46 protein-coding genes (1 of these 46 running past the window's edge) are annotated in these 57,671 nt (G+C 72.9%); 26 read left to right on the top strand and 20 right to left on the bottom strand.

Annotation, left to right across the window (positions count from 1 at the left end; all coding sequences use genetic code 11):
• A protein-coding gene (locus tag ACZ4V6_RS33430; protein WP_467834623.1) for a lysophospholipid acyltransferase family protein crosses the window boundary here: on the top strand, positions 1-1,026 show its 3' portion. Its footprint begins 54 nt before the window's first position; 1,026 of the gene's 1,080 nt are visible here — the last part of the coding sequence; its start codon lies off the left edge, out of view; the stop codon is at positions 1,024-1,026.
• Between the two features lie 55 nt (positions 1,027-1,081).
• Here the strand turns inward: ACZ4V6_RS33430 and ACZ4V6_RS33425 are convergent, their stop codons facing one another.
• The 3 genes from ACZ4V6_RS33425 to ACZ4V6_RS33415 all read right to left on the bottom strand — a co-directional run bounded on the left by ACZ4V6_RS33425 (position 1,082) and on the right by ACZ4V6_RS33415 (position 4,626).
• A complete protein-coding gene (locus tag ACZ4V6_RS33425) occupies positions 1,082-2,323 on the bottom strand; it encodes a DUF5667 domain-containing protein (RefSeq protein ID WP_467834621.1) in 1,242 nt (413 codons plus the stop codon).
• A 252-nt stretch (positions 2,324-2,575) separates the two neighbouring features.
• Positions 2,576-3,367, bottom strand: coding sequence for an ECF subfamily RNA polymerase sigma factor, BldN family (locus ACZ4V6_RS33420; RefSeq protein ID WP_467834620.1), 792 nt, complete (start codon positions 3,365-3,367; stop codon positions 2,576-2,578).
• A gap of 335 nt (positions 3,368-3,702) precedes the next feature.
• Complete coding sequence (locus ACZ4V6_RS33415; RefSeq protein WP_467834618.1) at positions 3,703-4,626, bottom strand: HAD family hydrolase; 924 nt, start codon at positions 4,624-4,626, stop codon at positions 3,703-3,705.
• Positions 4,627-4,800: 174 nt separating this feature from the next.
• Between ACZ4V6_RS33415 and ACZ4V6_RS33410 the strand changes: the two genes are divergently transcribed.
• From ACZ4V6_RS33410 to ACZ4V6_RS33390, 5 genes are all read left to right on the top strand, one after another.
• Positions 4,801-5,142: a glutaredoxin family protein gene (locus ACZ4V6_RS33410; protein ID WP_467834616.1), complete on the top strand. Its 342-nt coding sequence runs from the start codon at positions 4,801-4,803 to the stop codon at positions 5,140-5,142.
• A 274-nt stretch (positions 5,143-5,416) separates the two neighbouring features.
• Positions 5,417-6,184, top strand: a complete 768-nt coding sequence (locus tag ACZ4V6_RS33405; protein WP_467834614.1) for a redox-sensing transcriptional repressor Rex — start codon at positions 5,417-5,419, stop codon at positions 6,182-6,184.
• Positions 6,181-7,911, top strand: a complete 1,731-nt coding sequence (locus tag ACZ4V6_RS33400) for a glutamyl-tRNA reductase (protein WP_467834612.1) — start codon at positions 6,181-6,183, stop codon at positions 7,909-7,911. Before ACZ4V6_RS33405 ends, ACZ4V6_RS33400 begins: the two co-directional genes overlap by 4 nt.
• Positions 7,908-8,867 carry a hydroxymethylbilane synthase gene (hemC, locus tag ACZ4V6_RS33395; protein WP_467834610.1) on the top strand — a complete coding sequence of 320 codons (960 nt, stop codon included), beginning with the start codon at positions 7,908-7,910 and terminating at the stop codon, positions 8,865-8,867. Before ACZ4V6_RS33400 ends, hemC begins: the two co-directional genes overlap by 4 nt.
• Positions 8,864-10,561 carry a bifunctional uroporphyrinogen-III C-methyltransferase/uroporphyrinogen-III synthase gene (locus ACZ4V6_RS33390; RefSeq protein WP_467834608.1) on the top strand — a complete coding sequence of 566 codons (1,698 nt, stop codon included), beginning with the start codon at positions 8,864-8,866 and terminating at the stop codon, positions 10,559-10,561. The genes hemC and ACZ4V6_RS33390 overlap by 4 nt, the downstream gene beginning before the upstream one ends.
• 729 nt (positions 10,562-11,290) lie before the next feature.
• On the opposite strand, the gene ACZ4V6_RS33385 is transcribed toward ACZ4V6_RS33390, so the two are convergent.
• Both ACZ4V6_RS33385 and ACZ4V6_RS33380 read right to left on the bottom strand, forming a co-directional pair.
• Complete coding sequence (locus ACZ4V6_RS33385) at positions 11,291-11,485, bottom strand: DUF397 domain-containing protein (RefSeq protein ID WP_467834606.1); 195 nt, start codon at positions 11,483-11,485, stop codon at positions 11,291-11,293.
• On the bottom strand, positions 11,482-12,315 hold the full coding sequence (locus ACZ4V6_RS33380; RefSeq protein ID WP_467834604.1) for a helix-turn-helix domain-containing protein: 834 nt from the start codon (positions 12,313-12,315) through the stop codon (positions 11,482-11,484). Before ACZ4V6_RS33380 ends, ACZ4V6_RS33385 begins: the two co-directional genes overlap by 4 nt.
• Positions 12,316-12,474: 159 nt before the next feature.
• Here ACZ4V6_RS33380 and ACZ4V6_RS33375 point away from each other — a divergent pair, with 159 nt between their 5' ends.
• From ACZ4V6_RS33375 to ACZ4V6_RS33360, 4 genes are all read left to right on the top strand, one after another.
• Positions 12,475-12,900, top strand: coding sequence for an ATP-binding protein (locus ACZ4V6_RS33375; protein WP_467834602.1), 426 nt, complete (start codon positions 12,475-12,477; stop codon positions 12,898-12,900).
• A 416-nt stretch (positions 12,901-13,316) separates the two neighbouring features.
• Positions 13,317-14,357 (top strand): helix-turn-helix domain-containing protein, encoded by a 1,041-nt coding sequence (locus ACZ4V6_RS33370; protein ID WP_467834601.1) that lies wholly within the window; start codon positions 13,317-13,319, stop codon positions 14,355-14,357.
• A gap of 823 nt (positions 14,358-15,180) precedes the next feature.
• Complete coding sequence (gene ctaD, locus ACZ4V6_RS33365; protein ID WP_467834600.1) at positions 15,181-16,914, top strand: aa3-type cytochrome oxidase subunit I; 1,734 nt, start codon at positions 15,181-15,183, stop codon at positions 16,912-16,914.
• A gap of 10 nt (positions 16,915-16,924) precedes the next feature.
• Positions 16,925-17,269 (top strand): hypothetical protein, encoded by a 345-nt coding sequence (locus tag ACZ4V6_RS33360; protein WP_467834599.1) that lies wholly within the window; start codon positions 16,925-16,927, stop codon positions 17,267-17,269.
• A gap of 32 nt (positions 17,270-17,301) precedes the next feature.
• On the opposite strand, the gene ACZ4V6_RS33355 is transcribed toward ACZ4V6_RS33360, so the two are convergent.
• The 3 genes from ACZ4V6_RS33355 to ACZ4V6_RS33345 form a co-directional block, all read right to left on the bottom strand.
• Entirely contained in the window at positions 17,302-18,261 is a 960-nt protein-coding gene (locus ACZ4V6_RS33355; protein ID WP_467834597.1) for a D-2-hydroxyacid dehydrogenase family protein, read from the bottom strand.
• 1 nt (position 18,262) lies between these two features.
• The gene (locus tag ACZ4V6_RS33350) at positions 18,263-18,784 is read right to left on the bottom strand and encodes a hypothetical protein (RefSeq protein ID WP_467834595.1); all 522 of its coding nucleotides are present in this window, start codon (positions 18,782-18,784) and stop codon (positions 18,263-18,265) included.
• A 77-nt stretch (positions 18,785-18,861) separates the two neighbouring features.
• On the bottom strand, positions 18,862-19,320 hold the full coding sequence (locus ACZ4V6_RS33345) for a MarR family winged helix-turn-helix transcriptional regulator (RefSeq protein ID WP_467834593.1): 459 nt from the start codon (positions 19,318-19,320) through the stop codon (positions 18,862-18,864).
• A 101-nt stretch (positions 19,321-19,421) separates the two neighbouring features.
• Here ACZ4V6_RS33345 and hemB point away from each other — a divergent pair, with 101 nt between their 5' ends.
• Positions 19,422-20,414 carry a porphobilinogen synthase gene (gene hemB, locus ACZ4V6_RS33340; RefSeq protein ID WP_467834591.1) on the top strand — a complete coding sequence of 331 codons (993 nt, stop codon included), beginning with the start codon at positions 19,422-19,424 and terminating at the stop codon, positions 20,412-20,414.
• A gap of 43 nt (positions 20,415-20,457) precedes the next feature.
• Here the strand turns inward: hemB and ACZ4V6_RS33335 are convergent, their stop codons facing one another.
• Positions 20,458-21,261 carry a DUF4232 domain-containing protein gene (locus ACZ4V6_RS33335; RefSeq protein WP_467834589.1) on the bottom strand — a complete coding sequence of 268 codons (804 nt, stop codon included), beginning with the start codon at positions 21,259-21,261 and terminating at the stop codon, positions 20,458-20,460.
• Positions 21,262-21,471: 210 nt separating this feature from the next.
• On the opposite strand from ACZ4V6_RS33335, the gene ACZ4V6_RS33330 reads away from it, so the two are divergent.
• The 4 genes from ACZ4V6_RS33330 to ACZ4V6_RS33315 all read left to right on the top strand — a co-directional run bounded on the left by ACZ4V6_RS33330 (position 21,472) and on the right by ACZ4V6_RS33315 (position 26,385).
• Entirely contained in the window at positions 21,472-23,055 is a 1,584-nt protein-coding gene (locus ACZ4V6_RS33330) for a helix-turn-helix domain-containing protein (RefSeq protein WP_467834587.1), read from the top strand.
• A 75-nt stretch (positions 23,056-23,130) separates the two neighbouring features.
• Positions 23,131-24,339, top strand: a complete 1,209-nt coding sequence (locus tag ACZ4V6_RS33325) for an aminotransferase-like domain-containing protein (protein ID WP_467834585.1) — start codon at positions 23,131-23,133, stop codon at positions 24,337-24,339.
• Positions 24,340-24,424: 85 nt separating this feature from the next.
• Entirely contained in the window at positions 24,425-25,294 is an 870-nt protein-coding gene (locus ACZ4V6_RS33320; protein ID WP_467834583.1) for an arylamine N-acetyltransferase family protein, read from the top strand.
• Between the two features lie 143 nt (positions 25,295-25,437).
• Positions 25,438-26,385, top strand: a complete 948-nt coding sequence (locus tag ACZ4V6_RS33315; RefSeq protein WP_467834581.1) for a hypothetical protein — start codon at positions 25,438-25,440, stop codon at positions 26,383-26,385.
• Positions 26,386-26,423: 38 nt separating this feature from the next.
• Here the strand turns inward: ACZ4V6_RS33315 and argS are convergent, their stop codons facing one another.
• The gene (gene argS, locus ACZ4V6_RS33310) at positions 26,424-28,181 is read right to left on the bottom strand and encodes an arginine--tRNA ligase (protein ID WP_467834579.1); all 1,758 of its coding nucleotides are present in this window, start codon (positions 28,179-28,181) and stop codon (positions 26,424-26,426) included.
• Between the two features lie 181 nt (positions 28,182-28,362).
• On the opposite strand from argS, the gene lysS reads away from it, so the two are divergent.
• A complete protein-coding gene (gene lysS / locus ACZ4V6_RS33305) occupies positions 28,363-30,105 on the top strand; it encodes a lysine--tRNA ligase (protein ID WP_467834578.1) in 1,743 nt (580 codons plus the stop codon).
• A gap of 96 nt (positions 30,106-30,201) precedes the next feature.
• Here the strand turns inward: lysS and ACZ4V6_RS33300 are convergent, their stop codons facing one another.
• Both ACZ4V6_RS33300 and ACZ4V6_RS33295 read right to left on the bottom strand, forming a co-directional pair.
• Positions 30,202-30,585: a hypothetical protein gene (locus ACZ4V6_RS33300; protein ID WP_467834576.1), complete on the bottom strand. Its 384-nt coding sequence runs from the start codon at positions 30,583-30,585 to the stop codon at positions 30,202-30,204.
• Positions 30,586-30,677: 92 nt separating this feature from the next.
• Complete coding sequence (locus ACZ4V6_RS33295; protein WP_467834574.1) at positions 30,678-34,052, bottom strand: ALF repeat-containing protein; 3,375 nt, start codon at positions 34,050-34,052, stop codon at positions 30,678-30,680.
• 622 nt (positions 34,053-34,674) lie between these two features.
• Here ACZ4V6_RS33295 and ACZ4V6_RS33290 point away from each other — a divergent pair.
• Positions 34,675-35,175: a hypothetical protein gene (locus tag ACZ4V6_RS33290; protein ID WP_467834573.1), complete on the top strand. Its 501-nt coding sequence runs from the start codon at positions 34,675-34,677 to the stop codon at positions 35,173-35,175.
• A 34-nt stretch (positions 35,176-35,209) separates the two neighbouring features.
• On the top strand, positions 35,210-37,423 hold the full coding sequence (locus ACZ4V6_RS33285; RefSeq protein ID WP_467834572.1) for a trypsin-like serine protease: 2,214 nt from the start codon (positions 35,210-35,212) through the stop codon (positions 37,421-37,423).
• 75 nt (positions 37,424-37,498) lie between these two features.
• Here the strand turns inward: ACZ4V6_RS33285 and ACZ4V6_RS33280 are convergent, their stop codons facing one another.
• From ACZ4V6_RS33280 to ACZ4V6_RS33270, 3 genes are all read right to left on the bottom strand, one after another.
• Positions 37,499-38,797, bottom strand: a complete 1,299-nt coding sequence (locus tag ACZ4V6_RS33280; RefSeq protein WP_467834570.1) for a DUF2637 domain-containing protein — start codon at positions 38,795-38,797, stop codon at positions 37,499-37,501.
• Between the two features lie 91 nt (positions 38,798-38,888).
• Positions 38,889-39,776, bottom strand: coding sequence for a DUF3558 family protein (locus ACZ4V6_RS33275; RefSeq protein ID WP_467834569.1), 888 nt, complete (start codon positions 39,774-39,776; stop codon positions 38,889-38,891).
• 116 nt (positions 39,777-39,892) lie between these two features.
• A complete protein-coding gene (locus ACZ4V6_RS33270; protein WP_467834568.1) occupies positions 39,893-40,780 on the bottom strand; it encodes a DUF3558 domain-containing protein in 888 nt (295 codons plus the stop codon).
• Positions 40,781-40,984: 204 nt separating this feature from the next.
• On the opposite strand from ACZ4V6_RS33270, the gene ACZ4V6_RS33265 reads away from it, so the two are divergent.
• Positions 40,985-42,178, top strand: coding sequence for an RtcB family protein (locus ACZ4V6_RS33265; protein ID WP_467834567.1), 1,194 nt, complete (start codon positions 40,985-40,987; stop codon positions 42,176-42,178).
• A 21-nt stretch (positions 42,179-42,199) separates the two neighbouring features.
• On the opposite strand, the gene ACZ4V6_RS33260 is transcribed toward ACZ4V6_RS33265, so the two are convergent.
• Positions 42,200-42,979: an SDR family NAD(P)-dependent oxidoreductase gene (locus tag ACZ4V6_RS33260; RefSeq protein WP_467834566.1), complete on the bottom strand. Its 780-nt coding sequence runs from the start codon at positions 42,977-42,979 to the stop codon at positions 42,200-42,202.
• A gap of 69 nt (positions 42,980-43,048) precedes the next feature.
• Positions 43,049-43,387, bottom strand: coding sequence for a YnfA family protein (locus ACZ4V6_RS33255; protein WP_467834565.1), 339 nt, complete (start codon positions 43,385-43,387; stop codon positions 43,049-43,051).
• A 123-nt stretch (positions 43,388-43,510) separates the two neighbouring features.
• Between ACZ4V6_RS33255 and ACZ4V6_RS33250 the strand changes: the two genes are divergently transcribed.
• From ACZ4V6_RS33250 to ACZ4V6_RS33235, 4 genes are all read left to right on the top strand, one after another.
• On the top strand, positions 43,511-44,620 hold the full coding sequence (locus tag ACZ4V6_RS33250) for an LLM class flavin-dependent oxidoreductase (RefSeq protein ID WP_467834564.1): 1,110 nt from the start codon (positions 43,511-43,513) through the stop codon (positions 44,618-44,620).
• Entirely contained in the window at positions 44,617-45,219 is a 603-nt protein-coding gene (locus ACZ4V6_RS33245) for a CE1759 family FMN reductase (protein WP_467834563.1), read from the top strand. The genes ACZ4V6_RS33250 and ACZ4V6_RS33245 overlap by 4 nt, the downstream gene beginning before the upstream one ends.
• Positions 45,220-45,280: 61 nt before the next feature.
• On the top strand, positions 45,281-46,054 hold the full coding sequence (locus ACZ4V6_RS33240) for a response regulator transcription factor (protein WP_467834562.1): 774 nt from the start codon (positions 45,281-45,283) through the stop codon (positions 46,052-46,054).
• A 108-nt stretch (positions 46,055-46,162) separates the two neighbouring features.
• On the top strand, positions 46,163-47,539 hold the full coding sequence (locus tag ACZ4V6_RS33235) for a HAMP domain-containing sensor histidine kinase (RefSeq protein WP_467834561.1): 1,377 nt from the start codon (positions 46,163-46,165) through the stop codon (positions 47,537-47,539).
• A gap of 27 nt (positions 47,540-47,566) precedes the next feature.
• Here ACZ4V6_RS33235 and ACZ4V6_RS33230 read toward each other — a convergent pair whose 3' ends face one another.
• Together ACZ4V6_RS33230 and ACZ4V6_RS33225 are read right to left on the bottom strand one after the other, a co-directional pair.
• Complete coding sequence (locus ACZ4V6_RS33230) at positions 47,567-47,869, bottom strand: heavy-metal-associated domain-containing protein (RefSeq protein WP_467834560.1); 303 nt, start codon at positions 47,867-47,869, stop codon at positions 47,567-47,569.
• Positions 47,870-47,996: 127 nt separating this feature from the next.
• Positions 47,997-48,425, bottom strand: a complete 429-nt coding sequence (locus ACZ4V6_RS33225) for a DUF7144 family membrane protein (RefSeq protein WP_467834558.1) — start codon at positions 48,423-48,425, stop codon at positions 47,997-47,999.
• A gap of 672 nt (positions 48,426-49,097) precedes the next feature.
• Between ACZ4V6_RS33225 and ACZ4V6_RS33220 the strand changes: the two genes are divergently transcribed.
• From ACZ4V6_RS33220 to ACZ4V6_RS33210, 3 genes are all read left to right on the top strand, one after another.
• A complete protein-coding gene (locus tag ACZ4V6_RS33220) occupies positions 49,098-51,131 on the top strand; it encodes a flotillin family protein (protein WP_467834557.1) in 2,034 nt (677 codons plus the stop codon).
• An 85-nt stretch (positions 51,132-51,216) separates the two neighbouring features.
• Positions 51,217-56,124, top strand: a complete 4,908-nt coding sequence (locus ACZ4V6_RS33215) for a DNA repair ATPase (RefSeq protein ID WP_467834555.1) — start codon at positions 51,217-51,219, stop codon at positions 56,122-56,124.
• A gap of 243 nt (positions 56,125-56,367) precedes the next feature.
• The gene (locus ACZ4V6_RS33210; protein WP_467834553.1) at positions 56,368-56,778 is read left to right on the top strand and encodes a four-helix bundle copper-binding protein; all 411 of its coding nucleotides are present in this window, start codon (positions 56,368-56,370) and stop codon (positions 56,776-56,778) included.
• Positions 56,779-56,849: 71 nt separating this feature from the next.
• Here the strand turns inward: ACZ4V6_RS33210 and ACZ4V6_RS33205 are convergent, their stop codons facing one another.
• Positions 56,850-57,392, bottom strand: coding sequence for a DUF4396 domain-containing protein (locus ACZ4V6_RS33205; RefSeq protein WP_467834551.1), 543 nt, complete (start codon positions 57,390-57,392; stop codon positions 56,850-56,852).
• Positions 57,393-57,671 lie beyond the last annotated feature (279 nt).

Here is a 57,671-nt window from a genome sequence, read left to right as displayed (position 1 = left end):
GGGAGCGCGGGACAGCGCCCGGCGCGGCGCCGGGGTGGGGGGAACCGGCGCAAGGGCGGCGCGGCGGAGCCCGTGCCGGTGCGCGAGGTGCAGCCGTTGCCCGTCCCCGGGGCGGACCGGGACGGCGGTCCCGGGGACGGCGGGGCGCCGGGGGCCCGCGGTGAGGCGCGGACACCGGACGCCGACGGCGGCCTCGAGCGGCGTGTCGCGGCCGGTCTGGCCTTCCTGCGGCGCCGTCTCACCGGCGACTACGAGGTCGACGACTTCGGCTACGACGCCGAACTCACCGACCAGGTGCTGATGTCGCTGCTGCGTCCGGTGTACGAGAAGTACTTCCGGGTCGACGTGAAGGGTGTGGAGAACATCCCGGCCCAGGGCGGTGCGCTGATCGTCGCCAACCACTCCGGGACGCTGCCGCTGGACGGCCTGATGATGCAGGTCGCCGTGCACGACCACCATCCGGCCGACCGCCACCTGAGGCTGCTGGCGGCGGACCTGGTGTTCGTGCTGCCGGTGGTCAACGAGCTGGCCCGCAAGCTCGGCCACACGCTGGCGTGTGCGGAGGACGCGGAACGGCTGCTGGCCCAGGGGGAGCTGGTCGGGGTGATGCCGGAGGGGTTCAAGGGCATCGGCAAGCCGTTCAGCGAGCGCTACAAGCTGCAGCGCTTCGGACGCGGCGGCTTCGTGTCGACGGCCCTGCGGCAGGGGGCACCGATCATTCCGTGCTCGATCGTCGGGGCGGAGGAGATCTACCCGATGATCGGGAACGCGAAGACCCTGGCGCGACTGCTGGGTTTCCCCTACTTCCCGTTGACGCCGACGTTTCCGTGGCTCGGTCCGCTGGGCGCGGTGCCGTTGCCGACGAAGTGGACGATCCAGTTCGGGGAGCCGATCCCCACGGACGGTCATCCGCCGGAGGCGGCCGAGGACCCGATGCTGATGTTCAACCTGACGGACCAGGTGAGGGAGCAGATCCAGCACACGCTCTACAAGTTGTTGGTGCAGCGGCGGTCGGTGTTCTTCTGAGGGCGTGCCGCGTACGACGGTGGGGTGCCCCGGGCGAGCGGGGCACCCCACCGTGTCAGTCCGCGTCCTCGCCGTGGATCCCCAGGCCGGGCAGCAGGCCGGGGAGGAGGGGCGGGAGGGTGACGTCCGGTTCCGGGGGTGGTGTGTCGTCGCCGGGGGACGGGGAGGCGCTGCCGCCGGCCTTCGGCGGGTCGATCAGGCCGCCGGTGCCGCCGCCGATCAGGCCGTCGCCGGCGCTGTGGGAGGCGGCCGGCTGGCTGGGCCCGCCGCTGCCGGTGCGGGCGCTCTCGGACGGGCCGCTGCTGCCGGTGCCGGGGGAGGCGGCGCGCCCGGTGGAGGGTGCGCCGGTCGTCGTCGGGCCGGAACCGCTCCGTCGGTCGTCGCCGGGTGCGCCGTCCTGGGCCGGTGGCTTCGGCAGCAGGGACTGCAGCGGGGCGACGTCGTCCTCTATGGCGTCGAAGACCGACGACACCTCTTCGCTGACGTCCCCGAGCTGCACGGGCAGCCGTTCGCGCAGGGCGCCCCAGGTCTCCCGGTGCGAGCGGGAGAAGGCGGAGAGCGCCTGCATGGGGGCGAGGGAGTCGGGGTCGTGGGCGTAGGCGGCGCTGAGCAGGCGGTGGCCCTCGGACGCGTCGTGCCGCATGCCGGACAGGGCGCGGCGGACCTCGCCGAGGGACTCGTGGTCGAGGGGGCCGCCGCGGTCGCGTTCCATGAGGCGCCGGGCCTCGTTCAACCGGGTGGACGCCAGGTCGAGGTAGGCCCGGCCGCGTTCGTCGTCGCCGTCGGCGAGTCCGAGCCGGAAGTCCTCTATGCCGCGCTTGAGGCCGTAGAGCGAGTCACCGGGCAGCGCGTCCGAACTGGCAGCGGCGACTCCGCCGAAGGCTCCGGCGGCGACAGTCACGCCCAGTCCGCCCGCGGTGAGGCCCTTGGCCAGCCGTGAGCGCGGCCGGAATTTTCCCAGCGGGGTCGCCCGATGGGCGCCACGGGCCCGGCGCTGCTCGGGCACCGAAGGGTCCGTCGCCCCGCCGCCCGTGGTGCCCTCCTGCATCATGGCCTCGAACGCGGCCACCAGCTGGGCCCGCTGGACGACCTTGACCTCGGGATCCAGTTCCGGCCGGGGCAGCGTCTCCAGACCGGCGGCGAGGGACAGCAGACGTCCCTGCTCGGTCTGTTCCGCGACGGCCCCGGCGGATGCCGGTCCTTCGGACTGCTCGGCCGCCGCCCCGGGATCGGACTGCTCCTCCAGAGCCTGGGCGAAGGCGTTCGCCCGCCGGTGCGCCGATACGTTCGCGATCACTGGCGGCACCTCCTCTCGTCATGACGGTCGACTCCCCAGGGGGTCCTGAGGGTTGCACGCCCCGGGCGGAACCACGCGAACGCACGGTCGGAGCCGGTCGGGGAGTGACCACAGGGAGCCTGCATCCCGCACAACGAGCGGCGCGGCACTTGGGTTACGGACGACGGATGACCGGACCGCGGGCTCAACCGACTTTGACGGACGGTGACTTGGGGGATGCGGAGGGTGGTGGCGCCTCGGGGCGCCGGGGATTCAGCGGGCGTCGTCCGGCAGCAGCCGGGCGAGGGTGCGGACGGCCCGGTACTGGAGGGTCTTGATGGCGCCCTCGTTCTTGCCCATGACGCGGGCGGTCTCGGCGACCGAGAGGCCCTGGAGGAAGCGGAGGGTGACGCACTCCTGCTGCTGCGGGTTGAGCCGCCGCACGGCGTCGAGCAGGGCGGCGTTGGAGAGGGATTCGAGGACGGAGTCCTCGGGGGAGCGCTCGACCTCGTTGGCGTCGAGCATCTCGCCGGTGGTGACCTCCAGCCGGAAGCGGCTGGACTTGAAGTGGTCGGCGACGAGGTTGCGGGCGATGGTCACGAGCCAGGCGCCGAAGTCGCGGCCCTGCCAGGTGAAGGTGCCGATGCGCCTGAGGGCCCGCAGGAAGGTCTCGCTGGTCAGGTCCTCGGCGGTCGCCTTGCCGCCCACGCGGTAGTAGATGTAGCGGTAGACGGTGTCGCTGTACTGGTCGTAGAGCCGCCCGAACGCGTCGGCCTCGCCGGCCTGGGCCCGCTCGACCAGGTCCATCATGCGGGCGCTGTCGCTGTCCGCGGCGGGGCGGCGGTGGGCGGCGGCGGCCCCGGACGAGGACGACCGCGCGCGTCTGCCGACGGCGGCGCTGCCCTCGGCCAGTGCGTAGCACGGGCCGACGGGGGCGGTGGCCGCGGCGAGGGCGGGGACGGCGTACGCGGTGGGGACGAAGCCGCGCAACAGGTCTTGGGCTGATTTGACCGTTGCGCGCAGCGTAGCCAGGCCCGAGGCGTCAACCCCGACGTGTGGGTACACGGGACTCCCAGAGGCAGAGCTTCCATCACGTGCAGTACGGAACCGTTCACCCGTCGTAGCGAAGGTGGGGTACCGGATTGCGTCTGAGGAGAATAACGCTTCGTGCAGGCTCTGCTACGCCCAGTTGCTCAAATCATCGATTACGTCGCTTCCCTAGCCGATTGGCGCCCGTTCGGATGCTGCAGATTGATCGCTTGACGACTGGAACGGTTCGGGTTCGTGGTGACTACAGTGCGTGTTGCGCCCGATGTGAAAGGAGGGGACTGAAGAAGGCCCCTCGGGGGTAGGCCGGGCCGACGGGCGGCGTGGCACGCCGCCGGTGTCGCCGGCCGGGATCAGCGGCGGCGGCGGTGCAGCGCGATGGCCGCCGCGGTGCCGCCCGCCACCGCGCCGACGCCCGCCGCGGCCGGGATGCCGACCTTGGCCGCCTTGCGGCCGGTGCGGTAGTCGCGCAGCCGCCAGTCCAGCTCGCGGGCGTGCTTGCGCAGTTTGGCGTCGGGATTGATCGCGTACGGATGGCCGACCAGCGAGAGCATCGGGATGTCGTTGTGGGAGTCGCTGTAGGCGGCGCAGCGCGACAGGTCCAGGCCCTCGGCGGCCGCCAGCGCCCGTACCGCCTCGGCCTTGGCCGGGCCGTGCAGCGGCTCGCCGACCAGCTTGCCCGTGTAGACGCCGCCGATCGACTCGGCGACCGTGCCGAGCGCGCCGGTCAGGCCCAGGCGGCGGGCGATCACCTGGGCGATCTCCACCGGGGCGGCCGTGACCAGCCAGACCTTCTGGCCGGCGTCGAGGTGGGCCTGGGCGAGTGCCCGGGTGCCCGGCCAGATCCGCTCGGCCATGTACTCGTCGTAGATCTCCTCGCCGATCGACTTCAGCTCGGAGACGCGGTGGCCCTTGACGATGGACAGCGCCGAGTCGCGGGCGTCCTGCATGTGCTCCGGGTCTTCGATGCCCGCGAGCCGGAACCACGCCTGCTGCCAGGCGAACCGGGCGAGGTCGCGGGTCTCGAAGAACTTCCGCTTGTACAGGCCCCGGCCGAAGTGGAAGAGGGCGGCGCCCTGCATCACGGTGTTGTCGAGGTCGAAGAAGGCGGCGGCGCGGTCGTCGCCGTGGACGGGGAACTCGGGTTCCTCGCCCGGGGCGGCGCCGGGAAGGTCCTGGGCGGACTTGCGGGCGGCCTCCGCCGAGGCCTCGCCTGCCAACACGCTCCGCGCCGTGGCGGAGCGCCTGCGGGGGGTGAGCCATCCGAGAGCGGCCATGTCCGTGAGCATAGCCAGTTTGTTCGGAGGCTTCGGAACCGAGAAGCCGGGGAGCCGTGAACTCCGGGTGACGGGGTCGCCGAAGGGCCGGGCCTGCGGGCGCGCCGGGCCGTCGGCCGCGCGGGGGGCCGGCTCGCCGGTGGAGGGGCTCCGGCCGGCCGGGTCCGCGCGAGAATGGCGGTCATGAGTCCCCTCTTCCGCCGCAGGGCCCCGCAGGCGCCCGGGGCCCACGAGACCACCGAGCACCCGCCATCCCCTGCGCACTCCGAGAACCATCTCGTCACCCTCATCCGCAAACCCGGCTGTCATCTGTGTGATGACGCACAGCTCGTCGTCGAGAAGGTGTGCGCCGAGCTCGGCGTCCCCTGGGAGGGGAAGGACATCACCGAGGACCGCCGGCTCCACGACCAGTACTGGGAGCAGATCCCGGTCGTCCTGGTCGACGGCAGGCAGCACACCTTCTGGCGTGTGAACGAGGAGCGCCTGCGCAGGGCACTGACCGAGCAGTACAAGTAGTCCGGATGGTCGCTTAGGATCGATGGCGACATGGTCTCGGGGGCGTTGATCGTGAGGAGCGTGAGCGGCTTTGCCCCCGATGGGAGAGGAACGCGGGCGCGTGTGCGCCGGTTCCCGGTCCGGGCGCCGGAGGCGCGTGACCCCGGTCACGTTGGCCGGGCAAATCGGACACCATCTTTGTGCACGCGTTCACAAAGACATAGCCTGCATGCGACGGGGCGGTCATGTAGGGACGTATGACCGCCTACAGCCCCGCTCTACCCGCAGGAGCACCGTGGCAACTGGCCGAACACACCGACCGGCGACCCGCAGCCGAGGGATTCCCGAGGCCACCGTCGCCCGGCTTCCGCTGTACCTCCGAGCCCTCACCGCACTGTCGGAGCGCTCGGTCCCCACGGTCTCTTCCGAGGAGCTGGCGGCCGCGGCGGGAGTCAACTCCGCGAAGCTGCGCAAGGACTTCTCCTACCTCGGCTCCTACGGGACCCGGGGCGTCGGCTACGACGTCGAGTATCTCGTCTACCAGATCTCGCGCGAACTGGGGCTCACCCAGGACTGGCCGGTCGTGATCGTCGGCATCGGAAACCTCGGCGCCGCGCTCGCCAACTACGGCGGGTTCGCCTCCCGCGGCTTCCGCGTCGCCGCGCTCATCGACGCCGACCCGCAGATGGCCGGAAAGCCCGTCGCGGGCATCCCCGTGCAGCACACCGACGAGCTGGAGAAGATCATCCGGGAGGACGGCGTCTCGATCGGTGTGATCGCGACCCCCGCCGGTGCCGCCCAGCAGGTCTGCGACCGGCTCGTGGCCGCCGGCGTCACCTCCATCCTGAACTTCGCGCCGACCGTGCTGAACGTCCCCGAGGGCGTCGACGTGCGCAAGGTCGACCTCTCCATCGAGCTGCAGATCCTCGCCTTCCACGAGCAGCGCAAGGCCGGTGAGGAGGCCGCGGCCGACGCCGGTGCCGTACCGCCCGTCGCCGCCCGCAAGCAGCCCTCCGCCGACCAGGGACCCGACGGGGACGTGCCCGCCGTGATGCCGGCATGAGTCTCCTCGTCGTCGGACTGAGTCACCGCAGTGCCCCCGTCAGCGTCCTGGAGCGCGCCTCGCTGAACGCGGACGCGCAGTCCAAGCTGCTGCAGGACACCGTCGCCGCCGAACCGGCCGCCGAGGCCGCGCTCCTGGCCACCTGCAACCGCATCGAGCTCTACGCCGACGTGGACAAGTTCCACGCCGGTGTCGCCGAGCTGTCCACGCTGCTCGCCCAGCACAGCGGGGTCGGCCTGGACGAGCTCACTCCTTATCTTTACGTGCACTACGAGGACCGGGCCGTCCACCACCTGTTCTCGGTGGCCTGTGGGCTCGACTCGATGGTGGTCGGCGAGGGCCAGATCCTCGGCCAGATAAAGGACTGCCTGGCCCGCGCCCAGGACCTGCACACCGCCGGCCGGCTCCTGAACGACCTGTTCCAGCAGGCGCTCCGGGTCGGCAAGCGCGCCCACTCCGAGACCGGCATCGACCGCGCCGGGCAGTCCCTGGTCACCTTCGGCCTGGAGCAGCTCGCCGCGGGCGCCGACGTCCAGACCTGGGCACGGGGCAAGAAGGCGCTGGTCATCGGCGCCGGCTCGATGTCGTCGCTGGCCGCCGCCACGCTGGCCCGTGCCGGGGTCGCCGAGATCGTGGTCGCCAACCGCACCTTCGAGCGGGCCGAGCGGCTCGCGCGGATCCTGTCCGAGGGCGACGACACGGACGTGCTGGCCCGCGCGGTACCGATGGACGCGGTGCCGGCCGAGCTGACACGTGCCGACGTGGCCGTCTCCTGCACCGGGGCGACCGGGCTGGTCCTCACGGCCGACGCCGTGGCGGCCTCGGTGGAGGGCCGCACCGGCACGCCCGCGGCCGTGGCCGTGGACGACGCGGCCCGTCCGGCCGCGGACGCCGGCCCCGCCGAGGCCCGGCGGGGTGCCGAAACGCCTCTTCCGGGCGCCGGCGGCGACGAGAACTGCCCGCTGGACCTGTCCTCCGTACCGACCGGCTTCTCCGTCATGGGGGAGGCCGCCGTGGCCGGCATGGACGCGGCGACGCTGGAGCAGCACGGGGCCTGGGCCGCCGGCGGCACGGCCGTGGACCGGCCGCGCGAGGCGGGCCGGCCGGGACCGGAGGCGGACGCCGAGCTGATCGGCGCGCTCGCCGCGGCGGCCGCGAGCACGGGCCGGATCCCCGAGAGGCGCCGGCCCGAGCCGGTCGCCGGGGTGCCGCGCCCGCATCCCGTGCTCTTCCTCCTCGACCTCGCCATGCCGCGCGACGTCGACGCCGCCGTGCACCGGCTGACCGGGGTGCGGCTGGTGGACATCGAGTCGCTCGCCGAGGCCTCGGCCGACGCTCCGATGGCCGCCGACGTCGACACGGTCCGCCGGATCGTCGCCGACGAGGTCACGGCCTTCGGCGCCGCCCAGCGGGCCGCGCGCATCACCCCCACCGTCGTCGCGCTGCGCAGCATGGCCGCCGACGTCGTCGCCGGTGAGATCGCCCGGCTGGAGGGGCGGCTGCCGGGTCTCGACGACAAGCACCGCGCCGAGATCACCCAGACCGTCAAGCGTGTGGTCGACAAGCTGCTGCACGCGCCGACGGTCCGGGTCAAGCAGCTCGCCGCCGAGCCCGGCGGCGCCGGGTACGCGGACGCGCTGCGCACCCTTTTCGACCTCGACCAGGAGACGGTGGCCTCCGTCTCGCGGACCGAGAACAGCACTGAGAAGAACCGAGGGCCGGCATGACTGAGAAGGCACTGAGACTGGGGACGAGGCGCAGCAAGCTCGCCATGGCCCAGTCCGGGCAGGTGGCGGATGCCGTGAGCCAGGTGACCGGACGGCCCGTGGAGCTCGTCGAGATCACCACGTACGGCGACACGTCCCGCGAGCACCTGGCCCAGATCGGCGGCACGGGCGTGTTCGTCGCCGCGCTGCGCGAGGCCCTGCTGCGGGGTGACGTGGACTTCGCGGTTCATTCGCTCAAGGACCTCCCCACCGCACAGCACGAGGGCCTGGTCCTGGCGGCCACCCCCGTGCGCGAGGACCCGCGCGACGTCATCGTCGCCCGGGACGCGCGGAAGTTCACCGACCTGCCCAGCGGGGCGCGCATAGGCACGGGCGCGCCGCGCCGCATGGCCCAGCTGAACGCGTACGCCCGCGCGCACGGGCTGGAGATCGAGACGGTCCCGATCCGGGGCAACGTCGACACCCGCATCGGGTACGTCCGCAGCGGTGAGCTCGACGCGGTCGTGCTGGCCGCCGCCGGGCTGAACCGCGTCGGACGCATCGACGAGGTGACCGACTTCCTGTCGGTCGACACGGTTCTGCCCGCCCCCGGCCAGGGGGCCCTGGCGATCGAGTGCACCGCGGACAACGCTGCGCTGATCGCCGCGCTCGCCGAGCTCGACGACCCGTTCACGCGGGCCGCCGTCACGGCCGAGCGGTCACTGCTCGCCGCCCTGGAAGCCGGCTGCAGCGCCCCCGTGGGCGCGCTGGCCGACCTCCTGGCCGACGGGCAGACTGTCAAGGAAATGCGCCTGCGCGGCGTCGTCGGCACGACCGACGGCTCGACGCTGGTGCAGCTGTCCACCACCGGTCCCGTGCCCCAGACGCACGAGGCGGCACTGGCACTCGGTCGCGAACTCGCCACCGAGATGCTCGCCCAGGGCGCGGCCGGTCTGATGGGGGAGCGAGCACATTGAGCCCCACCGCCTTTCCCGCCTGTCCGGAACACGGGCACGTCACCTTCCTCGGTGCCGGACCCGGAGATCCGGGACTACTGACTCTGCGCGCCGTGGAGGCGCTGGCGAACGCGGACGTCCTCGTCGCCGAGCACGAGGTGCTCGACGTCGTGCGGACGCACGCGAGGCAGGGCGTCGCCGAGGTGCACACGGATGCCGATCCGTCGGATCCGGGCGCAGGCACGCCCCAGCTGACGGTCGTTGACGGCACGTCAACGACCGGCGGCGTCCCCGCTGTGCGGGATGCCGCACATCTTGTCATGGAGGCCGCGCGGGGCGGCAGGCGGGTCGTGCGTGCGGTGACCGGGGACCCCGGGCTCGACACGTGCGCCGCCGAGGAGATGCTCGCGTGCGCCGCGGCCGGGGTGCCCTTCGAGGTCGTCCCGGGCATCGCGAACGCCGTCGGCGTGCCCGCGTACGCCGGTGTGCCGCTGCGGGACACCGAGGGTGCCGACGTGCGGTTCGTGGACGCCCGTACGGCGTCGGACCGCTGCTGGACCGAGGTGGGCGCCTCCGACGGGACGGTCGTGGTGTCGACGACGCTGGACTCGGTGGCCGCGGCCGCCGGTGAGCTGGTGTCGGCCGGCCGCAAGCCGGACACCCCGCTGACGGTGACCGTCGCCGGTACGACGACGCGGCAGCGCACCTGGACGGCGACGCTCGGCACGGTCGCGCAGACGCTGAAGCAGGCCAAGGTGCTGCCGTCCCCGGACGGCGGCCGCCCGGTGATAGCCGTGGTCGGCGAGCGCAGTGCCAACGCCCGGCGCGACCAGCTGTCGTGGTTCGAGTCCAAGCCGCTGTTCGGCTGGAAGGTCCTCGTGCCGCGCACGAAGGAGCAGGCGGCGTCGCTCTCCGACCAGCTGCGGTCCTACGGCGCCGTGCCGCACGAGGTGCCGACCATCGCGGTGGAGCCCCCGCGCACCCCGCAGCAGATGGAGCGGGCGGTCAAGGGCCTGGTGACGGGCCGCTACGAGTGGATCGCCTTCACGTCGGTCAACGCGGTGAAGGCCGTCCGGGAGAAGTTCGAGGAGTACGGGCTCGACGCCCGTGCCTTCGCGGGGATCAAGGTCGCCGCGGTGGGCGAGCAGACCGCCAAGGCGCTCATCGCCTTCGGCGTGAAGCCGGACCTGGTGCCGAGCGGCGAGCAGTCGGCCGCCGGTCTGCTGGAGGACTGGCCGCCCTACGACCCGGTCTTCGACCCGATCGACCGCGTCTTCCTGCCGCGCGCCGACATCGCCACCGAGACCCTGGTGGCCGGGCTGATCGAGCTGGGCTGGGAGGTCGACGACGTCACGGCCTACCGCACGGTGCGCGCCTCGCCGCCGCCGGCCGAGACCCGCGAGGCGATCAAGGGTGGCGGTTTCGACGCGGTGCTGTTCACGTCGTCGTCCACGGTGCGCAACCTGGTCGGCATCGCGGGCAAGCCGCACAACGTCACGGTGATCGCGTGCATCGGCCCGGCCACGGCCAAGACCGCCGAGGAGCACGGGCTGCGTGTGGACGTCATGGCTCCCGAGCCGTCCGTCCACAAGCTGGCGGAGGCCCTGGCCGACTTCGGCCTGCGGCGCCGCGCGGCGGCCCTGGACGCCGGGGATCCGGTGACCCGGCCGAGCGAGCGGCGACCGGGGGCGCGCAGGCGGCGGTCCTCGACGTAGCGGTCGCCGGAGCCCGGGCTCGGGCGGCAGACCGCAGCAAGGACGGCCTGCCACACGTACACAATCGAACAACAGGCAACCCCGCCGTCTTCTGTGGACGGCGGGGTTGCCTGTTCTATGGCGGGGACGAAATTTCCAGGCCTCTGCGAAACTCGACACGTCTTGTGAGAAGAGGTCTTTTCAGAGCACGGCAATGACGGCTCGAACCGTCCTGCGTCAGAAGAAGGTGTGCCCTCGAGTCCACCTGACACCAGCGGACGGACTCGAGGGCCACAACCAAGCACTGCCAAGGGCTGTATGCGAAGCAGTGACAGTGAGCCAAGGCTTACTCGACAGACCTTGGCGCAGGCCGGTCGCGGAGGCGGCGGCCGTCGACGTGAGGTGAGGCGGGGGCGCCCCTTGGGGACACCTCCGCTGCTTTCGGTGTGGGGAGAGTTTGACCCGCGCAACGCTACCGGCCGGACGAGGATCGCTCGAAGCGTGTCGAGACCGAGCGCTTCAAGGCGTTCACGTACGACGAACTGATCGCCCGCGACAAGGCCAGCCTCGACATCACCTGGCTGCGTGACCCGAGCCTCGACGACGCGGACAACCTGCCCGCGCCCGAGGAGACGTTGCAGCAGGCGCGTGGCGAAGGTGACGCGCCGGAGGCGGCTACGCCTGCCGAGTGATGACGTGAGCACGGTCCGCACCTCGGCATCCGAGGTGCGGACCGTGTCGCTCGATGCATCAGTGGGCGGCGGCGTGCGGCAGGAAGGCCGCCCAGGTGGCGGGAGTGAGGGCGAGGCGAGGGCCGGTGGGGTTCTTGGAGTCGCGGACGAGGATGCGATCCGGGATTGCGGCCACTTCTACGCAGTCGGGCCCCTCGTCCGTGCTGTAGCTGCTCTTTATCCACTCCAGCTCAGGGGCGTTCTCGGGGATCATGTCTCTCCAAGCACCTTCTCGATGAGGGCCATTGTCTCTCGGGTGCTGAGAGCCTGTGCCCGGATGATTCCATAGCGCATGTCGAGGAGTTGCACCTCTTTCGGGTCGGTGATCACGCGGCTGATGTGCTGCACCTCCACATGACCAACCGTGGTGCCGTCCTTCAGTCTGAGCAGTCGGAACGAACCGGCGAGCCCCGGATTCTCCTCATGCCCGAGCGGTAGCACCTGGAGATCGACGTTGCGGAACTCGGCCACCTCCAGGAGTCGTTGGAGCTGCCTGCGCATGACCATCTTGCCTCCGATGGGGCGACGCAGCGTCGACTCGCACTGGACGAAGCTGAAGACAGGGCGTGCCGCTGTGCCGTTGACGATCTCCTGACGGGCGACGCGGGCTGCCAGCCGCTGTTCCAGCTCGTCGGCGGTGAAGGGCGGACGCCGTGCGCTGAAGACGGCCAGCGCGTACTCCTCTGTCTGCAACAGCCCGTGCACGACGGAATTGTTGTAGGCGCAGAGCTCGACAGATTCCGCCTCCAGCTTCTTCAGGTCCCGTACCTTCTTGGGGTAGCGGACCTCTGCCAAGTCCCGTGTCATCGCCGAGATCCGGCCACCCGCGTTCAGCGCCCGGTCCGCCGCGTCCAGGTACTCCGGGCGCGGGATGCGCCGTCCCCGCTCCACCGAGGAGACCAGTTCCTCGCCGTACCCGATGGCCGCACCGAACTCCGCCTGGGTGAGGCCGGCGGACTCCCGCCACAGCTTCAGCTGTCGTGCGATCGTCCGCACCACGGCCCCGGCTTCCTCGTCCTCCGGGTTCACGTCGCCGTCGCTCATGTGCCCGCCCTCTCGCCGCGCCCTTCCCCGGTCCAACCCCTGCGCCCGCTCCCGGTCACCCCGTACAGCCCGGACGGAACCGGACGCGGCACGGACAGCCACCGGCCGCACGGGCCAGCCACCTTCACAGCGTATGCAGGCGTGAACACGCTGGGTGACATGAATCAGGGAATCTCCACCCGCCGTGTTCCGCTGCACCACTTCTCCGTGCCCCTGTCCGCCACGCGCCGTGGTGCCCGGTTGGCCCGGCTGCTCGCAGTTGAGCAACTGCAGGCGTGGGGGCTGCCGTCGGACCCGGCCCGGCTGATCGTGGCCGAACTCGCCGCGAACGCCGTCCTGCACGGCCGGGTCCCCGGACGCAGCTTCCGGCTCGCTCTCACCGTCGTCCCGCCGGGCACCCTCAGCATCGAGCTGACCGACACCCGGGGCGACCGGCTGCCCGTCAGTCCCCGGGCGACGGTGGGCACGTGCGCGGAGTCGGGTCACGGTCTGCTGCTCGTCGAGGAGTTGGCCGATCGCTGGGGTGTGCGGTGCGGGCCGGTGCCGACCAAGACCGTGTGGGCCGAGCTGGACCTCAAGCACTGACGCCCGATCGCCCTCGGCCCGGCCCGCCTCAGAGTGAGGAAGCGTGCGCCGCCCTCGACGACTCCGCGGCGAAAGGACTGTGCGCCGCCCGGGGCGACGCTGGTGTTCGGACGGCCCTCGTGCCGACGCCCGGGATCGTGGGGGCCGGTGGGCCGGGCGTCGGGGCCTCGGGCGGTAAAAGACCAAACAACCCGGGGAAAATACCTACCCAACCAACCAAACCCGGACCTGATCACACGGGCGGGTGAAAAGCCGCCGAACGGGTGGCGCGGGAGGAGTTCGGGCGTGCAGGCTCGGCGCGAGGCGAGTACGTCGCGCCTCCACCGACCAGAACGACCAGACATGGATCGGCCCCCGTCGGGACTAGCACTCCCGGACGAGGGCCTGACCAATGAGGAAGTAGAAAGGCCTTCCCCATGGCTGAACAGAAGCCTAGTGCCGTCGCGCGCCCGAAGCAGGGTGTTCGCCGGTCCGACACCCGCTCCGGTGTCATCCACGTCCGCACCCACCAGTCGGGTCAGTACGTCGTCATCGGCAACCACCTCGCCCAGCACCGCCAGTTGTCGCTGACCGCGATCGGGCTGGCCACGCACATCCTGTCGCTGCCCGAGGGCGCCCTCGTGGACATCCGCACCCTCGCCGGCCGCTTCCCGGAAGGGCGCGAGCGGATCGCCTCCGGGCTGCGGGAGCTGGAGGACCACGGCTACCTGGAGCGGGTGCGCGAGCGCTCGGAGACGGGGCACCTGGTCACGCGCACGTACGCCCATCACACGCCGGAGCGTGCGGTCTCGCCGGCCGTACGCCGACGTGCCGTGACCGTGGTGCGTGATCAGGGCTCCGCCGCCCGTTCCCCGGACGGGGCTCAGGAACCGTCGCAGGAGGGCGATCAATCCCGCGCCCCGCATCGTCCGCCGACCCGGTGCAGCCAGCCCGTGGTCGAGGCAGTACGGGCCGTAGGTCCCGTGGCGGCGGCCGTAGTCGATGTGGCGGAACGGGACGACCCGCCGTCCGCCACGCGGAGTGCGGGCGGCCGGGCGGTCGCGGACCGTCGGCATGACCAGGCCGTCGCCCTCCTGGCGGGACTGCGCCGTACCGACGACCGTCTCACCCTCGCCTCCCGGGACGTGGACTCCCTGGCGCCGTTGATCATCCGCTGGTTCGAGGGAGGTGCCACCGCCGCCGCCGTCCACCACACGCTGACGTCCGGCCTTCCGGAGGAGATGCGGTGCGCGGCGCGCGTGCTCGCCTACCGCCTGCGCGAACTGATGCCCCCGCCTCTGCCCACGGCTCCGGTGCCGTCGGCGGGCTCAGGGGCGAGCGGGGGAAGTACGGGCCGCCCTGACCCCTTCCAGACGTGCGACGGCTGCGAACGGGCCTTCCGGTCGCCGCAGCCCGGGCGCTGCCGTGACTGTCGGCCCGTATCCGCGAGCGCCCGAGGAGTCGCCCGCGCCGCCTGATCCGGTGCCGCCTCGCAGGGATTCAGCCGAGGCGGCGGCTCTTGGCGCCGGGGACCCGGTGACACGGCCGAGCGAGCGGCGGCCGAGGGCGCGGCGGCGGCCCTCGGCATCGCGGTGCGCGGCGAGGGCCTCGAGATGCGGAGACGGGTGACAGCCGGTCAGATGGGTCTCGTGAGAGGAGACCTGCCGATGCCTGCCCCAGGAGAAACCCGCCGGAGCCGCGTGAACGCGCGGTTCGGACGTGCCGTGCTTCCCAGTCGGAGCCCCTGATCCGCCGGTCCGGGCAGGCGCCGGCGAGCGGGAGGACCTGCTCACCGCCGCGGGGAAGCGCTACGCCGACCGGGCAGCGGCCGAACCGGTGAAACCGCGGGCCACGGGTCCCGGCGCGCGGACCGTGCGGACCGGAACGGGTGAGCGGACCGGCGACCTCCGCGGCCGCTCCACGGCGTGGCACACGCCGCGGGCCGCACCGGCGGTGGCAAACTGCCGCCGCACGCATGCGCCCAGAAAGACGACCAGATGCATCAGCGCGGCCCCGGCGCCACCGTTGTTCCGCAGCAGACTGAGCGCGATCCCGGCGCCGGCCCGCCCGGCGTGGTTCCGATCCTCGCGCCGGGTGCCTCCACCTGGAACGGGGCCTGCCGTCGGGCCGGGGCCGACCGCGACCGGCCCGGCCGCTGTCGCACCGGTCACCGGAGCAGCATCGATCCCCTGGGCCGGTTCACCGCACCGACGGCCGGCCGAATACCCGGCCACGCCCGTTCGCCGGCCTGGTCCAGAGCCGGCCCGTACTCCATCGGTGACCGTTTCAGGAGAGATCCCCATGACCGCAGTCGACCAGCCCTCCCGCGCCACGATCGAACCACCCCGGCAGAAGCCGGGGAACATCGTGGTCAAGTGGCTCACCACGACCGACCACAAGACCATCGGCAGCCTCTACATCATCACGTCCTTCGCCTTCTTCCTCATCGGCGGCGTGATGGCCCTCGTGATCCGGGCCGAACTGGCCCGGCCGGGCCTGCAGATCGTCTCGAACGAGCAGTTCAACCAGGCGTTCACGATGCACGGCACGGTCATGCTGCTGATGTTCGCGACGCCGCTGTTCGCCGGCTTCGCGAACTGGATCATGCCGCTGCAGATCGGCGCGCCGGACGTGGCCTTCCCCCGGCTGAACATGTTCGCCTACTGGCTCTACCTGTTCGGCTCGCTGATCGCCGTGGGCGGCTTCCTCACCCCGCAGGGCGCGGCCGACTTCGGCTGGTTCGCCTACAACCCGCTGTCCGACTCGGCGCACTCGCCCGGCGTCGGCGGTGACCTGTGGATCATGGGTCTGGGCTTCTCCGGCTTCGGCACCATCCTCGGCTCGGTCAACTTCATCACCACGATCATCTGCATGCGCGCCCCCGGCATGACCATGTTCCGCATGCCGATCTTCACCTGGAACGTCCTGCTGACCGGTGTGCTGGTCCTGCTGGCCTTCCCGGTGCTGGCCGCGGCCCTGTTCGCCCTGGAGGCGGACCGCAAGTTCGGCGCCCACGTGTACGACGCGGCCAACGGCGGACCACTGCTGTGGCAGCACCTGTTCTGGTTCTTCGGGCACCCCGAGGTGTACATCATCGCGCTGCCGTTCTTCGGCATCATCACCGAGATCATCCCGGTCTTCTCCCGCAAGCCGATCTTCGGTTACGCGGGTCTCGTCGGCGCCACGATCGCGATCGCGGGTCTGTCGGTGACGGTGTGGGCCCACCACATGTTCGTGACCGGTGGGGTGCTGCTGCCCTTCTTCTCCTTCATGTCCTTCCTGATCGCGGTCCCGACCGGTGTGAAGTTCTTCAACTGGATCGGCACGCTGTGGAGGGGCTCCCTGTCCTTCGAGACGCCCATGCTCTGGGCACTGGGCTTCCTCGTCACCTTCCTCTTCGGCGGCCTGACCGGTGTCCTGCTGGCCTCGCCGCCGATGGACTTCCACGTCTCCGACACCTACTTCGTGGTGGCGCACTTCCACTACGTGGTCTTCGGCACCGTGGTGTTCGCGATGTTCGCCGGCTTCTACTTCTGGTGGCCGAAGTTCACCGGCAAGCTGCTCGACGAGCGCATCGGCAAGGTCCATTTCTGGACGCTGTTCGTCGGCTTCCACACCACCTTCCTGGTCCAGCACTGGCTGGGCGCCGAGGGCATGCCCCGCCGCTACGCCGACTACCTGGCGGCCGACGGCTTCACCACCCTCAACACCGTCTCCACCATCGGGTCCTTCCTCCTCGGGGCCTCGATGCTGCCGTTCCTGTACAACATCTGGAAGACCGCCAAGTACGGCGTGCCGGTCGGCGTGGACGACCCGTGGGGCTACGGCCGCTCGCTGGAGTGGGCGACCTCCTGCCCGCCGCCGCGGCACAACTTCGTCACCCTGCCGCGCATCCGCAGCGAGTCCCCCGCCTTCGACCTGCACCACCCCGGCCTGTCGCAAGCCGAGCAGGAGGAGAACGTCGGCCGGCGCGACGTCGTCGAGCCGGAACCGCACGGCCGTGCGAACCGGCCCCCGCTCGACGGTGCCGAATAGCCGCCCCGGCATGGCGACCCCGGAGGAGGACGCCGGCACCCACGTCGAGGCCGGCATGCGCCGGCTGGAGGGGTACCTGCTGTGGCAGTCGGAGGTGGAGCGGGCGCGGGCCGACGCCGAGGAGACGGCGGACAGGCTCGACTGGCTGACCTCCGCCCAGCGCGAAGCAGTCGTCTCCGCGCTGACGGAGCGGCGGCTGCTCCTGGCGCGGCAGTACCTGGAACGCACGGCACGCCGGGCGCAGGAGCTGAGGGAGGAGTACGAGCAGCGGTACGCCGAACTGAAGACGCGGCTGTTCGCCCTGACACTGACCGGGCTCGTGGTGGCCGTGTTCGTCCTGTGCCTGATCGTGTGAGCGCGGAGGCGCCGCCGCCGGCCCGCGGGGAATCAGCCGAGGCGGCGGACCGGGGTGCCGGCGAGGTAGGCCTCGATGGCCTCGACCGCCTGGCCGTAGTACGTGGCGTAGTTGCGGTGGGAGACGTAGCCGAGGTGCGGGGTGGCCAGCAGGCGGGGGGCGGTGCGCATCGGGTGGCCGGCGGGCAGGGGCTCGGTGTCGAAGACGTCGACCGCCGCGCCGGCGATCCGGGCCTCGTGCAGGGCGGTGAGCAGCGCCTCCTGGTCGACGAGGGCCGAGCGGGAGGTGTTGACCAGGTACGCGGTCGGCTTCATCAGGGCCAGTTCGGGGGCGCCCAGAATGCCCCGGGTGGTGTCGCCCAGGACCAGGTGGAGCGAGACGAAGTCGCTGGTGCGCAGCAGCTCCTCCTTCGACGGTGCCAGTTCGGTGCCCGCCTCGTCCGTGCGTTCCTTGGTGAGGTTCGGGCTCCAGGCCGTGACCTCCATGCCGAAGGCGAGGCCCACCCGCGCCACCCTGCTGCCGATCTTGCCGAGTCCGAGCAGGCCGAGGCGGCGGCCGTGCAGGTCCGCGCCGACCGTCGACTGCCACGGGCCGCCCGCGCGCAGGGCGTTGTTCTCCGGCACGATGCCGCGGGCCAGCCCGAGGAGGAGCGCCCAGGTCAGTTCCACCGGCGGGGTGGGGGAGCTCTGCGTGCCGCAGACCGTGACGCCGCCCCGCTCGGCGGCCGCGTGGTCGATGACGGAGTTGCGCATGCCGGACGCGACGATCAGCTTCAGGCGGGGGAGCCGGCCGAGGAGGGAGGCGGGGAACGGGACGCGTTCGCGCAGGGTCACCACGATGTCGAAGTCCGCGAGGGCCTCGGCCAGTTCGTCCTCGGTGGCGAAGTGCCGGGTGAAGGCGGTGACCTCCACCCGGTCGCCGACCGGGCTCCAGTCGGCGACGGTGGTGGCGATGTCCTGGTAGTCGTCGAGCACGGCGCAGCGCAGGCGCATGTCAGCCCTTTCCGGTGAGGCCGGTGTCTCCGCCGCGGGGTGGGCGGGGGTCTTCGGATTGTCCGGCACGACGCTGTGGCCGGACCCGTTCCCACGTCCGGTGCAGTGCCGGGGCGACGGCGGCCGGGAGGGCGAGTACGAAGACCGCCAGGCCGATGAGGACGACCGGGTTCACCCAGCCGGGCACCAGCTCGGTGCCCACGCCGTTCGACGTGACGCACTGCGCGCTGACCGGCAGGGTCATCCGGGTCACCACGTGATCGCCCGGCGCACCGGCGGCGGCGCACATCTGGTCGGGGTCCAGGAGGTAGAAGCCCTGGTTCACGCCGTACGCGTAGGCACCCAGGGCCGCCGATCCGGCCAGCACGGCCAGCAGAGCGCACGGCACGGCGCCGGGCATGCGCAGCCCGTTCCCCGGCTCCCGGCGCCACGCCCGCACGGCGAGCGCCCCCGCGGCGCCCAGGACGACGAACGGCGTCAGGAACGGCGCGAGGAGCAGGGTCAGGAAGAGGAAGGCTGCCACGTCTGCTCGGACCTCCCGCACCGGTGATCGGTTCCGCCGTCCGCGTCCGGGACGCCGGCCGTGCTGCGAAGGGCGGGTCAGTGGTGCCAGGCGTGGCCGCCCGTGTTGTGGATGAGGCGTTGGAGGACCTTCATGGTGGTCAGGTACTCCTCGTCGGAGATTCCGGCGTGGCGTTCCGTCCACAGGTCGGTCTGGAGGGCGGCCGCCTTCTCGTAGAAGGCGCCGCCCTCGGGCGTGAGGGTCAGGCGGCCGTCGGCGTGCTCGGTGACCCAGCCCGCGTCGATCGTCGCGTCGATCTCCGACTCCATCGTCTCCGGGCCCGCGTCGAGGTAGCCGCGCAGGACGCGGGAGACCTCGGCGCGGGTCTTCGGGGTGTCCGCGCGGGCGACCTGGGCGAGCACCCACCACTGGGGCTGGGTCGTGCCGATCCCGGCGAGGGCGGTGCGGGTGCGGGTGACGACGGCCTTGTAGGCCGCCCACGTCCAGTAGCCGGCGGGCTGCCGGATCAGTTCGGCGTCGCTGTGCGAGTAGTCCATGGCGCCGACCGTAGAAGCTCAAGCTTGGTCGAGGTCAAGCCTTCCCGGGGCCGACTCCGCGTCGGCAAAGGCACGGCGGGGGCGGGCGTAGCGTAGGTGGTATGACGACGTACGGATCCTTTCCCGGCACCCGGCCCCGGCGGCTGCGGACCACTCCCGTCATGCGTCGGATGGTCGCCGAGACCCGGCTGCATCCCGCCGACCTCATCCTCCCCGCCTTCGTGCGCGAGGGCGTGAGCGAGCCGGTGCCGATCGAGGCGATGCCCGGGGTCGTGCAGCACACCCGGGACAGCCTGAAGAAGGCCGCCGCCGAGGCGGTCGAGGCCGGGATCTCCGGGATCATGCTGTTCGGCGTGCCGGAGGAGGCCAAGAAGGACGCCGCCGGGACGGCCGGGACCGACCCGGACGGGATCCTCCAGGTCGCCCTGCGGGACGTGCGGGCCGAGGTCGGGGACGAGCTGCTCGTCATGTCCGACCTGTGCCTCGACGAGTTCACCGACCACGGGCACTGCGGTGTGCTCGACGCCGAGGGCCGGGTCGACAACGACGCGACGCTGGAGCGGTACGCCGAGATGGCGCAGGTCCAGGCCGACGCGGGCGCCCACGTGGTCGGTCCCAGCGGGATGATGGACGGACAGATCGGCGTCATCCGCGACGCCCTCGACCAGATCGGCCGGGAGGACGTCGCGATCCTCGCCTACACCGCGAAGTACGCGTCCGCCTTCTACGGGCCCTTCCGCGAGGCCGTCGGTTCCTCGCTCAAGGGCGACCGCAAGACCTACCAGCAGGACGGCGCCAACGTGCGCGAGTCGATGCGGGAGCTGGCACTCGACCTGGAGGAGGGCGCCGACATGGTGATGGTCAAGCCGGCCGGCCCCTACCTCGACATCCTGGCCAAGGTCGCCGAGGCCGTGGACGTGCCCGTCGCCGCCTACCAGATCTCCGGCGAGTACTCGATGATCGAGGCCGCCGCGGAGAAGGGCTGGATCGACCGCGACCGGGCCATCCTGGAGACGCTCACCGGCATCAAGCGGGCCGGCGCGCGCAACATCCTGACCTACTGGGCCACCGAGGTCGCTCGCACCCTGCGCTGAGCGACCTCGCCCGGTGCTTCGTGCAGGGGGTGCGGGGACCCCTTCAGAAGCCGAGGGCGGCGTCCACGTCGGTCTGCCAGTAGGTGACCGTCAGCGCGGTGTCGACGTACACGCCGCCGGCGGGCAGGGCGACCGTGGCGATGGAGCCGTCCTCGAAGGGGATCGTGAGGGTGCTCGTCTCGTAGCCGTTCTCACCGCTGCCGTCGCCGGACGACAGCAGCACCCCGGCGTACCCGGCCTCGCCGGGGGCGACCCCGGTCAGCGACTGCGGCTTGGTCGACTCCGCGACCGGCGGCACGGCCTGGGCCTCGCCGAAGCGGGCCGCCGGGTACGGCGGCAGCATGCAGGTCTTCGAGCCGGTGTTGGTGGCGGTCAGCAGCAGGTGGTTGAGCGGGCGGGACAGCTTCTGCGCGGTGATCCTCACGTCGGACGCGGAGCACTTGCCGGGCATGTCGTCCTCGGCGCCGCCGCCCTGGGCGCCGCCGCCGTTGCCGCCGGCCGCTCCGGAGGCGCCGGACGAGCCGGAGGCGCCGGACGAGCCGGAGACGCCGGACGAGCCGGAGGTGTCGGACGAGCCGCCCCTGCCGCCCGAGGTGCCGGTGCCGGAGGAGCCGTCGGACCCGCCGGAGCCCGTGGACGAGCCCGTCGTGCCGGGCGAGGCCTTGTCACCGCCCGTGGAGGCGGAGGCGCCGGCGGACGGGGCGGCCTGTCCCGTGGCGGTCGCGGAGGCGGTCGGACCGCTCTCCGCGCTCGTGTCCGAACCTCCCTCACAGGCGGTCAGGGCGAGTGCGGCCAGGGCGACCGTGGTGGCGGCGAACAGGCGGGTGCGGGTGGTGCGTGCGGACATGAAGGGGCCCCGTTCCGGTGGAAGTTGGGTGAGCCGCTCGACCGTTCGCCGGGAGCGGCTGCTTGGATGACCACAGCTTGGGTCCCGGGTCGTCCCGTGCGCCAGCAGCGCCGCGACATGCGGGACAATGGGACGCCGGGAACGGCTCTGACCTGGGGAAACAGTGTCCCTCTGGGACGCGGTGCGGGGATGCGGGGAGAGGGAGAGACGGTGGCTGGGGACGACTTCGCGGAACTGCTGCGGGAGCTCAAGGAGCGGTCCGGGCTCAGTTTCGGCACATTGGGCAAGCGGTTGCACATGAGCGCGTCCACCTTGCACCGGTACGTCAGCGGGGAGGTCGTTCCCGTCGAGTTCGCGCCCGTCGAGCGCCTGGCCCGGGTGTGCCGGGCGACCCCCGAGGAACTGCTCGAACTCCACCGCCGCTGGATCCGCGCGGACGCGCTGCGCGGCGTGAAGAAGGCAGAGGAGAAGGCGGGGGAGAAGGCTGCGGGGAAGACCGGGGAGAAGGCTGCGGGGAAGGCCGGGGAGAAAGCGGGGGGCCAGGCCGCGGGGGAGGCGGGCACCGGCGCGGGGGCGGAAGCGCGGCCCCGGCCGCCGGAGGCCGTGACGGAAGAAGCCGCCGTGACCGAGGCCGCCGGGACCGCGGAGGCCGGTGGCGCCGGGACCGCGGAGGTCGGTGGCGCCGGTACCGCGGAGGCTGGTGGCGCCGGTACCGCGGAGGCCGGTGGCGCCGGGACCGCCGAGGTCGGTGGCGCCGGTGCCGCGGAGGAGAGCGGATCCCCGGTCTCGCCCGCACCGGCCGCGCCGCCCGCACCCGGCGCCCCGTTCACCCCGGCCGGCCCGCCCGCGCCGTCCCGCCCGGCCGGGGCACGCCGTCGGGTGCCGCGTGCCGCCCTGTACGCCGCGACCGGCGTCGTCGTCATCGCCGGTGCCGTGACGCTCGTGGCGAACCTCGTGTCGGGCACCGGTGGCGACGACGGACGGCGCGGTCCGGCCGGGGTCGCCGAGGCCGCCGTGTCGCCCTCCGCCCCGGCGTCCGAGGCCGCCACCCGGTCGGCGTCGCCCAGCGCGAGCGCCTCCGCCTCCGCCTCGGCGTCCGCCTCCCCGTCCCCGCGCCCCTCCGTCTCCCTCTCCGCCTCGGCGTCCGCGACGCGCGGGAGCACGGCCGTGCCGAGCCGCCGCGCCCCCGCCGGCGGCCCGGCGCTCACCGTGTCGACCACCCCGTACTACTGGGACTCCCCCTGCGACCACGCCTTCCTGGTCGACCGCAGTCCGCAGAACGTGCTGCCCCCGCCCCCGCAGCAGGACGCGGTCGGCTGGGCCACCGCCTACGGCGCGGTCTCCGCGAACCGGCAGACGGTCGTCCTCACCGTGCAGGGCACCGGCGAGGAGACCGTGGTCCTCAAGGACCTGCACGTCCGCGTGGTGAACAGCGCGCCGGCGCTGGACTGGAACCAGTACGTGATGGGCAACGGCTGCGGCGGCGGGGTGGACACCGCCGCCTTCGACGTCTCGCTCGACCTGGGAACCCCGCTGGCGATGCCGGTCGCGGGGCAGCGGGACTTCCCGTACAAGGTCACCGAGTCCGACCCCGAGGTGTTCTACGTCAAGGCGCACACCAGCGGTCACGACGTGAGCTGGTACCTGGAGCTGGAGTGGTCGAGCGGCGACCGGGAGGGGACCCTGCGCGTCGACGATCACGGCAAGCCGTTCCGCACCAGCGCCTCGAAGGACGCGTCCTACTACGCGTACCCCCTCGGCAGCCACGCCTGGGAGTGGGTCGAGGGGACCTGACCGGCCCCGGCCGGCAGGGTGTCCGCATCACGGAAACGTCCTTGTAGACGGCACGTACTTGCCTAGGCTGCGGGCATGACAGTGACTCAGGCCCCCGCCGCCACCGCATCCCTGCCGCCGCTCGCCGCGCGGGCCCGGTCGATCGGGGGTTCGCCCGTACGGGACATCCTCGCCGTCACCGCCCGCCCCGAGGTGATCAACTTCGCGGGCGGGCTGCCGGCCCCCTCGTTGTTCGACGCGGAGGGCATCGCCGCCGCGTACCGGGCCGTCCTCACCGAGGCGCCCGCGCGGGCACTCCAGTACTCCACCACCGAGGGCGAGCCCGCGCTGCGGGCCGCGCTCGCCGCCCGTACCTCGGCGCGCGGACTGGACACCGACGCCGACGACGTCCTGGTCACCACCGGCTCGCAGCAGGCACTGTCCCTGCTCGCCACCGCCCTGATCGAGCCGGGCGACACGGTCCTCGTCGAGAGCCCCTGCTACCTGGCCGCCCTCCAGGCCTTCGGCTTCGCGGGCGCCCGGGTGATCGCGGTGCCCGGTGACGAGGACGGGGTGGACCCCGTGGCGCTGGAGGAGCTGGTGGTGCGCGAGCGGCCCAAGCTGCTCTACACCGTGCCCACCTTCTCGAACCCGACGGGCCGCACCATGCCCGCCGCCCGCCGTGCCGCCGTCGCCGAGGTCGCCGGCCGGTGCGGGCTGTGGATCGTCGAGGACGACCCGTACGGGGAGCTGCGCTTCGAGGGCGAGCGGGTGCCGTGGATCGCCTCCCACGAGGGCGCCCGGGACCGCACCGTGCTGCTGGGCTCCTTCTCCAAGGTGATGGCGCCCGGCCTGCGCCTGGGCTGGCTGCGGGCGCCCGCCGGGCTGCGCCGGGCCTGCGCGGTCGCCAAGCAGGCCGCCGACCTGCACACCCCGACCGTCAACCAGCTCGCCGCCGCCCGGTACCTGGCCGACAGCGACCTGGACGCCCACGTCGCCCGCGTCGCCGCCGCCTACGGGGAGCGCCGGGACGCCATGCTCGCGGGCCTGGCGGACGCGCTCCCGGCGGGGTCGGTGTGGACCCGGCCCGAGGGCGGGATGTTCCTCTGGGTCCGCCTGCCCGAGGGCCACGACACCGCGGCCCTCCTCCCCGAGGTGGTCCGCCACGACGTGGCGTACGTCCCCGGCGCCCCCTTCTACGCCGGTGCCCCCGACCGCGCCACGATGCGGCTGTGCTTCGTCACCCAGACGCCGGACGAGATCGCCGAGGGGCTGCGCAGGCTGGGGGAGGCGCTGGGGGGCTGACCCCGTCGGCCTAGGACCAAAGACGGGGCCCGGGTCCGGCCGTGGTCGGCGGACGGGGAGGGCGGTGCGTCCCTAGGGTGGCCGTATGGCTGACAGCGCACCGACCACACCGTTCGACCTCGACGCGTACCTCGGGCGGATCGGCTGGGAGGGGGAACGGCGGCCCGACGCGGACACGCTGAGCGGCGTGCACCTCGCCCATCTGCGGGCCGTCCCGTTCGAGAACCTCGACGCCCTGGGCGGCAGGGCCCCCTCCCTCGACCCCGGCGACCTGATGGCCAAGCTGGTCCGCGGGCGGCGGCGCGGCGGCTACTGCTACGAGCACAACACCCTCTTCGCGCTCGCCCTGGAGGCGCTCGGCTTCCGGGTGACCCGGCTGACCGCCCGGGTCGTCGTCGGCGCCGACCGGTTCGAGGACCGGCCCCGCACCCACATGGCCCTGCTGGCCGAGGTCCCGGGCGAGCCGCTGCCGTACCTGGCCGACGTCGGCTTCGGCGCCGTCGGGTCCCTGCTGGAGCCGGTGCCACTGGTCGCGGACACCGAGTTCCACGACGCCGGGCGCCGGCACCGGCTGGTGCACGCACCGCGGCGGGGGCCGCTGGAGACGTGGGTGCTCGAGGCGCACGGGGCGTCCGCGGAGGCCGGCTGGCAGGCGCAGTACGCCTTCACGGTGGAGCCGTTCGAGCAGCCCGACTACGAGGTCATCAACTGGCACATCGCCACGAACCCCCGGTCGCCCTTCTCCCGCCGCCCCTACGTGCAGCGCCTCACGGCGGACGGGCACCTGCTGCTCGACGGCGACCGCGTCACCGCGACCCGTACCGAGGACGTGGGGCCGGGCAGGGTCAGGGTCACGATCGAGGAGCGCGAGCTGCAGGACGAGGCCGAGGCCCGTCGTGTGCTGGCGGAGGACTTCGGCATCGACGCGCCCGGGGGACTGCGGCTGCTCGGCTGACGCGACGCGTCGGCGACCGGTTCCGGAAGGACGCGTGGGGTTCCGGTGGTTTATGTGAAGCATCCGGGGACAGGCAACCAGGCGTTGTGCAACACCAGTTCGGGCACCCGGAGTGGTGCCCGCCACACAAGGGGGAGGCATCCGTGCGTACCCGCACCGGATGGCGGCGTGCCCTGCTCGGCACGCTGGCGAGCCTGACGGCGACCATCGGCCTGACGGCCGGACTGTCCGCGCCCGCCGCGGCGGCGACCGGGACACCGGTGGCCGTCACCAAGTACAGCCACACCAGCGCACCCGGCGACTGGGTCGGTCAGGGCGGAAGCGTCGCCCTCACGCCCAGGACGGCGGACATCACCGTGTCCGGGGAGAGGGAGGCGCTGACCGTCCGGATCGAGAACGAGACCGACTGGTGGACCGTCGAACTCGCCGCTCCGCAGGGCGAGAAGCTCCACCCCGGGGTCTACCGCGGCGCGGAACGGGCGTCCTCGCGCACCGGACGGGCCCCGGGCCTCGACGTCAGCGGCGACTCGCGCGGCTGCAACCGGGTCTACGGACAGTTCTCGGTCAACCAGATCGAGGCGGACGCGACCGGTGCGATCACCGTGCTGGACGCGACCTACACGCAGCGCTGCGAGGCGGCCGACGCCCCGGTCCTCAAGGGCGTCGTCAAGTACCGCGCCTACCCGCTGTCCTTCACCTACGCCAGCGAGCCCGGCGACTACCCCGGCCAGGGCAGGAGCGGCACCCACACCGGCGCCACCAGCCTCTTCTCGCTCCAGGAGTGGGGCGTCGGCGGCCTCCAGTACGACGTGTCCGGCAAGCGCGAGACCTGGTCCGCCCTGCTCGTCCCGCCGGCCGGCGAGAGCTTCGAGGCCGGACGCACCTACCGGACGGAACGCGGCAACGGACCCGGCGTGGCCGGCCTCGACGTGTCCGGCTTCGGCGGCTGCAACGCCAGTGAGGGGTCCCTGACCCTCACCAGGCTGGCCCGCGGCGAGGACGGTACGGTCACCGCCTTCGCCGCCACGTTCGTCCAGCACTGCGAGGGCGCCGAGCCGGCGCTGCGCGGAACGATCCACTACTACGCCTGACGCCCCACGGGCGGGCCGGGGCGTCCCGGCCCGTCCGCTCAGAGCCGCTCGGGCGTCCTGATGCCCAGCAGGGCCATGCCCCGGTGCAGGGTGCGGGCCGTGACGTCGCACAGGAACAGGCGGTTCTCCACCTGCTCGGGCGTCTCGGCCTTCAGGACCGGGCACTTGTCGTAGAAGGACGTGTACAGGGACGCGAGCTGGTAGAGGTAGGCCGTCAGCTTGTGCGGGGCGTACTCCGCGGCCGCCTCGAAGACCGTGTCCCCGAACGCGTCCAGGTGCAGGCCCAGCGCCCGCTCCGCGTCGTGCAGGCCCAGCTCCGGGTGGGCGGCGGGGCGGACCTCGCCGGCCTTGCGCAGGATCGACTGGATCCGGGCGTAGGCGTACTGGAGGTAGACGGACGTGTCGCCGTTGAGCGACACCATCTGGTCCAGGTCGAACTTGTAGTCGCGGTTCGGCGACGTCGATAGGTCCGCGTACTTGACGGCCCCGATGCCGACCTGCGCGGCCCGCTCCCGGATCTCCTCCTCGGTGAGGTCCTGCGCCTTCTCCCGGACGACCTCCGCGGCCCGCTGCACCGCCTCGTCCAGCAGGTCCTCCAGCCGTACGGTCTCGCCCTCGCGCGTCTTGAAGGGCTTGCCGTCCGCGCCGAGCACCGTGCCGTAGCCCATGTTGTGCGCGGTGACGTCGTCGTTCAGCCAGCCGGCCCGGCGGGCCGTCTCGAAGACCATCCTGAAGTGGAGCGACTGGCGTACGTCGACGACGTACAGCAGCGTGGTCGCGTGCAGGTCGAGGACGCGGTTGCGGATCGCGGTCAGGTCGGACGCCGCGTAGCCGAAGCCGCCGTCGGCCTTCTGCACGATCAGCGGGACCGGCTGGTCGTCCTTGCCGCGGATCTCGTCGAAGAACACCACGAGCGCGCCCTCGGAGCGCACCGCGACACCCATCTCCTCCAGGAGGCGGGCGGTCTCGGGCATGCCCTCGTTGTACGCGGACTCGCCGACGATCTCCTCGTCGCGGATCTCCATGTCGAGCTTCTCGAAGACGGAGTAGAAGTAGACCTTCGACTCGTCCACGAACTGCTGCCACAGTTCGAGCGTCTCCTTGTCACCGGACTGGAGGGCGACGACCCGCCTGCGGGCCCGGTCCTTGAACTCCTCGTCCGAGTCGAAGAGCGCACGCGACGCCTTGTACACGCGGTTCAGGTTGCTCATGGCCTGCTCGCCGTCGACGTCGGCCGCGGGGGCCAGCTCGCCGGGGTGCTCGAACAGGTACTGGATGAGCATGCCGAACTGGGTGCCCCAGTCGCCGATGTGGTGCCGGCCGATCGTCTTCTCGCCGGTGAAGTCGAGCATGCCGCGCAGGGCGTCGCCGATGACCGCCGACCGCAGGTGGCCGACGTGCATCTCCTTCGCCACGTTCGGCTGGGCGTAGTCGACGACCGTGACGCCCGGGTCCTCCTTCAGCGGCACGCCGAGGCGCTCGCCGTCCGCGTACCGCGCGGCGAGGTTCCCGGTGATCGCCCGGTCGCCGATCGTGATGTTCAGGAAGCCGGGCCCGGAGACCTCGACGTCCGCGATCAGGTCGCCGGTGGTGATGTGCGAGACGACCTCGGCCGCCAGCTCCCGCGGGTTCGCCTTGGACTTCTTGGCCAGGGCGAGGATGCCGTTGGCCTGGTAGTCCGCCCGGTCGCTTCGTCGCAGCAGCGGGTCGACGCCGGCGGCCTCCGGCCGGGTGGCCGTCAGGGCGGACGCGAGGTGCTGCTGGACGGAGTCGCTGAGGGACGTGACCGAGGCCATGGAGGGGTTCGCCGTTCTGCTCGGGTTCCGGAAGTACTACGGAACCCGAGTATCCCACGCGGTGAAAAGCGGTTTTCGCGGATGCGGGCCGGGCTGGGAGAATGGAGCGGTCAGCCGTGCGAGCGCACCGGCTGTCCGAGCAGGACTTCAGGAAACTCCAGAGAACTTCGGGAAAGAGGACGTGCCGATCGTGGCTCAGAGCACAGAGACCACCGACTGGGTCTCCCGTTTCGCGGACGAGGTCATCGCCGAGTCGGAGCGTCGTGCCCCGGGCAAACCGGTCGTCGTCGCGTCCGGACTCTCCCCCTCCGGTCCCATCCACCTGGGCAACCTGCGCGAGGTCATGACCCCGCACCTGGTCGCCGACGAGATCCGCCGCCGCGGCCACGACGTCCGGCACCTGATCTCCTGGGACGACTACGACCGGTACCGCAAGGTGCCGGCCGGCGTTCCCGGCGTCGACGGGAGCTGGGCCGAGCACATCGGCAAGCCCCTGACCTCGGTCCCGGCCCCCGAGGGCTCCCCGTACCCGAACTGGGCGGAGCACTTCAAGGCCGCCATGGTCGAGGCGCTGGCCGACCTCGGCGTGGAGTTCGACGGGATCAGCCAGACCGCGCAGTACACCTCCGGCGTCTACCGCGAGCAGATCCTGCACGCCATGAAGCACCGGCAGGACATCGACGCGATCCTCGCCCAGTACCGGACCAAGAAGGCCCCGGCGAAGAAGCAGCAGCAGAAGCCGGTCGACGAGGCCGAGCTGGAGGCCGCCGAGGGCTCCGGCGCCGCCGCCGAGGACGACGGCAGCTCCGGCTCCGCCGGGTACTTCCCGTACAAGCCCTACTGCGGCAACTGCGAGAAGGACCTGACGACGGTCACCGCGTACGACGACGACTCGACCGAGCTGACGTACGCCTGCACCGCGTGCGGCTTCTCCGAGACGGTCCGGCTGAACGAGTTCAACCGCGGCAAGCTGGTCTGGAAGGTCGACTGGCCGATGCGGTGGGCGTACGAGGGCGTGGTCTTCGAGCCGAGCGGTGTCGACCACTCGTCCCCCGGGTCGTCGTTCCAGGTCGGCGGGCAGATCGTCGGCATCTTCGGCGGCAAGCAGCCGATCGGTCCGATGTACGCCTTCGTCGGCATCAGCGGCATGGCGAAGATGTCCTCGTCCAAGGGCGGCGTGCCCACCCCGGGCGACGCGCTGCGGATCATGGAGCCGCAGCTGCTGCGCTGGCTGTACGCGCGCCGCAGGCCCAACCAGTCCTTCAAGATCGCCTTCGACCAGGAGATCCAGCGGCTCTACGACGAGTGGGACCGCCTGGACGCCAAGGTGGCCGACGGCAGCGCGCTGCCCGCCGACGTCGCCGCGCACGCGCGTGCCGTGCGCACGGCCGCCGGTGAGCTGCCGCGGACGCCCAGGCCGCTGCCGTACCGGACGCTCGCGTCCGTGGCCGACATCACCGCCGGCCACGAGGACCAGGCGCTGCGCATCCTCAGCGAGCTCGACCCGGCCGACCCGCTGGGCTCGCTGGACGAGGCCCGGCCGCGCTACGACAAGGCCGAGGCGTGGATCAACACCCACGTCCCCGCCGACCAGCGCACCATCGTCCGCGACGAGCCCGACGCCGAGCTGCTCAAGTCCCTCGACGAGCCGTCCCGGGCCTCGCTGCGGCTGCTGCTCGACGGACTCGCCGAGCACTGGTCGCTGGACGGCCTCACCCACCTCGTCTACGGCGTGCCCAAGGTCCAGGCCGGGTTCTCCGCCGACGCCACGCCGAAGGAACTGCCGCCGGAGATCAAGACCGCCCAGCGGACCTTCTTCGCGCTGCTGTACCACCTGCTCGTCGGCCGCGACACCGGCCCGCGCCTGCCCACGCTGCTGCTGGCGGTCGGGCAGGACCGGGTGCGGACCCTGCTCGGGGAGTAGGTCCGCCGGCCGGCACGTGGAAGGGGGCGCCCGGCTTCGGCCGGGCGCCCCCTTCCACGTGCGTGACGCCCTGCGGTCCCGGGCGTGCCCCCGTGCTCAGCGGGTCAGCGCGAAGCCCGCGAAGAGGACGCCGACCAGGCAGACCGCGAAGAAGGCGAGGTGCCGGCGCGGCGGCCTGATGTGGTCCGTCGCCTCGCCCCTGCGCCACCGTTCGAGGATCTCCCCGAACATCCTCCGCTGGGGGAGCAGGCCCAGGACCAGGCCGATGTGGGCGCACGAGTACATGACGAGCGCCCCGGCCAGGCCTATGCCCTGGGACCGGCAGACGACGACCAGGAACGCGCCGCCCACGACCATGACGGTCGGGAAGGCGATGCGGAACCCCCGCAGGGGGATCCAGCTGCCCAGGACGTAACCGGACAGGGCGGTGGAGGCCGCGGCCAGCAGCCACAGCCAGCCGATGGGTACGGACGTGAGCATGAGAGGTGCCTTTCTGCACCGGTGGGGGGCCGGTCCGGACGTCCGGACCGGCCCCCCACCGGCCGGATCAGCGGTCGGCTGTCATCCTGCGATCACCCGAAAAGGGAACTCAGCGTACCCGTGATGGGCGAGATGATGTCGCTGCCGAGCTGCGTGACCCGCTTGGCGACGGGCGACACCACGCCCTCCAGCGTGGCCCCGATCCACTTGGACTGGCCGAACGTGAGCAGGCCCAGGCTCGTTCCGACGAGGGAGCCCGCGAACTCGGCGCTGCCGAAGCCGTGCTCGATGCCCGTGAACAGCGTGCTGAGCCCGGCCGAGCCCAGGGACACCCAGCCGGAGATGCCCGCGGCGAGGGCGACGGCCGGCGCGAACGGACCGGTCCACGGGGCGATGAAGGCGAGGCCCGCGGCGAGGAATCCGGAACCGATACTGATCCAGTTGAACGCGTCGGCGTAGAACTGGGCGTCGTTCCACCATTCGTCGCTGTCGCCGCCGCTGCCGCCCGAGTTGGTCTTGTCGTGGGTCGGGCTGTCGGCGGGGTTCTTCCCCTCCTCCCTCGCCTTCTTCGCCGCCTCGGCGGCCTTGCGCGCGGCCTCCGCCGCCTCCGCCCTGCGCTTCTCGGCGACGATGCGGCGTGCGTCGGTGGCCGCCGCCGCGGCCGCCTGCGCGTCCCTGCCCGCGGCGATCGCGGACTGGCGCGCGCTGTTGGCCGAGGCCTGGGCGCTGTAGGAGGAGCGCAGGGCGCTGCGGGCGGAGTCGATGGCCCGGTTCGCCGAGTAGTTGGCCGCACGGCCGGCCTTGCGGGCCGTTGCCGCCGCCGCCTTGGCCCGGTTGGCGGACGCCTGGGCGGCCTGGGCGGACTTGTCCGCGTCGTCGGCGTTCTGCCTGGCCTGTGCGGCGTAGGTGTCGGCCTGCTTCGCGGAGGCGATCGCCGCGTTCGCCCACTCCTTGGCCTTGTCCGCCGCGTTGCGCGCCTCGGCGGCGGCCTTCGACGCGAGTTGCGCGTCCTCCTGCGCCTTGTAGGCGATCTTCGCGGCCGCGGCGATCGCGCCACGCATCGCGGCGATGTGCGTGGCCGAGTCGTGGTCGAGCTGAGCGGCCTTGTGCTGCGCGAGGGCGATGAAGTTCCGGCGCATCCACGTCGGGCCCTCGAGGGCGACCTCGGCGTAGGCCTTCGTGTAGATGCCGCCGGAGTTGAGCAGAGCCGCCGTGGCGACCCCGTCGTCGTCCCGCTGCGCGTCGGCGAGCGCGCTCTCGAAGAAGTGCCGCAGGGCCTGGGGGGTGTTCGCGTCGAGCGCGGCGTTGGCCGCGGCCTTGACGGCCTGTCCGGGGCTGGTGGACAGGATCGTGGCGATGCTGACGCGGTAGTCGTCGGCCGCGGCCGCGACGAGACCGTCGGTCAGGAACGCCTTCACGGCTCCGGCGGTCCCGCTCGTGAGCGCCTCGTGTACGGCGGTCCCGACCTCGGCGGAGCCCACCTCCGCGATGTGCAGGGCGGTCTCCCGGTCGTCCTGCTCCTCGGCGAGGGCCCGGTCGGCGTCGATCCAGGCGTGGATGTCCGCATCCGTTCCGGCCAGGGCGAACTGGGCGGCCTCACGGGCCCAGGCGCCCTTCGCGGCGGCCATGCCCATGGCCGCCTTGCGGCCCAGTGTGGCGGCCAGCGCGAGGTCACCGTCCGCCAGCGCCTTCTCGGCGCTCGCGATGCGCTCCTTGAGGTCCTGCGCGGTCTGCTGGTCCTGGGTGCGCAGGTTCGCCGCTGCCGCTCGCTCCTCGGCTTCCGCCTGGGCGAGCAGTCTGGCCTCCTCCAGGCCGTCTTTCTTGTCCTCCTCCAGGCGGGCCACCTCCGCCTCCCGGGCCGCCTGCTCCACCGCCTGCGCGTCCGCGACGGCCTTGGTGGCGGTCTCGGCGGCCTTGATCGCCTCGGCCGCGTGCGCGGTGGACTTGTTGGCGTAGTCGATGGCCTGACCCGCGTACTTGACCGCTTCCTCGGCCGCGTCGGCAGCCTTGTCGGCGTGTGCCGCCGCGGAGTTCGCGGCGTCGCGTGCGGCGCGTGCCGCCGTGGCCGCCTTGTTGGCCAGGGCCTGGGCCGTGGAGGCGGCGTTGGTGGCGCGGTTGGCGGCGGCGTTCGCGATGGCGGCCTGGCGCTTGGCCTCCGCGGCCTCGGACTGGGCGGCGCCGGCCGCGGAGGCGGCCTGTGCGGAGGCGCTGGCGGCGGCGGCCGCGTTGCGGGCGGCGGACGCGGCGGCGGACCCGGCGCCGGCCGCCTGCGAGGCCGCGGTGGCCGCGTAGTCGGCGGCCTTCGCCGCAGTACGGGCCCGTGCGGCACCGTTGCGGGCGGCGATCGCGGCGTTCTTCGCCGCACTGGCCTTGGACGCGTCCTTGGAGGCCGCGATCGCCGCGCTGTACGCGCGGGCCGCGGCGTTGCCCGCGGTCGCGGCGGCCTGGGCGGCGGCGGTGGCGGCGTACGAGGCGCGGCGCGAGGCGGTGACCGCGGTCTGGGAGGCGCTGATGGCGCTGCGGGCGGCCTTCGCCGCGCCCTGGGCGGCGCTTGCGGCCTTGCGGGCGGCGGCGCCGGACTTGGCCACGTCGTCCTTGGCCGCCGCGGCCTCCGCCGCGGCCTTCTCGGCCGCTTCCTTGGCCTTCTCCGCGGCCGTCTTGGCCCGCTCGGAGGCTTCCACGGCGAGGTCGGTCTCCGCCTGGGCGCGCTTGCCCTCGCGCTCCACGACGGCGACCAGTTCCTCGATGGTCGCGGCCTCCTGGTCGCGGGCGCGCGCGATGTGCTGCCCGGTGTCCAGGAACCACTCCACCTCCTGCCGGGTGCCGCTGAGCGCGCGGTCCGCGTACTTGCGGACCTCCGGGCCGCCGGACACGAGCATGGTGGAGACCTCCACCCGCATGTCCTCCTCGCGGGCGGTGAACCGGCCCTCGGTCAGGAAGTCCACGAGGGCCTGCTCGGTACCGGCGTCCAGGGCCGCGGAGGCCTCGCGCCTGACCCCCTGGCCGCCGGTGGCCGAGACCGTGGCCGTGGCCACCTGGAGGTCCTCCAGCAGGGCGGACTTGAAGCCGCCGTCGAGGAAGGCGGACACCGCGCTGTCACCGCCGTCCAGGGCCGCGGACGCCTCACGGCGCAGTCCCACGCCCGATCTGGAGAGGTAGGTGGCCACCGCGACGCGATTGTCCTCCGCCGCGACCTTCGGAAGGGTCGTGGCGAGGAACGTCTGTATGTCCGTGTCCGTGCCGTACAGCGCGTCCGCCGCGGCGGCCCTGGTCGCCTCACCGCCCGTCAGCCACGCCCGGACCACCTTGGCCCGGTCGGTGTCCGGAAGTTCGAAGGGCCGGGGCGGCTCGTCCGCCGTCTCCGCGGCGCGGGCCGGCAGGGTCAGTACTCCTGGCGTGGCGGCGGCGGCCGTGACGGCGGCGAGGGTGCCGAGCAGGCGCCGTCGGCTCCAGAACACTGTCTCCATGGGGATGTCGTCCTCCAGGTAAGTGCCACAGCGGCACTCTGCGGAAATCGAACGTGACGCGGCCCCCTAGCCATTCACATTTCTTACGAGCCGTCAATTGGCTTTTGCCGCAGAAGGGTTGTGCCGATGCGGGGGAGGTCCTTTTCGGCCGCTTCGGCCAGGTTGCGCGCGGATTCTTCTCAAACCCTCTCGGAACAGCACCAGACGGAAGTACTCGCGTCATGTCGACAATGCCAAGTGAATCGCCACGAGACCTTCGCGAGTTGCTCCACGATCTCCCCGGAGAGTGACACTAGTCACACGGTTGGTTGAACTCGCGTCCTCTTTGGGCTGGTTGGCGACATGGACAGACGGTGAAGGTGTCGGTTGCATGTGGTGGTGAGTGGCTTGTGCACGGACACGCCCAAGCCAACTCCCCCTTGCACGTGATGGCGAAGTGGAAGCCTTTGCCGAGCATTTCGGCGTTGTGGGCGTCCTCGGTCCGGACGTGTCTTTGGAGTGCCGTTCCCTTCGTCATGAAGCGTGGCGCCCGGGGAGCGGAAACGACGATTTTTGGAGCATGATGAAGGCTCGCGCCGAATCCGGGGAAACCACGGAAAGCAAGCAGCGGAAAAGATTCCTCGTGCGTACGCTCGCAGCCGCGGCGGCGGCCGGTGCCCTGGCGTGGGCGGGCCTGTCGGGCGCGTTCACCGGTGCCGTCGCTCCCGCCCAGGACCGTGACGCGTCGACGGTCGCCGACGACGCGCCCGGCTACGCGGTCGAGGACTTCAACTACCCCGGCGCCGACAAGATCCTGGCCGAGCAGGGGATCGTGCTCAAGCGCGGTGACGGGCACATCACTCTCGTCGACTGCGCCGGCGGTACGGGTTACATCCAGGTCCTGGCCCGGCAGCGCGCCGGCGTGGTCTGTTTCAAGGTCGTGGGCGACTCCGGCTGGCTGACCCTGGAGATGCCCTCCGTCTACTCCATGCGGGGCAACGACTACACCACCCAGGTCGACATGACGGTGGGCACCGAGGAGAAGTCCTTCGACCTCGAGAAGAACACCTGGACCGCCGTCGGCCAGAGCGCGGACGAACAGGGCCGCGAGCACATGCTCGTGGAGATCCGCTCCGTCAAGTAGGCACCCCGCAGCACGAACAGAGGACTCGACTCTCATGTACTCCACCAGACGTCTGCGCCTCACGGCACTGGGCGCGACCCTGGCCGCCGCGTCGCTCGCCCTGTCCGCGACGCCGTCCGCAGCGGTCACCGGCCCCGCGCTGCCCTCCGGTGACACCACCCACGCCTATGCCGCACAGGTGATCGTCGGCGACCACGACCGTGGCTGCTCCGGTGTCCTGGTCGACGCCGAGTGGCTGCTGACCGCGGCCAGCTGCTTCGCCGCGAACCCCGCCGCGAGCCTCGCTGTGCCCGCCGGCAAGCCCGCGAAGAAGACCACCGCGACCATCGGCCGCGCCGACCTCACCGGCACCGGCGGCGCGGTCCGCGAGGTCGTCGAGCTGGTCCCGCGCAGCGACCGCGACGTGGTCCTGGCCCGGCTGAACCGGCCGGTCACCGGCGTCAGCCCCATCGCGCCGGCCACCACCGCGCCCGCCGCGGGCGAGGAGCTCCGGCTCGCCGGCTACGGCCGCAGCCAGAACGAGTGGGCACCGCTCGCCCTGCACACCGGTGCCTTCACGGTGGACGCGTCCGACGCCACCACCGCCACCGTCACCGGCAAGGACGGCGTGGCCGCGTGCATGGGCGACACCGGCGGCCCGCTGGTCCGCACCGTCGGCGGCACGCAGCAGCTGGTCGCCCTCGCCAGCCGCTCCTACCAGGGCGGGTGCTTCGGCATCGACGAGGCCGAGACCCGCACCGGCGGCACCGCCGTCCGGGTCGACGACCTGGCCTCGTGGATCGCGGCCGAGGTGGGCGCCACCCGCGTCACCGACTTCAACTGCGACGGCGTCGAGGACATCGCCGTGGCCGACCCGACGGCCACCGTCGGCGGCGACGCCAAGGCCGGTCTGGTGCGCCTCGTGTACGGCGGCGGCAAGGGCACCGCCGAGATCAACCAGGACCTCGACTGGGTGCCCGGCGGCGCCGAGGCCGGCGACCAGTTCGGCCAGGCCATCGCCGTCGTCGACTACAACGAGGACGGCTGCACCGACCTCGCCGTCGGCACTCCCCTGGAGAACCTGGGCGAGGCGACCGACGCGGGCATGGCCGACATCCTCTACGGCGCCCCGGGCGGCCTGGGCACCGGCGCCACCAAGAACACCCACTTCGAGCAGGCCGCCGGCAGCGGCTCCCTCGCCGCGTCGACCCCCGAGACGGGTGACCACCTGGGAGAGTCGCTCGCCGCCGGAACCACCGCCGCCGGTGAGCCCTTCCTCGCGATCGGCGCGCCCGGCGAGAGCCTGGGCAGCCTCGCCAAGGCGGGCGAGGTCTTCTACGTGCGCGGCACCGCCAACGTCGCCCTGCACCAGGACATCGCGGACACGCCGGGCGCCGCGGAGGCGAACGACCGCTTCGGCGAGACCCTCGCCGCCGACGCCAACCACCTGGCCGTCGGCGCCCCCGGCGAGGCCATCGGCACCGACGCCGAGGCCGGCGGCGTGGCCGTCTACTCGCACGCCCTGAACGCCGACAAGCGGCCCACCCCGCTGTTCGGGCTCGACCAGGACCTGGACGCGGTCTCCGGCGGTGCCGAGCCGGGCGACCTGTTCGGTGCCTCCCTCGCCCTCGTCCCGTACCGCCCGTCGGGCGCGGCGAGCGCGAACGAGTCGATCCTCGCCATCGGCTCGCCGGGCGAGACGCTGGCCGTCAACGGTGCCGACAAGGCCCAGGCCGGCAGCGTCACCACCCTGCGCATCACCGCCTCCGGCACCTTCAGCGCGCTCAACTACTACTGGTCGGGCACCGGTGACGACGACGTGTCCGGTGCCGCCGAGGCCGGGGACCACTTCGGTGCCGCCCTCAGCGCCGTCAACACCGCGCCCCGCGCGGTGAGCACCGGCGCCACCATGAAGCTGGCCGTCGGCATCCCGGACGAGGCCCTCGACACCTCGGCGAAGGCGGGTGCCGTGCACGTCTTCTCGCTGCTGGGCTCGCCCGGTGCGAACGACAAGTGGATCCAGGCCGGCGACGGCGACGGCATCCCCGGCGCTCCGGGCGCCAACCAGCGCCTGGGCTCCAGCCTCCACTTCACCGGCACCCACCTGTACGTCGGCATGCCCTACGGCCCCAGCACCTACGGCGCCCTGTACGCCCTGCCGATGGCCAACGTGACCGCAGGCGGGACGAACGCGGCAGCCACCGTCTACCAGCCCGGACAGGGCGGCCTCCCGGCCGCCGGCAGCGACTTCGGACACGCCGCCCGGTAGCTCGACGCACCCACGTGACGAAAAGGGGGGCGCCCGGTGTCCGCCGGGCGCCCCCTTCGTCGTGCCGCCCGCCGGTCAGGCGATGTGGTTCTCCTCCAGCTCCGCGTTGAAGCGGTTGGAGAAGCGGACGACCAGGCGCTTGGCCTCCGCGTCCGTGAGCGACGTGCCGTACGTCGCCTCGATGTTCTCGCCGAACTCCCGCGGCGTCGGGAAGCTGTCGTCGATCGACCGCCGGAAGACCTGGTAGTACGCCTCCTCGTCCGGCTCCGCGGCCGGCGTGCCGCCGCCGTCGCCCAGCTCCCGCGTGCGGCCCGGGACGACCGGGATGGGGAAGCTGCCGGTCTCCTCCGGGGAGGGCTCCTCGACGGGCGGCTCCTCCTCGTACTGGTCCCGGTACTCGTCGGCCTGCTGCTGCTCCTCGTACCACTGGGCGTACTGCTCGGCCGGGTCGTACGTCGGGTCGTAGCCGCCCTGGTACGCGACCTGGCGGGGGGTGTTGAACCAGGGGCTCTGGTCGTCGGGCTCGGGCGCCGCCTCCGGCTCGTGCGGGGGCCGGGCCGCCTCGCGGGACGTCTCACGGGCGCCGGCCAGCTCGGGGCGTCTGTCCGCCGCGGGCGCCACCGCGGGGGCCGCCGGCTCCGGGGCCTCGGCGGCCGGCTGCGGCGCGGGCGGCAGCAGCGCCGGCTCGATGCCCGCCGCCGCCAGGCCCGCCGGAGCCGTCTGCGCGAGGGGGACGCCGTAGCGGGCCAGCCGCAGCGGCATCAGGGACTCCACCGGTGCCTTGCGCCGCCAGGCGCGGCCGAAGCGGGAACGCAGCCGGGCCTGGTACACCAGGCGCTCCTGCTCCAGCTTGATCACCTGCTCGTAGGAGCGCAGCTCCCACAGCTTCATCCGGCGCCAGAGGAGGAAGGTCGGCACCGGCGAGAGCAGCCAGCGGGTGAGGCGGACGCCCTCCATGTGCTTGTCGGCCGTGATGTCGGCGATCCGGCCGACCGCGTGCCGGGCCGCCTCGACGGCCACCACGAACAGGACCGGGATCACCGCGTGCATGCCCACGCCCAGCGGGTCCGGCCAGGCCGCCGCGCCGTTGAACGCGATCGTCGCCGCCGTCAGCAGCCACGCCGTCTGACGCAGCAGCGGGAACGGGATGCGGATCCAGGTCAGCAGCAGGTCCAGGGCGAGCAGCACGCAGATGCCCGCGTCGATGCCGATCGGGAAGACGTAACTGAAGTCCCCGAAGTCCTTCTTGAGGGCCAGCTCGCGGACCGCCGCGTACGAACCGGCGAAGCCGATCCCGGCGATGACGACGGCACCGAAGACGACGACGCCGATGAGAACGCGGTGCATCCGTGTCAGCTGAAGTGGCGCGGCCACCCGTACTCCCCTCCCAGTGCCTGTTGTTGCGCGGAACAGAGTGGCACATGTGTACGGGGGGACGGGCGGCCGGTCGGGTCCCCCCCGGTCGCTAGGACTTCGCGGTGCTCTTCGACGGGCGCTTGGAGGCGTCGTCCGAGGTGTCCTCCGACCCGCCGTCGGAGGTGCCCTCCGAGGTCTCCTGCGCCGCCCCCTTCGACGCCGACGGGGAGCTGCTCGGCGCGCCGCCCGCGCCGTTGGCCTTCATCACCGCGGCCACGGCCTCCTTGGCGGCCTTCTGCGCGTCCTTCGTCAGGTCGTCGGCGTCCGGCGTCTTGTCACCGGCCAGGCCCGCGCCGTTGTAGTCGACGGTGACGACGACGTTCTCGACGCGTGCCACGACCGTCTGCTGCTTGAAGGTGCCTTCCTTCTTCTTCAGGTCGTAGCGCACGACCGCGGCCTCGTCGCCCGTGCCGCTCACCGGCGTCGTCTTCACGCCCTGCGCGCCCTCGGCGGTCTGCGCGTCCTGGAGCTGCTTCGTGTACTGGCCGCGCGCCAGCTCGTCGCCCGCACCGCGCGTCACGTCCGAGTCGAAGCGCAGCATCGACACGCTCAGCCAGCGGAACTGCGAGCCCTTCACGCCGTTGTCGTCGAGGCTGTCCCAGGAGCAACTGCCGCGCATCGCGGTGTCGTTCGACGCGCCCTCCTTGCCGGAACCGGCCTCCGGCACCAGCTCTTCCAGCGTCTTCTTCGTCACCGCCGAACACGGCTCGGGGAGTTTCCCGTACGCCGCCGCCTGCACCGTCGGGGACGGGCTCGCGGACTTCGACGCCGTCGTGGTCGCCGCGGCCTCGTCCTTGCCGTCGCCGGAGCCCGAGTCCGAGGAGCAGCCGGCTGCCACCAGCATCACGGGTACGGCGGCCGCGCAGACAAGAACGCGGGTAAGTCGCTTCGTTCGCTGGTCACGCTGGGCTCGTCGCTGCATGGTTCCTTCACTCATGGCACTCGTGGTTCCTGTGTCCGGATCGGGTCCGGGAGATCACGGTACGCGTCCGGCACCGCGCACGGTCCGGCCCACCGCGTCCCACGGGCGACCCGCACGGGGCCGGGGCGGGCTCAGCCACCCAGCGAGTCCGCCAGCTGGGAAGCGAGTTTCCGCGCCCTGTCCTGCATTTCCTTGCTGTCGGGCACGACTCCGACCGTCGCCGACTGCTCCGCGTACTCGACGGTCACCATCACGTTCGACGTGCGGAACGCCACAGTCACCGTGCGCCGTTCCGCCGTCGAACCGGAGCCGCTCAGCTCGTCGTCCAGGAACGCCTCGTCGCCCAGGTCGTCCAGGAGGCGCGGCTGGAGGTCGGTGGGGGCGCCGTCGGAGGCGGACGGGCTCGACGAGGGCGAGGCGGGCGGCGTGGACCCCGGGGCCGACGCGGAGGACGGGGCGCCCGGACCGGCGGGCGACGCGCCGGACGACGGGGTGCCGGACGGGGACCCGGAGGCCGGCGCGGACCCCGACGCCGACTCCGGCCCCGAGGCCGTCTCCGAGACGACCGGCTCGGGCAGGTGGGCCGCCTCCACCTGCTGGGCGAAGAGCCGCTCGGCCTCGCTGTCGTCGCTCACGGAGCTGTCGTACGACACCACCCGCTCGAAGTCGACGAAGAGGTGGTCGGTGGCGTCCGCCGACTCCACCTTCCAACGGCAGCCGACCTTGCGGTCGGTGTCGTACGCGAGCGTCGGCTCGCCGGCGTACTCCTTCTCGCGCTGCTGCTCGTCCGCGATCTCCTGGATGCCGGGCAGCAGCGAGTCGAGCGTCTTGCGGCCGACCGCGCGGCACGGCTCCGGGAGCGTGCGGTACTTGCCGGGCCGCGCCGCCTGGCCGGCGACGCCGGGCTGCCCGGGGTTGGAGTGGTCCGTCGTGGCACCGTCGTCCGGGCCGCCGGTGCAGCCGGCCAGCAGCGCCGCCAGCAGGGCGGCGACGCCGGGTACGTAGGCCTTCCGCTGCACGGTGCGGCTCCTCTCGCCGGTGTGGCTGTGGTCGGTACTCCAGTGTCCCCGCTGGTTATTCGCTTGCCGCGCGGGGGCGCCCCCTGCAGACAATGTGTACCGCACGCGCCGCCGTGAACGCCGGTCGGCTGTCTCTTCGGCCGCCCTTGGCGCCGGTTCTGCGCTTCGAGACTTCTGTTGTGTTTCCGGGGGAATGAGGACGATATGTCGTACGTGGAGATACCGGGCGCGAAGGTGCCGATCCGCATGTGGACCGACCCGGCGACGGTCGAGGACGTGGCGCTCCAGCAGCTGCGCAACGTCGCGACCCTGCCGTGGATCAAGGGTCTGGCGGTCATGCCGGACGTGCACTACGGCAAGGGCGCGACGGTCGGGTCCGTGATCGCGATGCGGGGCGCGGTGTGCCCGGCGGCGGTGGGGGTGGACATCGGCTGCGGGATGTCGGCGGTGAAGACGTCCCTGACGGCGGACGACCTCCCGGGCGACCTGTCGCGGCTGCGGTCGAGGATCGAGCAGGCGATCCCGGTGGGCCGCGGGATGCACGACGACCCCGTCGACCCGGGCCGCTTCCACGGTCTGGCGACCGCGGGGTGGGACGACTTCTGGGGGCGGTTCGACGGGGTGGCCGACGAAGTCAGGTTCAGGCGGGAACGGGCGGCCAAGCAGATGGGCACGCTGGGATCCGGAAATCATTTCATCGAGCTGTGCATCGACATGTCCGGTTCGGTCTGGCTCATGCTCCACTCCGGTTCCCGCAACATCGGCAAGGAGCTGGCCGAGCACCACATCGGCATGGCCCAGAAGCTTCCGCACAACCAGGGTCTGGTCGACCGCGACCTCGCGGTGTTCGTCGCGGACACCCCGCAGATGGCGGCGTACCGCAACGACCTGTTCTGGGCCCAGGAATACGCCAAGTACAACCGCACCCTCATGATGGCGCTCTTCAAGAATGTGATCCGCAAGGAATTCAAGAAGGCGAAGCCGGTCTTCGAGCAGGAGATCTCCTGCCATCACAACTACGTGGCGGAGGAGCGGTACGAGGGCATGGACCTGCTGGTGACCCGCAAGGGAGCGATCCGCGCGGGGTCCGGGGACTACGGCATCATCCCGGGCTCCATGGGCACGGGCTCGTACATCGTCAAGGGCCTCGGCAACGACAAGTCCTTCAACTCCGCCTCCCACGGCGCGGGCCGGCGCATGAGCCGCAACGCCGCCAAGCGGCGCTTCTCCACCAAGGACCTGGAGGAGCAGACGCGGGGCGTGGAGTGCCGCAAGGACGCCGGCGTCGTGGACGAGATCCCGGGCGCCTACAAGCCGATCGAGCAGGTCATCGACCAGCAGCGCGACCTCGTGGAGGTCGTGGCGAAGCTGAAGCAGGTCGTCTGCGTGAAGGGCTGACGCCCGGGGCGCCGTCCGGCGTCAGCCCTCGCGGTGGACCTTGGTGTTCGACGCCTGGGCGCGGGGGCGGACGACCAGGAGGTCGATGTTGACGTGGGCGGGGCGGGTGACCGCCCACGTGATGGTGTCGGCGACGTCGTCGGCGGTCAGGGGGTCCGGGACGCCGGCGTAGACCCTGGCCGCCTTCTCCTCGTCGCCGCCGAAGCGGGTCAGGGCGAACTCGTCGGTCTTGACCATGCCGGGCGCGATCTCGACGACGCGGACGGGGCGGCCGACGATCTCCAGACGGAGGGTCTCGGCGAGGACGTGCTCCCCGTGCTTGGCGGCGACGTAGCCCGCGCCGCCCTCGTAGGTGGCGAAGCCGGCGGTCGAGGAGACGATCACGACCGTGCCGTCGCCGCTCGCCTCCAGCTTGGGCAGGAGCGCCTGGGTGAGGTTGAGGGTGCCGATGACGTTCGTCTCGTACATCCGGCGCCAGTCGTCCGGGTCGCCGGTGGCCACCGGGTCGGCGCCGAGCGCGCCGCCCGCGTTGTTGACGAGGACGCCGACCGCCTTGAACGCGGTCGCGAACTCGTCGACCGCCGCGCGGTCGGTGACGTCCAGGGGGTAGGCCGTCGCCTTGTGGCCCGCGGCCTGGATCTCCTCGGCCAGCGCCTCGATGCGGTCCTTGCGGCGGGCCGTGAGGACGACGCGGTAGCCGGCGGCGGCGAGCTGCCGGGCCGTGGCGGCGCCGATGCCGCTGCTCGCACCGGTGACGACGGCGATGCGGGCGGCGGCGGACGGGGCGGCTGCGGTGGCCATGGGCTGCTCCTTGGTTCGTACGACCGGTCGCCGCCCAGCGTAGTCAGCCGGCGCGGTCGGCCGGCGTGGTCAGCCGCCGTTGCGCGGGGCCCACATGATCAGGGCCATCCCGGCCAGGCAGACCAGCGCGCCCGTCACGTCCCAGCGGTCGGGGCGGTAGCCGTCGGCGACCATGCCCCACAGGATCGAGCCGGCGACGAAGACGCCGCCGTACGCGGCGAGGATGCGGCCGAAGTGGGCGTCGGGCTGGAAGGTGGCGACGAAGCCGTAGGCGCCGAGGGCGAGGACGCCGCCGGCCGCCCACAGCCAGCCGCGCTGTTCGCGCACGCCCTGCCAGACCAGCCAGGCGCCGCCGATCTCGAAGAGGGCGGCGACGGCGAACAGGGCGGCGGAGCGCAGGACGAGCATGCGGGCAGCTTCGCACGGCGGGGGGCGTGGGGCGGGGCCGGGGGAGGGGGCTGGAATAACGTCCGGGGCCGGATCGTTCGACGGGTATAGTTGAACCGTCAACAACTTGGAGGTTGAGCGATCATGCAGTTCGGCATCTTCACCGTCGGTGACGTCACTCCGGACCCGACCACCGGGCGTACGCCGACCGAGCGTGAGCGCATCAAGGCCATGGTCGCCATCGCGCTGAAGGCCGAGGAGGTCGGCCTCGACGTCTTCGCGACCGGCGAGCACCACAACCCGCCGTTCGTGCCCTCGTCGCCGACCACCATGCTCGGCTACATCGCGGCGCGCACCGAGCGGCTGATCCTGTCCACCTCCACCACCCTGATCACCACGAACGACCCGGTGAAGATCGCCGAGGACTTCGCGATGCTCCAGCACCTGGCCGACGGCCGGACGGACCTGATGATGGGGCGCGGCAACACCGGCCCGGTCTATCCCTGGTTCGGCAAGGACATCCGCGAGGGCATCAACCTCACGATCGAGAACTACGCCCTGCTGCACCGGCTGTGGCGCGAGGACGTCGTGAACTGGGAGGGCAAGTTCCGCACGCCGCTCCAGGGCTTCACGTCCACGCCCCGCCCGCTGGACGGTGTCGCGCCGTTCGTCTGGCACGGCTCGATCCGCTCCCCGGAGATCGCCGAGCAGGCCGCGTACTACGGCGACGGCTTCTTCCACAACAACATCTTCTGGCCCGCCGACCACACCAAGCGCATGGTCGAGCTGTACCGGACCCGGTACGCCCACTACGGGCACGGCACGCCCGAGCAGGCGATCGTCGGCCTGGGCGGCCAGGTGTTCATGCGGAAGAACAGCCAGGACGCGGTGCGCGAGTTCCGCCCGTACTTCGACGTCGCCCCGGTCTACGGCCACGGCCCGTCGCTGGAGGAGTTCACCGCGCAGACCCCGCTGACCGTCGGCTCCCCGCAGCAGGTGATCGAGAAGACCCTCGCCTTCCGCGACTACGCCGGTGACTACCAGCGCCAGCTGTTCCTGATGGACCACGCCGGACTGCCCCTGAAGACCGTCCTGGAACAGCTCGACCTGCTCGGCGAGGAGGTCGTGCCGGTGCTGCGCGAGGAGTTCGCCAAGAACCGCCCGGCGAACGTGCCGGACGCCCCCACCCACGCCTCCCTGCTCGCCGCCAAGGACGGCGCGCGGGCCGTCGACCAGGAAGGAGCGCGGGCATGAAGCTCGTCGTCGTCTCCGCGGGACTGAGCGTCCCGTCCTCCACCCGGCTGCTGGCCGACCGGCTGGCCGCCCGGGCCGCCGGGCGGACCTCGGCCGAGGTGCGGGTCGTGGAGCTGCGCGACCTCGCGGTGGAGATCGCGCACACCTTCACCAACGGGTTCCCCGGACGGGAGCTGTCCGCGGCCTTCGACGCCGTGCGGGCGGCCGACGGCCTGATCGTCGTCACACCGGTGTTCTCCGCGTCGTACAGCGGACTGTTCAAGTCCTTCTTCGACGCGCTGGGCGCCACCGAGCCGGACGCCCTGGCCGGGAAGCCGGTGCTGATCGCGGCGACCGGCGGCACGGCCCGGCACTCGCTGGTGCTGGAGCACGCGCTGCGCCCGCTCTTCGCCCACCTCAAGGCCGTCGTCGTCCCCACCGGCGTCTACGCCGCCTCCGAGGACTGGGGCGCCGAGGGGCTCGACGGGCGCATCGAGCGGGCGGCGGGGGAGCTGGCCGCGCTGATGACCGGGCTGTCGGCGGTCCGGAAGCCGGCCGGGGACACCGTCGAGGTCGTGCCCTTCGAGGAACGGCTCGCCGCGCTGCGGCCCGCCGGGTGAGATCCGGGTGAGAAGTCCGGCCGCCCGCTCGCGGGGCCCCCGGCCTTGGCAGACTGGAGGGGTGCCCCGGACTGTTCTGCTCGCCGAAGACGACCGCGCCATCCGGCACGCCCTGGAGCGCGCCCTCACCCTGGAGGGCTACCGGGTCACCGCGGTCGCCGACGGCGCCGAGGCGCTGGCGCAGGCCCGCACCAGCCGCCCGGACGTGCTGGTCCTCGACGTGATGATGCCGGGCGTCGACGGCCTCCAGGTCTGCCGGGTGCTGCGCGCCGAGGGCGACGGCACGCCCATCCTGATGCTGACGGCGCTCGTGGAGACCGCGGACCGCATCGCGGGCCTGGACGCGGGCGCCGACGACTACGTGGTCAAGCCGTTCGACGTCGAGGAGGTCTTCGCCCGGCTGCGCGCCCTGCTGCGCCGCACCGACCGCACCGACCGGACGGAGACGGACGGCAGCGGGGCGGCGGCCGCCGGGGACGCCCCGGCGGGGGAGGACGCGCCCGGGCGGGCCCCGGAACGCGGGGAGCCCGACGCCCGGTACCTGGAGGCGGCCGGGCTGCGCATGGACCCGCAGGCACGCCGCGCCTGGCGGGGCGAGCGGGAGCTGGAGCTGACCCGCACCGAGTTCGAGCTGCTGGAACTGCTGGTCCGCAACGCGGGGATCGTCCTCGACCACTCCACGATCTACGACCGCATCTGGGGCTACGACTTCGGCCCCGGCTCGAAGAACCTCGCCGTCTACGTCGGCTACCTGCGCCGCAAGCTCGACCAGCCGGGCGCCCCGCAGCTGATCCAGACCGTGCGCGGGGTGGGTTACGTGCTGCGGGAGGGCTGAGTGGGCACCTCGTCCGGACCGGGCGGCCGGGGCGCAGCGGGCGGCGGGACGGGGACGGGGGGCCGGGGACGGCGGCCGTGGCTGCGGTCGCTGCGGACCACGTTCGCCGTGTCGTTCGCGACGGTCACGGCCGTCGTCACGGTCCTCGTCGGCGTGTTGTCGTACAACGCCGCCGCGCGGCTGGTGCGGGTGGACCAGGAGTCCGTCTTCGACCAGGTCGTGCAGGACCTGCGCGCCGAGGTGCGGCAGCGGCCGATGTCGCCCGGCGACTTCTCCTCGTCCGCGCCCGGCCACGACATCGTGCGCCCGGCCCGTACGGACGTGCAGGTGCTGGGGCCGGACGGCGAGGTCTCCGACCCGGCCGGCCGCCGGCTGCCGGTGACCGGCGACGACCGGCGCACGGCGGCCGCGGCGGTGGCCGGGCGGATGGTGCAGCACCAGGGCGTGGACGTCGGCCACGACGTCTACCGGGTCGCGACCGTCGCCCTCGGTGACGGCCGGGGCGCCGTGCAGGTGGCGCAGGAGTTCAGCGACACCGAGGACCTGCTGCGGGCGCTGCAGCAGCGCACCTGGGTGCTGATGGGCGCGGTGGTGACCGCGGCGGGCCTGTGCGGCTGGTGGCTGGCACGGCGCATCACCCGGCGCCTGATCGCCCTCACCTCCGCCGCCGAGGACGTCGCCCGCACCCGCAGGCTCGGCATCCAGGTACCGGTCACCGGGTACGACGAGGTGGGCCGGCTGGGCCGCGCCTTCGACCGCATGCTGGGCCGGCTCGCCCAGTCGGAGGAGGACCAGCGGCGCCTGGTCCAGGACGCGGGCCACGAGCTGCGCACCCCGCTGACCTCGCTGCGCACCAACATCTCGCTGCTGCGCCGGATCGACGAGCTGCCGCCCGACGCGCGCGAGGAACTGGTCGCCGACCTGGGGCAGGAGGCCCGGGAGCTGACCGACCTGGTGAACGAGCTGGTCGAGCTGGCGGCCGGCCAGTCCGGGACGGAGCCGGTGCGGCCGGTCGACCTCGGGGAGATCGCGTACGAGGTGGCGACCCACGCCCGGCGCCGCACCGGGCGCGAGATCAGCGTGCGGGCCTGCGGCGACACGACGACGGCCGGCCGGCCCGTCATGCTGACCCGCGCGATCTCCAACCTGGTCGAGAACGCCGCCAAGTTCGACCGGGACGGCACGGGCCCCATCGAGGTCGTCGTCGCCGGTCCGGCCCGGCCCGGCACGATCAGCGTCGAGGTCCGCGACCGCGGTCCCGGCATCACCGACGCCGACCTGGTCCGCGTCTTCGACCGCTTCTACCGCGCCGCCGACGCCCGCTCCCAGCCCGGCTCGGGCCTCGGCCTGTCCATCGTGCGGGAGGTGGCGCTGGCGCACGGCGGAGCGCCGTTCGCCCACCGGCGGGAGGGGGGCGGATCGGTGATCGGGTTCACGGTGGGCGAGGTCCCTGCGCGGGACGAGCCGCCGGGCGGCGCGGTCTGACGGCGGTACGGGCCGTCGCCGGGCGGCTCAGGCCGTGCCGGCCAGTTCGTACCCCGCCTCGTCGACGGCGGCGCGGACGGCCGCCTCGTCGAGCGGGGCGGCGGAGGTGACGGTGACCTCGCCGGTGGCGGCGACGGCCTTGACCGCGGTGACCCCCGCCAGCGCGGAGATCTCCTCGGAGACCGCGCCCTCGCAGTGGCCGCAGGTCATGCCGGTCACCTTGTAGACGGTGGTGACGCCGGCGTCCCGGCCGCTCTCCGCCGTGGCGCCGGAGTGGCAGGAGCCGTCGGTGGTGCAGCAGGAGCCGGAGTTCTTCTGGTCGGCGGTCATGGCGTCCTCCTCGGGGTCGTCGACAGGTGGGCAGCACGTGGGGCGCGCTTCTCACGGCGCCTCACGTGCTGCCCACTGTATACCCCTAGGGGGTACCTGGAAAGTGCCCCGGCACCCGGACCGGCGCTCAGGCCGACGACGTGCGGCCGTGGTCGGTGCACAGCGCCCAGATGACGAAGACGCCGACGCCGATGGAGATGATCGCCCAGAGCGGGGTGTAGGGCAGCCAGATGAACTGCAGGATCACGAAGAGGGCGGTGAGCCCGACGCCGAGGCCCCGCGCCCAGGCGGCGCCCGCGAGAACGCCCCACCCGGTGATGGCCACGAGGGCGCCGAGGATCAGGTGGATCCAGCCCCAGGAGGTGAGATTGAACTTGAAGACGTAGTCGCCGACGGTCGTGTAGACGTCGTCCTTCGCGATGGCGGCGATGCCGCTGAAGACGCCGAAGAGGCCCTCGATCATCATCAGCACGCCGGCGAGGACGACGCCGCCGGAGGCCCAGGCGGCCTTGGTGTCTCCGGGCCGGGCTCCGGTGCTGCGGGTGGCGTTGGCCATGGTCGTTCTCCGTCCCTCGGAGTCCGCGGTGCGCGGGCACTCCCCAGTGTTCGCCCGCAACCGGACGACGACGACCGGGTGTAGGCCGTTCGGGTGAAAGTGCCGACGGGCCCCGGCATGAAGACGCGGGGGAAGACTGCCGGAAGTCGGCAATGCGGTGGGACGCGCCGGTCGGCAGGATGGAGGCAAGGGGAGCACGTGGGACGGCTCCGATGCCGGGCACCGGCAGGTGGCCCCTCGGAGCCCGACGTGCCGTCGCTGTCACGGGTGGGACCCGGACGGGATCACGGGGGGTAGGGCATGCGGGCGTTCGTCGAAGCCGCCGCCGGGATCCCCGCCGTCCCCCGCACCGCCGCTCCGCGGAGCGCCGTCGGCTCCCGCCGCTCTGGCCGGCCCGGCCCCGTCGTCCCCCCGGCCCCCGCAGCCGTGCCGGCCGCGCTCGCGGTCCTCGCCGCCGCGCCCGTCACCGCACGGCGTGCGCCCCGGGCCGTCGTACGGCCGTGGCGCCGGCTCCTCCCCGACGAACGCGGGCCGTCCCGGACGGCCGCCTGAACCTCGCGGTGCCGTCCGGACGGCCGCCCGAACCCCGCGGTGCCGTGCCGCACCGGCCGCCGCTGTGACGCCTCCGGGCCCTGAGCGGGCTCGCCTCTCCTAGCCGCCAAGGACGTGCTGATGAATGCCATGACCGTGGGCGTGGGCGCGCTCGTCGTCCTCTGCCTGCTCGCCGTACTCGTCGTCTCCCGGCTGTTCCGCAAGGTGGAGCAGGGCAAGGCGCTCATCGTCTCCAAGATGCGCAAGGTCGACGTGACCTTCACCGGGCAGGTCGTCCTGCCGGTGCTGCACCGGGCCGAGGTGATGGACATCTCGGTGAAGACCATCGAGATCACCCGGGCCGGCAAGGAGGGCCTGATCTGCCGGGACAACATCCGCGCGGACATCCGCATCTCGTTCTTCGTGAAGGTCAACAAGACCGTCGAGGACGTCGTCAAGGTCGCCCAGGCGGTCGGCACGGCGCGGGCGAGCGACCGCGACACCCTGCAGGAGCTGTTCCACGCGAAGTTCTCCGAGGCGCTGAAGACCGTCGGCAAGCAGCTGGACTTCACCGACCTCTACACCAAGCGCGAGGAACTGCGGTACCGGATCATCGAGGTCATCGGCGTCGACCTCAACGGCTACCACCTGGAGGACGCGGCGATCGACTACCTGGAGCAGACGCCGCTGTCCCAGCTCGATCCGGCCAACGTCCTCGACGCGCAGGGCATACGCAAGATCACGGAGCTCACGGCCGTGGAGCACGTGCGCACCAACGAGGCCCAGCGCACCGAGGAGAAGGAGATCACCCGGCAGAACGTCGACGCCCGGGAGGCGATCCTGGAGCTGGAGCGCCGCCAGGTCGACGCCGAGATCAAGCAGAAGCGGGAGATCGAGACCGTGCGGGCCCGCGAGGAGGCCGAGACGGCACGCGTCGTGGAGGAGGAACGGCTGCGCGCGCAGGGCGCGTTCCTGCGCACCGAGGAGCAGCTCGGCGTCCAGCGCGAGAACCAGGCCCGTGAGGTCGCCGTCGCCGCGAAGAACCGGGAACGGGTCATCGCCATCGAGAACGAGCGCATCGAGAAGGACCGGCTGCTGGAGGTCATCGCGCGGGAGCGGGAGACCGCGCTGACCCGGATCGCGGCCGAGAAGGAGGTCGAGGCGGAGAAGCGGGAGATCGCCGAGGTCATCCGCGAGCGGGTCGCCGTGGACCGCACGGTCGCCGAGCAGGAGGAGTCCATCAAGAAGCTCCGCGCGGTGGAGGAGGCCGAGCGGCAGCGGCAGGCCGTGATCATCGCGGCCGAGGCGGAGGCGCAGGAGAGGCTGGTCAAGGACATCAAGGCGGCGGAGGCCGCCGAGCAGGCCGCCACCCACCGCGCGGCCGAGGAACTGACCATGGCCGAGGCCCGGCTGAAGAGCGCCGACCTGGACGCGCAGGCCAAGCTGAAGCTCGCCGAGGCCGTCCGGGCCGAGAGCGCGGCGGAGGGACTGGCCGCCGTCGAGGTCCGCGACAAGGAGGCCGAGGTCATCGAGAAGGCGGGCCGTGCGGAGGCCCAGGCGGCCGAGGCCCGGATGCGCGCCGAGGCGGAGGGCGTACGGGCCAAGGCGCTGGCCGAGGCCGAGGGCGTCGGCGAGAAGCTCAAGGCCGAGGCGGCCGGCCTGACCGAGAAGGCGGCGGCGATGGCCGCGCTCGACGAGGCGTCCCGCGCGCACGAGGAGTACCGGCTGCGCCTGGAGGCCGAGAAGGACGTCCGGCTGGCCGGGCTGGAGGTGCAGCGGCAGGTCGCCGAGGCACAGGCGACCGTGCTGGCCACCGGACTGGAGAACGCCGACATCGACATCGTCGGCGGCGAGTCGGTGTTCTTCGACCGCCTGATGTCCTCCATCGCGCTCGGCAAGGGCGTGGACGGCTTCGTCCAGCACTCCGAGACGGCGCAGGCCCTGGCCCGGCCGTGGCTGGACGGCACGTCGAACCTCGCCGACGACCTCGGCCGGATCCTCGGCCCGGTCTCCACGGCCGACGTGCAGAACCTGACCGTCTCCGCGCTGCTGATGAAGTTGATGAGGACGGGCGGCGCACACGCGGACCAGGTGCAGAAGCTGCTCGACAGGGCGGGGGAACTGGGGCTCGCGGACGCCCCGCTGACGTCGCTCAACGGCAGCGCCAGGAGCTGACGGCAGCGCCCGACCACGTCGTCCTCCGAAGCCGCCCGCCACACGGGGGCGGCGGCTTTAGAGCCCACTCGCGGAAAGGATCCCCATGGCAACCGGGGCGGACACCAGCGCGCACGGGACACCGGGCACCGGCTCCCGCGAAGCGCTGGACACCGGCACCTACGAGGTGCTGCGCGACCGGCTCACCGCCCAGGCCGCCGAGCTGGCCCGGCGGGCCGAGGCGCTGAACGCCCGCCGGGTCGAGGAGTTCGGCTCGGCCGGGCTGGAGCTCGCCGGCACCGAGCGGCTGCGGACCGAGCGGCCCTGCGTGCCCCAGGACGTCGTCGCCGTCGGCGGGAGACTGCTCCTCGGCCACAACACGGCCTTCGCCACCCGGACCGAGGCCTCGGTGGGCGACGTGTTCGCGCTGCACGACGGGGACCTGAACCGGCTGCCCGAGGACGCCGTCCCCGGCCTGCTCGACGACCCCGCCTTCGTCCGGGAGTTCGCGGCCCTGTACCGCTACTACCGCGAGGCCACCCTGCTGCGGCTGCGCCGCGTCGAGGGCAGGCTGCTCGCCGTGTTCCGCACCGGCGAGAAGGCCGACGACATCCGCGTGCTGCGCTGGGCGCTCACCGACGACGGGCGGGCGTCCTTCCTGGACGCGCGCGGCGACCGCGACCACGTCCTGCCGCCCGCCCACGACTTCCCGTGGACCGGGACGACCCGCGAGGACCACGTCCTCGGCCGCCACCCGCACGTCTCCGTCGGGGGCGAGGTCTTCGTCTCCGCCGTCGGCGGCACCCTCACCGTGAAGGTGGACGACGACACGGAGACGGCGGAGGGCATCCACAGCGAGCCGGTCACCGAGCCGCTGCAGGCCCTCGCCGACGCGGACATCGCCCACGCGCGCGTCGGCGCCCTCATCCTGCTGCGCGTGCGCCCCTACAAGGAGGAGACCGACCGGTACCTGGTGTTCAACACGCTCACCAGGACGGTCGTCCGGCTCGACGCCGTCGGACAGGCCTGCCGCCGCCTCCCCGACGACCAGGGCATCATCTTCCCCGGCGGCCACTACCTGGCCACCGGCACCCACCGCACGTACGAACTCGACGCGGACGGTCTCGAGTTCGAGCGCGAGGTGCGCTCGCCGAACGGCGAGGACGTGCTGTACGCGTTCCACGCGCCCGCGCACGGACGCACCCTGCTGCTGCCGTACAACCTGATCCGCAAGGAGGCCGCCGCACCGCTGTCCTGCCGGGGCTGGGCGCTGTTCGACGACGGCACGCTCACCCTGCTGCGCACCGAGGGCGACGAGCCGGCCCGGGTGCACCCGGTCCAGCGGTGGACGTCCCCGTTCGTGTCCGACACGTACGCCGCCGCCCGCCCCGCCGGCGGCGGCCCGCTGGCCCGCATCGGCAACCCCGACCTCGTCCGGGGCATCTCCGACTGCCTGTCCGTCACCAGGGCCGCCACGGAGACCACCCCGACCAGCGGCGTCTACGCGGAACTCGTCGCCGCCTGCGTCCGGGCGGCCGACGCCCACCACTGGCTCGGCGACCCCGAAGCGGGCGACCTCGCCGACCCGTTGGGGCAGGTACGGGCCACCGCCGAGCAGGTGCTCGCCGAGTTCGAGAACGTACAGGCCCTGACCCGGCGGGCGGCCGACGCGCTCGAGGAGGCCGCCTCGCGGCTCGCCGCCGTCGTACGCCGGCTGCGCGGCGAGGCGCCGCGCGGGGCCACCGCCTGGGTCACCGGACTGTCCGAACTCCGCCGTGCGCAGGGGCACCTGCTCACGCTCAAGGAGATGCGGTACGCGGACACCGCGCGCATCGACGACCTCGCCGCCGGGGCCGAGACCGACCTGGCCGCCTTCGGGCAGCGGGCCGTCGCCCACCTGGCCCGCGAGGACGCCTTCGCCGAGTACCACGCGGACGTCGAGCGGCTCGTCGCGGACGCCGGGGCGATCGGCACCGCCGCCGGGGCCGCCCCCCTCGTCGCCCGCCTCGACGAACTGGCCGAACGGCTCGGCACGGTGACCGAGGTCGTCGCCGGGCTCGACATCGGCGACGCCACCGTCCGCACCGCCGTCCTGGAACGCGTCGCCGGGACCCTCGCCGGGGTCAACCGCGCCCGCGCGGTCCTCGGCGCCCGCCGCCGCACGCTGCTCGACCAGGAGGGCCGGGCCGGGTTCGCCGCCGAGTGCGCGCTCCTCGGCCAGATGGTCACCGGCGCCCTCGCGGTGGCCGACAGCCCCGAGGCGTGCGACGAGCAGCTCGCCCGCCTGCTGGTCCAGGTGGAGAACCTGGAGTCCCGGTTCGCCGAGTTCGACGACTTCCTCGGCGAACTCGCCGGCAAGCGCGACGAGATCCACGAGGCGCTCTCCGCCCGCAAGCAGTCCCTCGCCGACGCCCGCGCCCGCCGCGCCGAACGCCTGGCGGACTCCGCGGCCCGCGTCCTGCGCACCGTCGTGCGCCGTGCCGCGACGCTCGCCGACGCGGACGCCGTCACCACCTACTTCGCCTCCGACCCGATGCCCGCCAAGGTGCGCCGCACCGCCGCGGAACTGCGCGAACTGGGCGACCCGGTACGCGCGGAGGAACTGGACGGCCGCCTCGACGCCGCCCGCCAGGAGGCGTCCCGCGCCCTGCGCGACCGCACCGACCTGTACGCCGACGACGGCCGCACCCTGCGCCTGGGCGGCCACCGCTTCGCCGTCTCCGCCCAGCCCCTCGACCTCACCCTGGTCCCGCACGGCGACGGCCTGGCCTTCGCCGTGACCGGCACCGACTACCGGGCCCCGGTCACCGACCCGGACTTCGCGGCCACCCGCCCCTACTGGGACCGGCCGCTGCCGTCGGAGTCGCCCGAGGTCTACCGCGCCGAACACCTCGCCGCCCGCCTGCTCGACGAGCACGGTCCCGCCGCCCTCGCCGGGACCGGCGACCTGCCCGCCCTCGTCCGCGGCGCGGCCGAGGCGGCGTACGACGAGGGGTACGAGCGGGGCGTCCACGACCACGACGCCGCCCTGATCCTCACCGCGCTGCTGCGCCTGCACGACGGCGCCGGCCCGCTGCGCCACGAGCCCGCCGCCCGTGCCGCCGCCCAGTTGTTCTGGGCGCACGGCACGACGGACGGAGCCCGCCAGGAATGGCGCCGGCGCGCCCGCTCCCTGGCCCGCGCCCGGGACACGTTCGGGCTCGCCCCCGCCATCGCCGACCTGCGGCGGGAGCTGGCGTCGGCCATCGGCGGGGAGAGGGCGCAGGCCGCCGCCGCGTACCTCTTCGAGGAGCTGACCGCCGGCCCCGACGGCTTCGTCCTCGGCGCCGGCACCCGCACCCTGCTGGACAAGTTCCGCCGCACGGTGGGCGGCCCGGCCTACGACGAGGACCTCGCCGCCCTCGACGGCCTCGCCGCCCGCCGCCAGCTGGTCGAGGCGTGGCTGACCGCGTACACCACGGCCACGGGCACGGACGTCGCACCGGGCGACCTGGCGGAGGCGGTGGCCGCCGAACTCTGCCCGGACCTCACGCGTTACCCGGGCGACGCCCCGCTGACGGAGACCGTGCGCGGCCTGCTCGGCACCCACCCGCGCATCGCCGGCGGCGCCCTGCCCGTCCGCGTCGACGAACTCCTCGCCCGCACCCGCCGCTTCCGCGCCCGCGACGTGCCCGGCCACCGCGCCTTCCAGCAGCGCCGCGGCACCCTGGTGGCCGCCGAACGCGCCCGGCTGCGCCTGGACGAGTACCGTCCGCGCGTGCTGTCGGCCTTCGTCCGCAACCGGCTCATCGACGAGGTGTACCTCCCGCTGATCGGCGACAGCCTCGCCAAGCAGCTCGGCACCGCCGACGCCGCGCACCGCACCGGATCCGGCGGGCTCCTCCTGCTCGTCTCCCCGCCCGGCTACGGCAAGACGACCCTCGTCGAGTACGTCGCCGACCGCCTCGGCCTGATGCTGGTGAAGATCAGCGGCCCGGCCCTGGGACACGCCACGACCTCCCTCGACCCCGCCGAGGCGCCGAACGCCACCGCCCGCCAGGAGATCGAGAAGATCAACTTCGCGCTGGAGGCGGGCAACAACACCCTCCTCCACCTGGACGACATCCAGCACACCTCCCCGGAGCTGCTCCAGAAGTTCATCCCGCTGTGCGACGCCACCCGCCGCGTCGACGGCGTACGGGACGGCGAACCGCACACCTACGACCTGCGCGGCAAGCGCTTCGCCGTGTGCATGGCCGGCAACCCCTACACCGAGTCCGGCGCCCGCTTCCAGGTCCCCGACATGCTCGCCAACCGCGCCGACGTCTGGAACCTCGGCGACGTCCTCACCGGCAAGGAGCACGTCTTCGCGCTGAGCTTCGTCGAGAACGCCCTGACGGCCAACCCGGTCCTCGCCCCGCTCGCCGGCCGCGACCGCGCGGACCTCGACCTGCTGCTCCGCCTCGCCGAGGGGGACACCACGGCCCGCGCGGACCGGCTCGCCCACCCCTACGCCCCGGCCGAGCTGGAGCGCGTCCTCGCCGTCCTGCGCCACCTGCTCACCGCCCGCGCGACGGTCCTCGCCGTGAACGCCGCCTACATCGCCTCCGCCGCCCGGACGGACGACGCCCGCACCGAACCGCCCTTCCGGCTGCAGGGGTCGTACCGCAACATGCGGAAGATCGCCCAGCGGATCCAGCCGGTCATGAACGACGCGGAACTGTCGGCGCTCGTCGAGGACCACTACCGGGCCGAGGCCCAGACCCTCACCACGGGCGCCGAGGCGAACCTGCTGAAGCTGGCCGAACTGCGGGGGACCCTGACGCCCGGCGAGGCGGCGCGCTGGGCCGAGGTGAAGGCCGCCCACGTGCGCGGCCGGGCGCTCGGCGGGCCGGAGGACGACCCGCTGACCAGGGCGGTGGCCGCCCTCGGCCTGCTCGCCGACCGGATCGGCGCCGTGGAGGCGGCGATCGGCCGCGTCGCGGCGCCGCCGCCCCGCCCGGCCGGCCGGCACCCGGAGGCGGGCGGGGAGTGACGCCGCGTCCCGGGGCCGGCGGACGTCCGCCGCCGGTTCCGCGGGCCCCGGCGCCCGGATCCCCGGTGCCCCGGCCCGCGCCCCGGCCCCCGGTCCGCTCACGCCCTCGGGGCACGGCGGGCCGAACGCGTGTGTGGAAGTGGCCGGGCGGCCGTTTGCGGCGCGCGGCCGGGTGTCACCCGGCAGGCATCGAGCAGCGGGCGCCGACCGGTGCCCCACCGGCGACGGAACAGGAGCGGCCCCATGACCACCACCGTCAACGACATGCTCCGCACCTACCCCGCCGACCTGGGCGGAGTGGACCGGGAAGCCCTGGCCAGGTGCATCGAGGAGTGCCTGGCCTGCGCCCAGGCGTGTACCGCGTGCGCCGACGCCTGCCTGTCGGAGGGCATGGTCGGTGAGCTGACCAAGTGCATCCGCACCGACATGGACTGCGCCGACGTCTGCGACGCCACCGCGTCGGTGCTGTCCCGGCACACCGGCTACGACGCCGGCGTCACCCGGGCCGTCCTGCGGGCCTGCGCCACCGTCTGCAAGGCGTGCGGCGACGAGTGCGCCTCCCACGCGGACGCGCACGAGCACTGCCGCGTCTGCGCCGAGGCGTGCCGGCGCTGCGAGCGGGCGTGCGACGAGCTGCTGGCCGGCCTGGGCTGACACGCGGCCGTACGACGCCGGGCGGCCCCCCGATCGTCGGGGGGCCGCCCGGCGTCTCGTACCGGAGCGGGTCAGTGGTAGGCGTGGACGACGGCGTGGCCCTTGCCGCGGCCGATCATCCACTTGTTGACCGGCGTGGTGAGCACGAAGGCGACGGCGAGTCCGCCGAGCAGCGCGTACCAGAACAGTCCGTCCGACAGGTGCGCGTCCATCGCGCCCGGCACGAGGGCGATGATCCCGTTGTCGACCAGTTCCATCACCGCGATGGAGACGGTGTCGGCGGCCAGTGCGACCTTGACCGCGGCCCTGAGGTCCAGCCCGGCCCGGCGCACCGCGAGAAGCGTGAGCGAGTAGCCGAAGAGGAACGCGAGCACGACGGCGAGGATCATCGTCGGGACGTTGCCCCACATCAGGGCGGTGCCGATCACCATGCCGAGGATCTCCCCGATGGCGCATCCGGTCAGGCAGTGCAGCGTCGCCCTCGCCGCCATGGCCCACGATGCCGGACCGTGCCCGTGGTGCCCGTGCCCGTCGTGGTGCTCTCCGTGGCCGTGGCCGCCTGCGGGAGCGGCGTGGCCGTGCGTGGCGCCGGAGTGATGCGTGCCGTGGTCCATGACGTCGTCCCCATTCGATGTCCCGCGGGCCCCGGGAGGCCCCCACGACACGAATCATATACCCCCTGGGGGTATATCGCCAAGAGTTCGCGGCGACCGCCCGGCCGACGCGGGGAGGTGGGGGACACGGGGGTCGCGGGAGGGGGAGAGGAAGCCGGGGCGGGTGCCGTCGGCACCCGCCCCGGCCGGGGCGACGCGGTCAGTCCTCGCCGAGCAGCTCGTTCATCCGCTCGATCTCCGCGCTCTGCGAGGTGATGATCTCCGCGGCCATCTTCGTGG

The organism is Streptomyces sp. NPDC029152 (assembly GCF_055564355.1).
The sequence above is the reverse complement of the archived record's forward strand: the minus strand, read 5'-3'. Positions and strand labels throughout refer to the sequence as shown.

Coding starts and splice junctions, on each gene's coding strand:
- ACZ4V6_RS33285 (WP_467834572.1), top strand. CDS start 35,210: ATGTACTCCACCAGACGTCTGCGCCTCACGGCACTGGGCGCGACCCTG.
- ACZ4V6_RS33370 (WP_467834601.1), top strand. CDS start 13,317: ATGGCTGAACAGAAGCCTAGTGCCGTCGCGCGCCCGAAGCAGGGTGTT.
- ACZ4V6_RS33355 (WP_467834597.1), bottom strand. CDS start 18,261: ATGCGCCTGCGCTGCGCCGTGCTCGACGACTACCAGGACATCGCCACC.
- hemC (WP_467834610.1), top strand. CDS start 7,908: ATGACTGAGAAGGCACTGAGACTGGGGACGAGGCGCAGCAAGCTCGCC.
- ACZ4V6_RS33410 (WP_467834616.1), top strand. CDS start 4,801: ATGGCGGTCATGAGTCCCCTCTTCCGCCGCAGGGCCCCGCAGGCGCCC.
- ACZ4V6_RS33415 (WP_467834618.1), bottom strand. CDS start 4,626: ATGGCCGCTCTCGGATGGCTCACCCCCCGCAGGCGCTCCGCCACGGCG.
- ACZ4V6_RS33205 (WP_467834551.1), bottom strand. CDS start 57,392: ATGGACCACGGCACGCATCACTCCGGCGCCACGCACGGCCACGCCGCT.
- ACZ4V6_RS33335 (WP_467834589.1), bottom strand. CDS start 21,261: ATGTCCGCACGCACCACCCGCACCCGCCTGTTCGCCGCCACCACGGTC.
- ACZ4V6_RS33375 (WP_467834602.1), top strand. CDS start 12,475: ATGAATCAGGGAATCTCCACCCGCCGTGTTCCGCTGCACCACTTCTCC.
- ACZ4V6_RS33225 (WP_467834558.1), bottom strand. CDS start 48,425: ATGGCCAACGCCACCCGCAGCACCGGAGCCCGGCCCGGAGACACCAAG.
- ACZ4V6_RS33260 (WP_467834566.1), bottom strand. CDS start 42,979: ATGGCCACCGCAGCCGCCCCGTCCGCCGCCGCCCGCATCGCCGTCGTC.
- ACZ4V6_RS33215 (WP_467834555.1), top strand. CDS start 51,217: ATGGCAACCGGGGCGGACACCAGCGCGCACGGGACACCGGGCACCGGC.
- ACZ4V6_RS33250 (WP_467834564.1), top strand. CDS start 43,511: ATGCAGTTCGGCATCTTCACCGTCGGTGACGTCACTCCGGACCCGACC.
- ACZ4V6_RS33210 (WP_467834553.1), top strand. CDS start 56,368: ATGACCACCACCGTCAACGACATGCTCCGCACCTACCCCGCCGACCTG.
- ACZ4V6_RS33265 (WP_467834567.1), top strand. CDS start 40,985: ATGTCGTACGTGGAGATACCGGGCGCGAAGGTGCCGATCCGCATGTGG.
- ACZ4V6_RS33275 (WP_467834569.1), bottom strand. CDS start 39,776: ATGAGTGAAGGAACCATGCAGCGACGAGCCCAGCGTGACCAGCGAACG.
- ACZ4V6_RS33220 (WP_467834557.1), top strand. CDS start 49,098: ATGAATGCCATGACCGTGGGCGTGGGCGCGCTCGTCGTCCTCTGCCTG.
- ACZ4V6_RS33295 (WP_467834574.1), bottom strand. CDS start 34,052: ATGGAGACAGTGTTCTGGAGCCGACGGCGCCTGCTCGGCACCCTCGCC.
- ACZ4V6_RS33385 (WP_467834606.1), bottom strand. CDS start 11,485: ATGATCCCCGAGAACGCCCCTGAGCTGGAGTGGATAAAGAGCAGCTAC.
- ACZ4V6_RS33320 (WP_467834583.1), top strand. CDS start 24,425: ATGGCTGACAGCGCACCGACCACACCGTTCGACCTCGACGCGTACCTC.
- ACZ4V6_RS33300 (WP_467834576.1), bottom strand. CDS start 30,585: ATGCTCACGTCCGTACCCATCGGCTGGCTGTGGCTGCTGGCCGCGGCC.
- ACZ4V6_RS33245 (WP_467834563.1), top strand. CDS start 44,617: ATGAAGCTCGTCGTCGTCTCCGCGGGACTGAGCGTCCCGTCCTCCACC.
- ACZ4V6_RS33345 (WP_467834593.1), bottom strand. CDS start 19,320: ATGGACTACTCGCACAGCGACGCCGAACTGATCCGGCAGCCCGCCGGC.
- ACZ4V6_RS33360 (WP_467834599.1), top strand. CDS start 16,925: ATGGCGACCCCGGAGGAGGACGCCGGCACCCACGTCGAGGCCGGCATG.
- ctaD (WP_467834600.1), top strand. CDS start 15,181: ATGACCGCAGTCGACCAGCCCTCCCGCGCCACGATCGAACCACCCCGG.
- ACZ4V6_RS33400 (WP_467834612.1), top strand. CDS start 6,181: ATGAGTCTCCTCGTCGTCGGACTGAGTCACCGCAGTGCCCCCGTCAGC.
- hemB (WP_467834591.1), top strand. CDS start 19,422: ATGACGACGTACGGATCCTTTCCCGGCACCCGGCCCCGGCGGCTGCGG.
- ACZ4V6_RS33255 (WP_467834565.1), bottom strand. CDS start 43,387: ATGCTCGTCCTGCGCTCCGCCGCCCTGTTCGCCGTCGCCGCCCTCTTC.
- ACZ4V6_RS33380 (WP_467834604.1), bottom strand. CDS start 12,315: ATGAGCGACGGCGACGTGAACCCGGAGGACGAGGAAGCCGGGGCCGTG.
- argS (WP_467834579.1), bottom strand. CDS start 28,181: ATGGCCTCGGTCACGTCCCTCAGCGACTCCGTCCAGCAGCACCTCGCG.
- ACZ4V6_RS33325 (WP_467834585.1), top strand. CDS start 23,131: ATGACAGTGACTCAGGCCCCCGCCGCCACCGCATCCCTGCCGCCGCTC.
- ACZ4V6_RS33230 (WP_467834560.1), bottom strand. CDS start 47,869: ATGACCGCCGACCAGAAGAACTCCGGCTCCTGCTGCACCACCGACGGC.